The 57117-nt window shown below is 61.7% G+C and carries 52 protein-coding genes (2 of these 52 cut by a window edge); 25 read left to right on the top strand and 27 right to left on the bottom strand.

Annotated elements, in window-relative coordinates; genetic code table 11:
- Positions 1-40, top strand: the final stretch of a protein-coding gene (locus tag ACQ4WY_RS01540; RefSeq protein WP_436502514.1) for a LysR family transcriptional regulator. It extends 866 nt beyond the left edge of the window; only the last 40 of its 906 coding nucleotides appear in the window; the start codon falls outside the window, past its left edge; it ends in the stop codon at positions 38-40.
- Here the strand turns inward: ACQ4WY_RS01540 and ACQ4WY_RS01535 are convergent.
- Positions 37-471 (bottom strand): hypothetical protein, encoded by a 435-nt coding sequence (locus tag ACQ4WY_RS01535; RefSeq protein WP_436502513.1) that lies wholly within the window; start codon positions 469-471, stop codon positions 37-39. The two genes, ACQ4WY_RS01540 and ACQ4WY_RS01535, sit on opposite strands and share 4 nt — an antisense overlap.
- Before the next feature lie 139 nt (positions 472-610).
- Here ACQ4WY_RS01535 and ACQ4WY_RS01530 point away from each other — a divergent pair, with 139 nt between their 5' ends.
- Positions 611-814, top strand: coding sequence for a hypothetical protein (locus ACQ4WY_RS01530; protein ID WP_046682764.1), 204 nt, complete (start codon positions 611-613; stop codon positions 812-814).
- A 110-nt stretch (positions 815-924) separates the two neighbouring features.
- On the opposite strand, the gene ACQ4WY_RS01525 is transcribed toward ACQ4WY_RS01530, so the two are convergent.
- Positions 925-2625 (bottom strand): MFS transporter, encoded by a 1701-nt coding sequence (locus ACQ4WY_RS01525; protein WP_353657072.1) that lies wholly within the window; start codon positions 2623-2625, stop codon positions 925-927.
- Between the two features lie 228 nt (positions 2626-2853).
- Here ACQ4WY_RS01525 and ACQ4WY_RS01520 point away from each other — a divergent pair, with 228 nt between their 5' ends.
- From ACQ4WY_RS01520 to ACQ4WY_RS01505, 4 genes are all read left to right on the top strand, one after another.
- Positions 2854-4032: an acetyl-CoA C-acyltransferase gene (locus ACQ4WY_RS01520; protein WP_436502512.1), complete on the top strand. Its 1179-nt coding sequence runs from the start codon at positions 2854-2856 to the stop codon at positions 4030-4032.
- A gap of 127 nt (positions 4033-4159) precedes the next feature.
- Complete coding sequence (locus ACQ4WY_RS01515; protein WP_099377195.1) at positions 4160-4462, top strand: Dabb family protein; 303 nt, start codon at positions 4160-4162, stop codon at positions 4460-4462.
- A gap of 84 nt (positions 4463-4546) precedes the next feature.
- Complete coding sequence (locus ACQ4WY_RS01510; protein WP_436502511.1) at positions 4547-5548, top strand: NADP-dependent oxidoreductase; 1002 nt, start codon at positions 4547-4549, stop codon at positions 5546-5548.
- Positions 5549-5608: 60 nt separating this feature from the next.
- The gene (locus ACQ4WY_RS01505) at positions 5609-6034 is read left to right on the top strand and encodes a GNAT family N-acetyltransferase (RefSeq protein ID WP_436502510.1); all 426 of its coding nucleotides are present in this window, start codon (positions 5609-5611) and stop codon (positions 6032-6034) included.
- Between the two features lie 60 nt (positions 6035-6094).
- Here ACQ4WY_RS01505 and ACQ4WY_RS01500 read toward each other — a convergent pair whose 3' ends face one another.
- The 9 genes from ACQ4WY_RS01500 to ygfZ all read right to left on the bottom strand — a co-directional run bounded on the left by ACQ4WY_RS01500 (position 6095) and on the right by ygfZ (position 15534).
- Complete coding sequence (locus ACQ4WY_RS01500) at positions 6095-7105, bottom strand: ABC transporter permease subunit (RefSeq protein WP_436502509.1); 1011 nt, start codon at positions 7103-7105, stop codon at positions 6095-6097.
- Positions 7106-7141: 36 nt separating this feature from the next.
- Positions 7142-8641, bottom strand: coding sequence for a sugar ABC transporter ATP-binding protein (locus ACQ4WY_RS01495; RefSeq protein ID WP_436502508.1), 1500 nt, complete (start codon positions 8639-8641; stop codon positions 7142-7144).
- A 77-nt stretch (positions 8642-8718) separates the two neighbouring features.
- On the bottom strand, positions 8719-9654 hold the full coding sequence (locus tag ACQ4WY_RS01490) for an ABC transporter substrate-binding protein (RefSeq protein WP_353657076.1): 936 nt from the start codon (positions 9652-9654) through the stop codon (positions 8719-8721).
- Between the two features lie 54 nt (positions 9655-9708).
- On the bottom strand, positions 9709-10659 hold the full coding sequence (gene tal, locus ACQ4WY_RS01485) for a transaldolase (protein ID WP_436502507.1): 951 nt from the start codon (positions 10657-10659) through the stop codon (positions 9709-9711).
- Between the two features lie 2 nt (positions 10660-10661).
- The gene (gene xylB / locus ACQ4WY_RS01480) at positions 10662-12146 is read right to left on the bottom strand and encodes a xylulokinase (RefSeq protein WP_436504377.1); all 1485 of its coding nucleotides are present in this window, start codon (positions 12144-12146) and stop codon (positions 10662-10664) included.
- A 30-nt stretch (positions 12147-12176) separates the two neighbouring features.
- Complete coding sequence (locus tag ACQ4WY_RS01475; protein ID WP_436502506.1) at positions 12177-13184, bottom strand: LacI family DNA-binding transcriptional regulator; 1008 nt, start codon at positions 13182-13184, stop codon at positions 12177-12179.
- A gap of 208 nt (positions 13185-13392) precedes the next feature.
- Positions 13393-14130, bottom strand: coding sequence for an NRDE family protein (locus ACQ4WY_RS01470; protein WP_436502505.1), 738 nt, complete (start codon positions 14128-14130; stop codon positions 13393-13395).
- Complete coding sequence (locus ACQ4WY_RS01465; protein WP_436502504.1) at positions 14121-14411, bottom strand: DUF4936 family protein; 291 nt, start codon at positions 14409-14411, stop codon at positions 14121-14123. Before ACQ4WY_RS01465 ends, ACQ4WY_RS01470 begins: the two co-directional genes overlap by 10 nt.
- A 7-nt stretch (positions 14412-14418) precedes the next feature.
- The gene (gene ygfZ, locus ACQ4WY_RS01460; RefSeq protein ID WP_436502503.1) at positions 14419-15534 is read right to left on the bottom strand and encodes a CAF17-like 4Fe-4S cluster assembly/insertion protein YgfZ; all 1116 of its coding nucleotides are present in this window, start codon (positions 15532-15534) and stop codon (positions 14419-14421) included.
- Positions 15535-15710: 176 nt separating this feature from the next.
- Between ygfZ and mltG the strand changes: the two genes are divergently transcribed.
- The 9 genes from mltG (at position 15711) to ACQ4WY_RS01415 (ending at position 22390) form a co-directional block, all read left to right on the top strand.
- A complete protein-coding gene (mltG, locus tag ACQ4WY_RS01455; RefSeq protein ID WP_436502502.1) occupies positions 15711-16697 on the top strand; it encodes an endolytic transglycosylase MltG in 987 nt (328 codons plus the stop codon).
- 24 nt (positions 16698-16721) lie between these two features.
- The gene (gene tmk, locus ACQ4WY_RS01450; RefSeq protein ID WP_436502501.1) at positions 16722-17363 is read left to right on the top strand and encodes a dTMP kinase; all 642 of its coding nucleotides are present in this window, start codon (positions 16722-16724) and stop codon (positions 17361-17363) included.
- Between the two features lie 15 nt (positions 17364-17378).
- A complete protein-coding gene (locus ACQ4WY_RS01445; RefSeq protein WP_436502500.1) occupies positions 17379-18407 on the top strand; it encodes a DNA polymerase III subunit delta' in 1029 nt (342 codons plus the stop codon).
- A gap of 157 nt (positions 18408-18564) precedes the next feature.
- The gene (locus tag ACQ4WY_RS01440) at positions 18565-18951 is read left to right on the top strand and encodes a VOC family protein (protein ID WP_436502499.1); all 387 of its coding nucleotides are present in this window, start codon (positions 18565-18567) and stop codon (positions 18949-18951) included.
- A 97-nt stretch (positions 18952-19048) separates the two neighbouring features.
- Positions 19049-19828, top strand: coding sequence for a TatD family hydrolase (locus ACQ4WY_RS01435; RefSeq protein WP_353657086.1), 780 nt, complete (start codon positions 19049-19051; stop codon positions 19826-19828).
- A gap of 16 nt (positions 19829-19844) precedes the next feature.
- Positions 19845-20495 (top strand): ankyrin repeat domain-containing protein, encoded by a 651-nt coding sequence (locus ACQ4WY_RS01430; RefSeq protein WP_436502498.1) that lies wholly within the window; start codon positions 19845-19847, stop codon positions 20493-20495.
- Positions 20496-20765: 270 nt separating this feature from the next.
- Positions 20766-21689, top strand: a complete 924-nt coding sequence (locus tag ACQ4WY_RS01425; RefSeq protein WP_152280884.1) for a class I SAM-dependent methyltransferase — start codon at positions 20766-20768, stop codon at positions 21687-21689.
- A 100-nt stretch (positions 21690-21789) separates the two neighbouring features.
- The gene (locus ACQ4WY_RS01420; protein ID WP_353657089.1) at positions 21790-22038 is read left to right on the top strand and encodes a hypothetical protein; all 249 of its coding nucleotides are present in this window, start codon (positions 21790-21792) and stop codon (positions 22036-22038) included.
- 154 nt (positions 22039-22192) lie between these two features.
- Positions 22193-22390, top strand: coding sequence for a hypothetical protein (locus tag ACQ4WY_RS01415; RefSeq protein WP_096235523.1), 198 nt, complete (start codon positions 22193-22195; stop codon positions 22388-22390).
- Between the two features lie 63 nt (positions 22391-22453).
- Here the strand turns inward: ACQ4WY_RS01415 and ACQ4WY_RS01410 are convergent, their stop codons facing one another.
- Positions 22454-23572, bottom strand: coding sequence for a phospholipase A (locus ACQ4WY_RS01410; protein WP_353657090.1), 1119 nt, complete (start codon positions 23570-23572; stop codon positions 22454-22456).
- A gap of 287 nt (positions 23573-23859) precedes the next feature.
- Between ACQ4WY_RS01410 and fusA the strand changes: the two genes are divergently transcribed.
- Positions 23860-25968, top strand: coding sequence for an elongation factor G (fusA, locus tag ACQ4WY_RS01405; RefSeq protein ID WP_436502497.1), 2109 nt, complete (start codon positions 23860-23862; stop codon positions 25966-25968).
- Between the two features lie 3 nt (positions 25969-25971).
- On the opposite strand, the gene ACQ4WY_RS01400 is transcribed toward fusA, so the two are convergent.
- The 4 genes from ACQ4WY_RS01400 to ACQ4WY_RS01385 are packed head-to-tail and all read right to left on the bottom strand — an operon-like array spanning position 25972 to position 30631.
- Positions 25972-27141, bottom strand: coding sequence for an HlyD family secretion protein (locus ACQ4WY_RS01400; protein WP_436502496.1), 1170 nt, complete (start codon positions 27139-27141; stop codon positions 25972-25974).
- Between the two features lie 21 nt (positions 27142-27162).
- The gene (locus ACQ4WY_RS01395; protein WP_436502495.1) at positions 27163-28620 is read right to left on the bottom strand and encodes an efflux transporter outer membrane subunit; all 1458 of its coding nucleotides are present in this window, start codon (positions 28618-28620) and stop codon (positions 27163-27165) included.
- Between the two features lie 5 nt (positions 28621-28625).
- Entirely contained in the window at positions 28626-30200 is a 1575-nt protein-coding gene (locus ACQ4WY_RS01390; RefSeq protein WP_436502494.1) for a DHA2 family efflux MFS transporter permease subunit, read from the bottom strand.
- On the bottom strand, positions 30197-30631 hold the full coding sequence (locus tag ACQ4WY_RS01385) for a MarR family winged helix-turn-helix transcriptional regulator (protein ID WP_353657095.1): 435 nt from the start codon (positions 30629-30631) through the stop codon (positions 30197-30199). Before ACQ4WY_RS01385 ends, ACQ4WY_RS01390 begins: the two co-directional genes overlap by 4 nt.
- A 130-nt stretch (positions 30632-30761) precedes the next feature.
- On the opposite strand from ACQ4WY_RS01385, the gene ACQ4WY_RS01380 reads away from it, so the two are divergent.
- Positions 30762-31292, top strand: coding sequence for an SRPBCC family protein (locus ACQ4WY_RS01380; RefSeq protein ID WP_436502493.1), 531 nt, complete (start codon positions 30762-30764; stop codon positions 31290-31292).
- 224 nt (positions 31293-31516) lie between these two features.
- On the opposite strand, the gene ACQ4WY_RS01375 is transcribed toward ACQ4WY_RS01380, so the two are convergent.
- The 3 genes from ACQ4WY_RS01375 to ACQ4WY_RS01365 all read right to left on the bottom strand — a co-directional run bounded on the left by ACQ4WY_RS01375 (position 31517) and on the right by ACQ4WY_RS01365 (position 34563).
- A complete protein-coding gene (locus ACQ4WY_RS01375; protein WP_436502492.1) occupies positions 31517-32893 on the bottom strand; it encodes a serine hydrolase in 1377 nt (458 codons plus the stop codon).
- 279 nt (positions 32894-33172) lie between these two features.
- Complete coding sequence (locus ACQ4WY_RS01370) at positions 33173-33631, bottom strand: hypothetical protein (RefSeq protein ID WP_436502491.1); 459 nt, start codon at positions 33629-33631, stop codon at positions 33173-33175.
- A 23-nt stretch (positions 33632-33654) separates the two neighbouring features.
- A complete protein-coding gene (locus ACQ4WY_RS01365) occupies positions 33655-34563 on the bottom strand; it encodes an alpha/beta hydrolase (protein WP_436502490.1) in 909 nt (302 codons plus the stop codon).
- A 100-nt stretch (positions 34564-34663) separates the two neighbouring features.
- On the opposite strand from ACQ4WY_RS01365, the gene ACQ4WY_RS01360 reads away from it, so the two are divergent.
- Entirely contained in the window at positions 34664-37903 is a 3240-nt protein-coding gene (locus tag ACQ4WY_RS01360; protein WP_436502489.1) for a PAS domain-containing protein, read from the top strand.
- Position 37904: 1 nt separating this feature from the next.
- On the opposite strand, the gene ACQ4WY_RS01355 is transcribed toward ACQ4WY_RS01360, so the two are convergent.
- The 5 genes from ACQ4WY_RS01355 to ACQ4WY_RS01335 all read right to left on the bottom strand — a co-directional run bounded on the left by ACQ4WY_RS01355 (position 37905) and on the right by ACQ4WY_RS01335 (position 47920).
- Positions 37905-40799 carry a PAS domain-containing protein gene (locus ACQ4WY_RS01355; protein WP_436502488.1) on the bottom strand — a complete coding sequence of 965 codons (2895 nt, stop codon included), beginning with the start codon at positions 40797-40799 and terminating at the stop codon, positions 37905-37907.
- Between the two features lie 6 nt (positions 40800-40805).
- Positions 40806-41996 (bottom strand): hybrid sensor histidine kinase/response regulator, encoded by a 1191-nt coding sequence (locus tag ACQ4WY_RS01350; RefSeq protein WP_436502487.1) that lies wholly within the window; start codon positions 41994-41996, stop codon positions 40806-40808.
- Positions 41993-42871 (bottom strand): CheR family methyltransferase, encoded by an 879-nt coding sequence (locus ACQ4WY_RS01345; protein ID WP_436504376.1) that lies wholly within the window; start codon positions 42869-42871, stop codon positions 41993-41995. The genes ACQ4WY_RS01350 and ACQ4WY_RS01345 overlap by 4 nt, the downstream gene beginning before the upstream one ends.
- A complete protein-coding gene (locus tag ACQ4WY_RS01340; RefSeq protein ID WP_436502486.1) occupies positions 42871-46344 on the bottom strand; it encodes a response regulator in 3474 nt (1157 codons plus the stop codon). Before ACQ4WY_RS01340 ends, ACQ4WY_RS01345 begins: the two co-directional genes overlap by 1 nt.
- Before the next feature lie 229 nt (positions 46345-46573).
- Complete coding sequence (locus ACQ4WY_RS01335; RefSeq protein WP_436502485.1) at positions 46574-47920, bottom strand: MFS transporter; 1347 nt, start codon at positions 47918-47920, stop codon at positions 46574-46576.
- A 217-nt stretch (positions 47921-48137) separates the two neighbouring features.
- Here ACQ4WY_RS01335 and cyoA point away from each other — a divergent pair, with 217 nt between their 5' ends.
- The 7 genes from cyoA (at position 48138) to ACQ4WY_RS01300 (ending at position 54912) form a co-directional block, all read left to right on the top strand.
- Positions 48138-49121: a ubiquinol oxidase subunit II gene (cyoA, locus tag ACQ4WY_RS01330; protein WP_353657109.1), complete on the top strand. Its 984-nt coding sequence runs from the start codon at positions 48138-48140 to the stop codon at positions 49119-49121.
- An 84-nt stretch (positions 49122-49205) separates the two neighbouring features.
- Entirely contained in the window at positions 49206-51209 is a 2004-nt protein-coding gene (gene cyoB / locus ACQ4WY_RS01325) for a cytochrome o ubiquinol oxidase subunit I (protein ID WP_436502484.1), read from the top strand.
- Complete coding sequence (gene cyoC, locus ACQ4WY_RS01320) at positions 51202-51840, top strand: cytochrome o ubiquinol oxidase subunit III (RefSeq protein WP_071077269.1); 639 nt, start codon at positions 51202-51204, stop codon at positions 51838-51840. The genes cyoB and cyoC overlap by 8 nt, the downstream gene beginning before the upstream one ends.
- Positions 51837-52223: a cytochrome o ubiquinol oxidase subunit IV gene (cyoD, locus tag ACQ4WY_RS01315; RefSeq protein ID WP_071323579.1), complete on the top strand. Its 387-nt coding sequence runs from the start codon at positions 51837-51839 to the stop codon at positions 52221-52223. Before cyoC ends, cyoD begins: the two co-directional genes overlap by 4 nt.
- Positions 52220-53053 carry an SURF1 family protein gene (locus ACQ4WY_RS01310; RefSeq protein ID WP_436502483.1) on the top strand — a complete coding sequence of 278 codons (834 nt, stop codon included), beginning with the start codon at positions 52220-52222 and terminating at the stop codon, positions 53051-53053. The genes cyoD and ACQ4WY_RS01310 overlap by 4 nt, the downstream gene beginning before the upstream one ends.
- Positions 53037-54386, top strand: coding sequence for an ATP-binding protein (locus tag ACQ4WY_RS01305; protein WP_353657113.1), 1350 nt, complete (start codon positions 53037-53039; stop codon positions 54384-54386). Before ACQ4WY_RS01310 ends, ACQ4WY_RS01305 begins: the two co-directional genes overlap by 17 nt.
- Positions 54376-54912 (top strand): response regulator transcription factor, encoded by a 537-nt coding sequence (locus ACQ4WY_RS01300; protein ID WP_034788474.1) that lies wholly within the window; start codon positions 54376-54378, stop codon positions 54910-54912. The genes ACQ4WY_RS01305 and ACQ4WY_RS01300 overlap by 11 nt, the downstream gene beginning before the upstream one ends.
- Before the next feature lie 24 nt (positions 54913-54936).
- Here the strand turns inward: ACQ4WY_RS01300 and ACQ4WY_RS01295 are convergent, their stop codons facing one another.
- From ACQ4WY_RS01295 to ACQ4WY_RS01285, 3 genes are all read right to left on the bottom strand, one after another.
- Positions 54937-55671: a hypothetical protein gene (locus ACQ4WY_RS01295; protein ID WP_436502482.1), complete on the bottom strand. Its 735-nt coding sequence runs from the start codon at positions 55669-55671 to the stop codon at positions 54937-54939.
- Between the two features lie 150 nt (positions 55672-55821).
- Positions 55822-56412 carry a hypothetical protein gene (locus ACQ4WY_RS01290; RefSeq protein ID WP_436502481.1) on the bottom strand — a complete coding sequence of 197 codons (591 nt, stop codon included), beginning with the start codon at positions 56410-56412 and terminating at the stop codon, positions 55822-55824.
- A 258-nt stretch (positions 56413-56670) separates the two neighbouring features.
- On the bottom strand, positions 56671-57117 hold the 3' portion of the coding sequence (locus ACQ4WY_RS01285; RefSeq protein WP_436502480.1) for a GNAT family N-acetyltransferase. The gene runs 78 nt beyond the window's last position; 447 of the gene's 525 nt are visible here — the last part of the coding sequence; the start codon falls outside the window, past its right edge; it ends in the stop codon at positions 56671-56673.

The following is a 57117-nucleotide window of genomic DNA, read 5'->3' as shown; positions in this document are numbered from 1 at the left end:
GGCTGGCAATCCGTTGTTGAACGAGGAGCAGGGCGTTTAGCTCGAATGTTGCTGCGCCAGCCATTGCGTGAACTGGCGCAGGGCTGGCGTAAAACCGCTGGCTGGCGCGGCGCCGGGCCTGGCCTGGGCAAGGAAATAGGCCATTGGCGCCTGCATGGCGGGATAGTGCCGCAGCAACAGCGCCGCGTGCTCGTCCAGGCTGGCGGGCCAGCAAGGATCGCCATCCTGGCGCAGGATGTTGCAGGAACGGATCAGCTTGCGCGACGCTTCGCGCTGCAGGCGATGCTGCCATACAAGTATATGCTGTCCAGCAAGTGACCGGCTTGCGGGGCCAGGCTGGCGCAGACGTCCTGCAGCAAGGCGTCGAAATGCTGCTGCAATGGGGCGCAGGGAGCGGGGGCAATGGTAGTCATGCCTGGGAACGAGTCCGGTGAGGGAAACTTCCACCATAGCATGCAGTGGGGTGCGCACACAGGCGAATCCTTTCCATTCAGTAATACCGAGCGCTTGTACTTTCCGTCAAGATCGCGTTAAGATAAAGCTGCCCGCTTATCCAGTGGGCAATCTGGTGTTTTTTCGCGCAATCCCGTTCCTATCCATGAGAGTAGCAATGAAATATCTGATCGTTCCCTTCTTGCTGGCCATGACCGGCTGCGAAGTACTATATGACGCGAACCGGGACAAGATCGGCGAGTATTGCAACAGCCTTAATAATTTTGACGACCGCAATGCATGCCGCAAGCGCAACCAGACCAGCTACCAGGAATACGTGCAGCAGCGCGACCAGTTGAAAAAGAGCAAGAGCGACAAGTAAGTTCGCCGCCGCATACGCCGCATACGCTGCATAAAAAAACAAACGCCGCTGACCAGTCAGCGGCGTTTTGCTTTGCGGACCCCGGCCTTGCGGCCGGGGCTTGCCTCAGGTTAATCGTCGGCGTAGATATTGTTATCCTTGGTTTCTTTGACGAACAGGGTGCCGATCACGACAGTCGCCAGGGCGATGACGATCGGATACCACAGGCCGTAATAGATATCGCCCTTGAAAGCCACCAGCGCGAAGGCCGTGGTCGGCAGCAAGCCGCCGAACCAGCCGTTACCGATATGGTAGGGCAGGGACATCGAGGTGTAACGGATACGGGTCGGGAACATTTCCACCAGCATCGCGGCGATCGGGCCATATACCATGGTCACGTACAGTACCAGGATGAACAGCAGCAAGACAACCATCGGCTTGTTGATCTGGTCAGGGTCCGCTTTGGCCGGGTAGCCCGCTTCCTTGATGCCGGCGCCGATTTCTTTCTTGAACGCGGCTTCCTTGGCTTTGCTGTCCGCATCGAAATTCAAGCCGTCGGCCGTCATGACGGCGTTAAACGAGGTCAATTCCTTGGCGCCTATGCGCACTTTTGCCACGCTGCCGGCCGGTGCATCTTCCTTCGTGTAGTTCACCGAGCTGTTCGACAGGAAAGCCGTGGCGATGTCGCACGACGATGGGAACTTCTTCTGGCCCGTCAGGTTGAACTGGAAGTGGCACGATGCGGGATCTGCCACCACCACCACTGGCGAGTTCTTCAGTGCCGCTTCCAGCTGGGGATTGGCGAAGTGGGTCAGGCCGTTGAAGATCGGGAAATAGGTCGCCGCGGCGATCAGGCAGCCGCCGAGGATGATGTACTTGCGGCCGATGCGGTCGGACAGGCTGCCGAAGAACAGGAAGAACGGCGTGGCCAGCAGCAGGGCGATGGCGACGAGCACGTTGGCCGTTGCCAGGTCCACTTTCAGGGTCTGGATCATGAAGAACAGGGCGTAGAACTGGCCCGTGTACCACACGACGGCCTGGCCGGCGGTCAGGCCGATCAGTGCCAGAATGACGATCTTCAGGTTTTTCCACTGTCCGAATGCTTCCGTCAACGGGGCTTTCGAGGTTTTGCCCTCGGCCTTCATCTTGGAAAATGCAGGCGATTCATTCATGGCCAGGCGGATCCACACGGAAATACCCAGCAGGATGACGGAAACCAGGAACGGGATGCGCCAGCCCCACGCCTCGAAATCCTTCTCGCCGGTCGCCAGGCGGGTGCCCAGGATGACCATCAGCGACAGGAAGAAGCCCAGGGTTGCCGTCGTTTGTATCCACGCCGTGAACGCGCCGCGCTTGCCTTCGGGCGCGTGCTCGGCCACATAGGTGGCTGCGCCGCCGTACTCGCCGCCCAGCGCCAGGCCTTGCAGGATGCGCAGGATGACGAGGATGATCGGTGCGGCGATGCCGATGGAGGCATGGCCCGGCAGCAAGCCGACGATGAAGGTGGAGCCGCCCATGATCAGGATGGTGATCAGGAAGGTGTACTTGCGGCCGATCATGTCGCCCAGGCGGCCGAAGACCAGCGCGCCGAACGGACGCACGATGAAGCCGGCGGCAAAGGCCAGCAGCGCGAAGATGAAGGTGGTGGTGGGGTCGCCGATGAAGAATTGCTTGGCGATGATCGATGCCAGCGAACCGTACAGGTAAAAATCGTACCATTCAAAGACGGTGCCCAAGGATGACGCAAAGATGACCTTGCGTTCCTCTGGCGTAATCGGCGTTCCTTTGGTGGAAATTTTCCGTACGTCGGCAGAGCCGGATGGTGATGCCATGGTTTGTCTCCCTATGTTTTATAGTGAACTGTTGCCGCGGTCTTTTTGACCATTCTTGCAACAGCTTGGAGGCGAGTGTGTTCTCCGAACCTTACGTCATGCTTGCTTGAAACTTACGCCAAGCTTACAAACTGGCAGTCACCCGAACTTTGCGAACGACCGTACTTAAATGTGCTATTCTAATTCCGCAGATACCCACCCCATAATATTCCCACAAGGAGACACAGCATGAATGAAGCCGTCATCGTATCGACCGCCCGCACGGGCCTGGCCAAGTCCTGGAAGGGCGCGTTCAACATGACGCATGGCGCCACCCTGGGCGGCCATGTGCTGGCGGCCGCCGTCGAGCGCGCGCGCATCGAGGCGGAGGAAGTGGAAGACGTGCTGGTCGGCTGCGCCTTTCCCGAAGGCGCCACGGGCGGCAATATCGCGCGCCAGGTGGCCTTGCGCGGCGGCTGCCCCGTCACCACGGCCGGCATGACCGTCAACCGTTTCTGTTCTTCGGGTCTGCAAGCCATCGCCCTGGCGGCGCAGCGCATCATCGCCGGCGAAGGCGATATCTATGCGGCGGGCGGCGTGGAATCGATTTCCTGCGTGCAAAATGAAATGAATACGCATATGTACCGCGACGTCTGGCTGCAGCAGCACAAGCCGGAAGTGTACTGGCCCATGCTGCAGACGGCCGAAACCGTGGCCAAGCGCTACCACATTTCGCGCGAACGCCAGGATGCTTATGGCGCGCAAAGCCAGCAGCGTGCCGCCGCGGCCCTGGCCGCGGGCCTGTTCGACGCGGAAATCGTGCCGATGACCACGATCATGGGCGTGGCCGACAAGGCCAGCGGCATGCTGGTGTCGCGCGAAGTGACGATTTCCGCCGACGAAGGCATCCGTGCCGACACGACCTACGATGGCGTGGCGAAGATCCGCCCGGCCATTCCTGGCGGCGTCATCAGCGCCGGCAATGCCAGCCAGTTTTCCGACGGCGCGGCGATGGCCATCGTCATGAACGCGAAAGTGGCCGAAGCGAAAGGCTTGCAGCCGCTGGGCATCTTCCGCGGTTTCGCCGTGGCCGGCTGCGAACCCGATGAAATGGGCATCGGCCCCGTCTACGCGATTCCGAAACTGCTGAAAAAAGCAGGCTTGACGGTAGCCGACATCGGCCTGTGGGAACTCAATGAAGCGTTCGCCGTGCAAGTGCTGTATTGCGCCGACACGCTGGGCATCCCCATGGACCGGCTGAACGTGAACGGCGGGGCGATTGCCGTCGGCCACCCGTACGGCGTGTCGGGCGCGCGCCTGACGGGCCACGCCTTGATCGAAGGCAAGCGCCGTGGCGTCAAATACGTGGTGGTGACCATGTGCATCGGCGGCGGGCAGGGCGCGGCAGGCCTGTTCGAAGTGCTGTAATGGTTGCTTGACAGCCGGTGTATGGGCGGCCAGAGTGCCGCCCGTTTTCTTTCCATGGCCACTTTCTGCAGAGCGCGCCGATAGCGGTTACAGTAATGCTTCATTTATAAACAACCAGCCTGCCATCATGATCAAGCACATCGTTTTCTGGAAACTGTTAGACCACGCCGAAGGCGCCGACCGCGCCACGAACGCCTTGAAATTGAAAGCCCTGCTCGACTCCTGCTCGGACCTGGTGCCCGGCATCCTGAAATTCGAGGCAGCCGTGGCCCAGCCTGGCCTGGAAGCGACCTACGACATCGTGCTGTACAGCGAGTTCGCCAGCCGCGAAGCGCTCGACGCCTACCAGAACCATCCCGAGCACGTGAAAATCAAGCCATTCTTTGGCGCAGTGCGGGAAGCGCGACAGTGCATGGATTATGAGATTTAATCGTTACGCAACAGACACCCGGGGTCAGACCCGGCGGGTCTGACCCCAGCCTTCCGCTGATCCTACCTATCGTCAAGGAGCATCATGAGCACCTACCAACGCATCGTCCTCGCCTCGCGCCCTGCCTCCAATGAGGAAGTCCAGCCGGCACATTTTCGTCTGGAAACTAACGATATTCCCGCCATCACGGAGGGCCAGCTGCTGGTGCGCAACCAGTACCTGTCGCTCGACCCGTACATGCGCGGACGCATGAGCGCGAATAAAAGCTATGCGGCGCCGCAGGCGCTCGATGAAACCATGATAGGCGGCACGGTGGGCGTGGTGCTGGAATCGAAGCATCCGAAGTTCGCCGTGGGCGACACCGTCGTGGGGACTTTGGGCTGGACGGAAGTGGCTGTATCGGACGGCACCATGCTGCGCAAGGTCGATACGACGCACATCCCTGCCTCGGCCTACCTGGGTTCCGTCGGCATGCCGGGCATGACGGCCTGGTATGGCTTGAACCAGATCATGGCGCCGAAAGCGGGCGAAACAGTCGTCGTGTCGGCGGCCAGCGGCGCCGTGGGCAGCGTCGTGGGGCAGCTTGCGAAATTGAAAGGTTGTCGCGTGGTCGGCATCGCCGGCGGCGCCGACAAGTGCGCGTACGTCGTCAAGGAACTGGGTTTTGATGCCTGCGTCGACTACAAGGCGGGCAACCTGGAAGCCGACCTGGCGGCGGCCACGCCGGACGGCATCGACGCCATCTTTGAAAACGTGGGCGGCGCCATCTTCGATGCGGCCCTGGCGCGCACCAACGCGTTTGGCCGCGTGGCCGTGTGCGGCTGGATCGCCGGCTACAACGGCGAACCGACGCCGCTCGACAATGCGCGCCTGATCCTTACCAACCGCCTCACTGTGCGCGGCTTCATTGTCTCGGAGCAGCCGGAATTCTGGCCGCAAGGCCTGGCAGAACTGGGTACATTGGTGGCGACGGGCAAGCTGAAATTCCGCGAATCCGTCGCCGACGGCCTGGCCAGCGCGCCGGAGGCCTTCATTGGCCTGCTGAAAGGGCGTAACTTTGGCAAGCAATTGGTGAAGCTGGGCTGACCTTCCTTCCTCAAGGCGGGCCGTGCGACAATTGCGGCCCGTCTCTTATTACCGCATACCATGACCAAGCACACCATCCGCCTCGGCGACTGGGCCACACTGGGCCTTGACGCCACCGCCATCCGTTTTGAAGTCTTTGTCGATGAACAGAAAGTGCCGGCCGAAATCGAACTCGACGACATGGACGCCGTCTGCCTGCACGCCGTTGCCTATGACGACGCGGGCAACGCCATCGGCACGGGCCGGCTATTGCCAGACGGCCACATCGGCCGCATGGCCGTGCGCCAGCCGGGCCGCAGCACGGGCGTGGGCGGCGCCATTTTGACCTTGCTGATGGAGAAGGCCCGTGAACGGGGCGATGCAGCGGTGGTGCTGAACGCGCAAACCGTGGCCGCGCCATTCTATGCGCGCCACGGTTTCGTGCAGCAGGGGGAAGTGTTTGAAGAGGCGGGGATCGCGCATGTGGAAATGCGCTTGCAATTTTAAGCGTTGCTCGGGATGTTGTCGGGTTAGCGCACAGAGCATAACCCGACACACCGCCTCGCATCAATTCTGAGCGTGTGACTGGCGCCATTTATCCAGAATCACCGCCAGCACGATCACGACACCTTTCGCCACATACTGCCAGAACGACGACAGTCCCAGAATCGTCAAGCCATTGTTCATCACGCCGATGATCAGGGCGCCGATGACGGTGCCCCAGACGGAGCCCACGCCGCCCATCAGGCTGGTGCCACCGAGAACGACTGCCGCGATGGCGTCCAGCTCATAGCCCGTGCCCCAGTTGCCGTTGGCCGCATACAGCCGGCTGGCTGACATGGCGCCGCCCAGGCCAGCGAACAGGCCGCTGATCGTGTAGACAAACATCAGTACGAGGCCGACTTTGATACCCGTCAAGCGCGCCGCCTGGATATTGCCGCCGACAGCGTAGATATGCAGACCCAGGGTCGTCTTGCGCAAAATAAACCACGTCAGCACGACGACGGCCGCCGCCAGCCAGATCAGCCAAGGCACAGCCAGGAAGCTGCCGTTGCCCATCCATTCGAAGCTTGGGATTTCCGTGTTCAACACGCTGGTGCCGTCGGCCAGCAGATAGGCGGCGCCGCGCAGGGCCGTCATGGTGCCCAAAGTCACGACGAACGGGTTCAGGCCGACGAGGGCCACCAGCACGCCATTCAGCGCGCCCAGCAGCAGGCCGACGATGAGGAAGGTGGGAATCGAGAAGCCGGCAAACTGCGCCGACAGCGACATCAGCATACCTGCCACGGCCGACACGGCCAGCACGGAACCGACGGACAAATCGATGCCGCTGGTCAAAATGACGAAGGTCATGCCGGACGCCAGCACGATATTGATCGATACCTGGCGGAAGATGTTCATGGTGTTATTGCTGGTCATGAACGTGGACGTGCCGTCGGCCGAGAAATACACGGTCAGGCCATACATGGCCAGGTACAGCACGACTAGCACGGGCAGCATGCCCATGCGGCGCATCAGGTTCGAGGCATTGAAGGGTTCGCCGGCGCGCGCGGCGCCGCTGGTGGTACTCGTTGTCATGGTCAATCTCCTGAGTGATTATTCTAATGCGTATTCTTACGCCGCTTCCAGCTGCGTGGCGTAGGCGAGGATGTTTTCCTGCGTGATATCGTCGCCCGTCACTTCACCCGTCAGGCGTCCTTCGCACATCACCATCACGCGGTCGCAGATGCCGACCAGCTCGGCCAGTTCGCTGGAAATGCACAGTACGGCCGTGCCCGCATCCGCCAACTGGTGGATGATCTTGTAAATTTCGCTCTTCGCGCCCACGTCCACGCCCCGCGTCGGTTCATCGAGGATCAGCACTTTCGGCGCGATGGCCAGCCAGCGCGCCAGCAAGACTTTCTGCTGGTTGCCGCCGGACAGTCCGCCGACGATGCCTTCCGGACCCGACACTTTCACGTTGAGGTTGCTGATGGCCTCGCGCGTGAGCTGCGTCAGGGCGCCACGGTTGACCACGCCCACCGTGGAATGCTTGGACAGGATATTCATCGACATGTTTTCCATGGCCGACAGCTGCATGAACAAGCCCAGGCTTTTGCGGTCTTCCGGCAGGTAGCCGATGCCGTGGCGGATCGCAGCCAGCGGCCGCTGGATGTGCACTTCCTGGCCATCGAGCCACACTTGCCCTGATTGCTTCTTGTCGGCGCCAAAGATCAGGCGCGCCAGTTCCGTGCGGCCCGCGCCGACGAGGCCAGCCAGGCCCGTCACTTCGCCCGCATGCAGGGCGAACGAGGCGGGCTTGACCTTGCCGCCGCCCACGTTTTCCACGCGCAGGCGCTCGGCGCCCCGCGTGGTGCGCCGCTGGTGCGCATAGAAGTCGTCGGCGGGGCGGCCCACCATCATTTGCACGACTTTCTTTTGATCCAGCTCATCCTTGCCCAGTTCACCCACATAGGCGCCGTCGCGCAGCACCGTGATGCGGCGCGCCAGGCGTTCCACCTCGGCCATGCGGTGGCTGATGTACAGCACGGCCAGACCCTTGTCGCGCTGTTCTTCGATGATGCGGAACAATTGTTCGGTTTCCCGGTCGGACAGGGCCGCAGTGGGCTCATCCATGATCAGGATGCGGCTTTCGTGCACGAGGGCGCGGGCGATTTCCACCTGCTGCTGCTCGGCGATCGACAATGTCGAGACCATGGTGTCGGCGTCGAAACGGGAGCCGAGGTCGGCCAGGATGGCGTTGGTGCGCGCGCGCATTTCGCCGCCCTTGACGGTCCAGAACGGTCCTTGCGGCTCGCTGCCCATGAAGACGTTTTGCGCCACCGTCATGTTCTTGGCCACGCTCAGTTCCTGGTAAATCAGGTTGATGCCGAGTGCGCGTGCCTCGCCCGGGTTACGGATACGAATCGGTTTACCGTCGAGGATGATTTCGCCCGCGTCCGGTGTGTACACGCCGGACAGGATTTTCATCAGGGTGCTCTTGCCGGCGCCGTTTTCGCCCATCACGGCATGGATTTCGCCGCTGCGCACCGTCAGGTGCACGCCGCGCAGCGCGCGCGTGGCGCCAAAGCGCTTCTCGATGCCGCGCATTTCAAAAATAATATCGTCGCTCATGACTGTCCTTCCTTGCTTGTGAAACTGGCGCCGCCTGCCAACTGGCCGGCGGCGCCACGTGGTTCAGGTCAGGCAGATCAGTTCTTTACCCAGCCCGTGTAGGTGGCGACGTTTTCCTTGGTGATGGCCGGGGTCGGCAACAGCACCATGGTCTGTTTCGGCGTGCGGCCGTTCATGATGTCGTAGCCCATCTGCACGGCGTCGGTGGCCATGCGGTACGGGTTTTGCGCCGAGGTGGCGGCAAACAGGCCGGCCTTGTTTTTCAGGGCGTTCTGGCCATCGGGCGCGCCATCGACTGCCGTGATCAGTTTCACGTCCGTGCGCTTCGATTGCTTGATCGCCAGTTCGGCGCCGATGCCCGTCGGATCATTGATGGCGAATACGCCGTCGATCTTCGGATGGGCCGTCAGCAAGTTCGACATCACGGTCATGCCGCCGTCACGGCTGCCGCCCGCGTTCTGGTTGTCGGACAGGATCTTGATATCCTTGAACGCGGCCAGGGTTTTCTTGCAGCCATTGACGCGGTCGATCACGGACGTGACCGGCGGGCCGTTCAGGATCACCACATTGCCCTTGCCGCCGATCTGCTTGGCCAGGTAGGCGCACGACACGTCGCCAGCCATGGTGTTGTCGGACATCACGGTCGCCGAAGCGCCCACGGCGCCCACGTCGACAGCGATCACGACCACGCCCGCATTGCGCGCTTTCTTGATGGCTGGCGCGATGCCCTTGGAGTCGACGGCGTTCAGGATGATGATGTCGGTTTTATTGGCGATGAAGTTCTCGATCTGGTCCACCTGGGTGTTCAGGTCATACTTGCTGGAAACAGTGGTGACTTTCACGCCAGGGCCGCCCAGCTTTTTCGCGCTTTCTTCCGCGCCGCGGCCAATGGCCACGAAGAACGGGTTGGCCAGGTCGCCCACGCTGACGCCAATCGATTTCAGCGGTTTGTCAGCGGCGAAAGCGCCGCAGGCGACGGACAGCAGCAGGGAGGCGGTAATGACTTTTTTCATGAGGATCTCCAAGGGTTTTTATTGTGAAAAACAAACGGTGCTACGGGTAAAAACTTAGTGACTACGTAATTTCTCGATCATGGCGTCCAGCTTGCCCGCATCGACGGCGAAGCCGCGGATGCCTTCGGCCAGCTTTTCGGTGGCCATCGCATCGTCGTTCAATGCGTAGCGGAAGGCCGCCTCGTCATACGTGATGGCCGGCTGCGCCGCGCCCAAGTCGCCGCCCAGGGCGCGCTCGAACGGCGCATCGGCCGCTTCCAGCTTGGCCAGCAAATCCGGGCTGATGGTCAGCAAGTCGCAGCCGGACAGGGCCGTGATCTGCCCCACGTTGCGGAAGCTGGCGCCCATCACTTGCGTGGCGATGCCGTGTTGTTTGTAGTAATTGAAGATGCGCGTAACCGACTGTACACCTGGATCGTTGGACAGGCTGCGCGCCGCTTCGTCCCATGCCGCACCCTGCGACTTCTTGTGCCAGTCGTAGATGCGGCCCACGAACGGCGAAATCAGGCGTACTTTCGCATCGGCGCAGGCGACGGCCTGGCAAAACGCAAACAGCAGGGTCAAGTTGCAAAAGATGCCATCTTTTTCCAGTTCACGCGCTGCCTGGATGCCTTCCCAGGTGGCGGCGACCTTGATCAGCACGCGCTCGCGGCTGACGCCAGCTTGCTCGTACAGGGCGATCAAGCGGCGTCCGCGGGCGACGGTGGCGTCGCGGTCAAAGCTCAGACGGGCATCGACTTCCGTCGACACGCGGCCCGGCACGACCTTCAAGATTTCCAGCCCGAATCGCACCAGCACCTGGTCGACGATATCGTCCAGCGCAGCGTTCTTGTGCGCGGCGACCGTGTTTTCCAGCAAGGGTGCGTAGTCGGGCTGCAGCACGGCCTTCAGGATCAGCGACGGATTGGTGGTGGCGTCTTGTGGCGCGAAACGGGCCAGTTGCAAGAAGTCGCCCGTGTCGGCGACGACGGTGCTGTGCTGTTTCAATTGTTGCAGCTGATTCATTACTATTCCTTATCACTGAGTTGGTGCAAGGCTTGCACGGCGGGAAACAGGCTACGGTAGCGGCCGTAACGGATGCTCAAGGCTGCGCTGTGCGCGGCATCGGGCAGGAAAGTGTTTTTGATGGGCAAGCCCTGCGTGAGCAGGCTGGTGTCGCCGATGGCGGCAAAGCCCAGCTTGGCAGCGCCCAGGCTGGCCGACAGTTCGCTGTTGTGCAGGGTGCGCATTTCACGGCCCAGCACATTGGCCAGCAATTGTGCCCAGTACTGGCTGCGCGCGCCGCCGCCCACCAGCATGCAGTGGGGCACCACTGCACCGGTCGAGGTGACGGCCGCCATGGCATCGCGCAAGGCAAAGGCCACGCCTTCGAGCACGGCATAGCCGAGCTGCGCCGGCGTGCTGTCGTGGCCCAGTTGCAAAAAGGCGCCGCGCACTTGCGGGTCGTTATGCGGCGTGCGCTCGCCCGACAGGTAGGGCAGGAACAGGGGCGCGGACGGTGCGATGGCCGTATCGAGCGGCAAGCCCGCTTCCACCAGCGCCAGCAGGGCCGCCTCGTCGGGCTGGCCCAGCACGCCCGTCGCCCAGCGCAAGCAGCTGGCGCCCGACAGGATCGCGCCCATGGCATACCAGCGCCCGGGCAGGGCGTGACAAAAGCTGTGCACGCCGCCGGCCGGGTTGCCCAGCGGTGCTTCGGTGACGGAAACGATGGCGGCGCTGGTGCCCAGTGAGATAAAACTGTCGCCACCATTGACGGCGCCGATGCCCACGGCCGAGACGGGATTGTCGCCGCCACCACCGGCCACCACCACGTCCATGGGCAAGCCCAGCTGGTCGGCGATGGCGGCCAGCACGGTGCCCGTGGCGGCGTCGCCTTCGGCCAGCGCCGGCATTTGTTCCAGCGTCAAGCCGCAGGCGGCCAGCATGGGTGCGTACCATGCGCGCCTGGCCTCGTCCAGCCACAGGGTGCCGGCCGCGTCGGACATGTCCGTGAGTTTGATCCCTGTCAAGCGCAGGCGCAGATAGTCTTTCGGCGACAGCAGGCAGGCGATGGTGGCGAAAGCGTCAGGCTCGTGCGTTTGCAGCCACAGCAGTTTCGGCGCCGTCAATCCCGCCATGGGCAGGCTGCCCGTCACGTCCGCATACGAGGGATAGTCGCGCGCGAGGGTGGCCGCTTCGGCTTCGGCGCGCGCATCGTTCCACAGGATGGCGGGACGGATTACGCTATCGTTGGCGTCGAGCAGCACGGCGCCATGCATCTGGCCCGACAGGCCGATGCAGGCGATCTGCGCATAGTCCTGCGGCCAGCCGGCGCGCAGCTGGCCCAGCGCGTTGACGCAGGCGGCCCACCAGTCTTGCGGCGCTTGTTCGGACCAGCCCGGCTGCGGGCGGCTGACGTCCAGGCGCACGGAAGCCTGGCCGCGCACCTTGCCCGCGCTGTCCATCAGCACGGTTTTCAGTTCGGAGGTACCGAGATCGATACCGAGGGAAATAGCTGGATGCATATTGTTTACAGTAAAAGGTCAGGGGCAGCCGCAGGAATTGCGTACGCGCAGGGTCGGCGACAAGCGCTGTACATGCTGGGCGCGGCCCGGATTGGCGATGCGGTCGATCAGCAGGTCGACAGCCATGGCGCCCAGCTCTTCGAGCGGCTGCGCCATCACGGTCAGGCGCGGGCTGAAGTAATCGGCCCAGTCGAAATCATCGAAGCCGGCCAGGGCCACGCCTTGCGGTACCGCAATGTGGGCGTCACGCAAGGCATGCATGGTGCCGATGGTCATCAGATTATTGCCGGCAACGATGGCCGTGGGACGCTGTGCGGCGGGCAGGGCCAGCAATTCGCGCGTGGCCGCGCCGCTGCGTTCCAGGTTGGAGTCGCCCGAGCGCAGCAGATCCGCATCGAAGGCGATATTGGCGCGCTGCAAGGCCAGGCGGTAGCCTGCAATACGCTCGTCCGTCGTGGACAGGCCCGGCGCGCCCGCGATGAAGCCGATGCGGCGGTGGCCGTGGGCCGCGATCAGATGGCTGACCAGCTGGGCCGTCGCCTCGATGTTTTCCACGCCCACCTGGTCGAATGGTTGCGGTGACATGCGGTCGACCAGCACGGACGCGATCTTGTTGCTGTTTAAGTACTCGAGGGCGCGGTTGTGGGGATCGCCGGACGGCGCCAGCACGATGCCGTCGACCCGGCGCTGGTGCAAGTTCTGCACCACTTTCAATTCCTGCTCGGGATCATCATGCGTATCGGAAAACAGCATCATCAAGCCATGGCGCGTGCAGGCTGCCTCGACGGCGCGTACGGTTTCGCTGAAGTAATGATTGGTGAAAGCGGAAATGGCCACGCCGATGGTGCCCGACGAGGAGCCGGCCAGGGCGCGGGCCAGCATGTTCGGCACATAGCCGATCTGCTGCATGGCCGCGTTGACTGCGGCGACGGTTTTTGGGCTGACCTTGCGGGTGCCGTTGAGTACGTGGGAAACGGTCGACAGCGATACGTCCGCCGCCCGCGCTACATCTTCCATGGTGGCCATGGTGTCTCCTGAGGTTTTTTTATTATTGTGTGCTGCGATTGGGTACGGCTGTGTCGCCGCGTTTGAATCTATCGTAAACAAAAGAAAGCGCTTGCGCAAGCGCTTTCTTTTTTTGCGCGAACGATATTTTGCCTAGACAAGAAAGCCGTGCAGGAGGGAAGGGATGCGGAAAACAGGGCGGAGCCGGACGGTGCCGGCCCCGCAAGAATTACTGAATTACCAGCTCATGCAGTTCGCCGGGAGAATCCGGGAACAGTTTCACGACGGTGGAAGTGCGCGTGCCGTAGCCCGGTGTTTCGATGCAGACGGCGGAGAGTACGCGTTCGAGGTCGAGCGGCACGCCCGTGTCCGGCAAGCGGAAGTCGGGCGCGCGCGTGGTGTCGGCCAGCATGTCGAAATACGCTTCATCGGGCGCTCCCTGGCACAGCAGGCTGGCGAACTGGGCTTTGGTCTTCAAGACTTTTGGCCACGGCGCGTCCAGCAGGGCGTTCGACAAGCCGTAGATACCCGGCTCCAGGGGCTGGCCATTGCGCGCATCGCCATCGCCCCGGTTGGAAAACCAGATCAGCGTATGCGCATCGCCCAGCACCAGATTAAAACCGTTGTAGGCTTTGCATCCGGGGCGGATTTGCGCGATGTAATCTTGTGGCGACATATTGCCGGCCAGATAGTCAGCCACTAGGGCGCCGCGCGAGGGGGCGTCCGGGTTGCGGTCTTGCGGACTGCGGATATTCGTGATGGCGGCAAAGCGCGAGCTGCCGCTGCCCGCCTGGGTGATGCCCATCCAGCTGCCGCCCGCCTGCAGGTCGCGGCCCGCATACACTTGCGGGTGCTCGGGCCAGGCGCCGGCGGGGGCGCTGGCGCGTTCATAGAATTCGTCGCGGTTGGCGGCGGCAATCAGCGGGATGTGCGGATTGACTTTCCAGGCAAAAACGATCAGGCACATGGAGGCAAATCCATGAACACTTCCGTATGGCGCGCGCCTGCCGTCAGGGCCAGCAAGCCCGCCTCGTCGGCGGCCGTGGCCAATAGTTCGGCAAAACCTTCGCCGACGACGGGATAGATTTCCATCCACGTCTGCAAGCCATCCTTGCTGTCAGGGCGGCGCTTGAGTTGCGGCGCCACGCCCGAGGCGGCCGCCAGTTTCGCTTGCATGGCACGCACGCGCGCTTCCAGCGCCTGGGCGTGCTCTTCCTTCACTTGATAGTAAATGTATAAATCTTTCATGGCATTCTCACAAGTCGAGTGCGTCGAGCACGTAAGGCATGGGCAGGAACTGCACGTGAGCGCCCTGGGCCGAACCGTAGCGCACGGCGCCGGCTGCGCTTGAACCTTCTGTTATCGCCCCCAACTTCATTTCAACGAGGGCGTCGATACCGCCGCTGCCGTTGGGCGCCGCGTTGACGACCATGCCGCAAGGCTGCTCCGGGTCGCTGACGGCGAACAGTTCGCCACCGGCCACTGCCGACGCGTCATCGATGCTGACGAGGGTGGTGCGGCGCTTGAGCTTGCCCAGGTACTGGCTGCGCGCGACGATTTCCTGGCCCGGGTAGCAGCCTTTCTTGAAATTGACGCCGCCCAGCAATTCAAAATTGACCATTTGCGGCACGAATTGCTCTTGCGTGGCGGCCGTGATCTGCGGGATGCCCGCATGGATTTCCGACAGGCGCCAGGCATCCATCCCGCCCTTGGCGAGAGTGCCGGCCAGCTGCGGCCACACGTCGCGCGCCGTGGTGGCAGAGGTCAGCCATTCATAGCGGGCGCTGCCAAACGCATCGGCCACGCGCAGCAGGGTGCCCAGCGCATGCTCAATTTTGCTGAACGGCGTGGCGGGCAGAGTGGGAAACAGTGCGGACAGGGCCGCGCTGGCCCTTTGGCCGCCGAGGCCCAGGATGACCTGGTTGGCTTCATCAAAGGATGCGTCATGCAGCTTGGCCTTGGCGCGCAGCACGAACATCTGCAGGCGCTTCTGGATGGCTGGCTGTATGGCGCGCGGTAATTGCAGATAAATGGTGGTGGCGTTGCGCCACATCAGGAAACTGGCCAGCAGCCGACCCTTCGGCGTGCAGTAACCGGCCAGGCGCACTTGCTCCTGGCTCAGGTGTTCCACATCGTTGGTCAGCTGGCCATGCAGGAAACTGGCCGCCTCGTCGCCGTTCAAGCCGATCAAGCCCTGGTCCGTGATGGCCGCGACAAAACCTTCTTGCAGCTGGGACACTGTCAGGGACTGGCCGAAATCGTGAATAGGGGCGGCGGCGATGGGGGCGGTGCTGTCAGGCGCGCCATCGATGGCAGCGGGACGGGCGCCTTGTGCTGTTAAAAATTGATTCCAGTTATTCATAATTTCCATTAGATCAGCGATTAAGCATTATCATTACGGGTTCATTATAGTGATGTCGCGCAGATTGCGTCGGCAGCGGCAAGTTTGCCAGTGTTGGCGCCGCTTTGCGCGCACTTGCTTCACAAATGAACGATCATAACAAGCGGACGTTGGCCATCAGCGCCCGCATCACAAGAATCGGAACAATGGCTTTCTTTAAAAAACTTGTAGTCAGTTCAGTCATCGCCGCCATCGGCGTCGGTGGTACTTTTGTGTACTGGGCGCAGCAGCCCATCACCACGGACGGCGAAGCGATTCCGTTTACGATCGCGCCGGGCAGCGGCGCGCATGCGGCCGGCCAGCAGATCGCGGACGCGGGCGTGCCCATCGTGCCCATCCTGTTCAACATGCTGGCGCGCATCGAAGGCAAGACCTCGAAGATCAAGGCCGGTTCCTACGAGTTGAAACCGGGCACCACGCCGCAGCGCCTGATCACGCAGCTGGCGCGCGGTGAATTCGCGCAAGAGTCGCTGACCATCATCGAAGGCTGGACTTTCAAGCAGATGCGCGCCGCGATGGCCAACCACCCTGGCCTCAAGCACGATACGGCGGGCCTGTCCGACAAGGAGCTGATGGCGAAGATCAGCCCGGAATACATGTTGCCGGAAGGCTTGTTCTTCCCGGATACGTATCTGTTCGCCAAGGGCGCCAGCGAAATGCAGATCTTCAAGCAAGCGCACACGGCCATGATCGGCCGCCTGTCGGAGGCGTGGTTCAAGCGCGATCCGGCCTTGCCGTATAAAAACCCGTACGAGGCGCTGATCATGGCTTCCATCGTGGAAAAGGAAACGGGGCAAAAGTCCGAACGCGCCATGATCGCCGGCGTGTTCGTCAACCGCTTGAAAACAGGCATGCTGCTGCAGACGGACCCTACCGTGATCTATGGCATGGGCGACAACTACCAGGGCAAGATCCGCAAACGCGACCTGGAAGCGGACACCCCGTACAATACCTACACGCGCGGCGGCTTGCCGCCCACACCGATCGCCCTGGCTGGCGCGCAATCGCTGACGGCGGCGCTGGCGCCGGCCCGCACGCAAGCGCTGTATTTCGTCGCACGTGGCGACGGCACCAGCCAGTTCTCGGCCAACTTGCCCGACCATAACCGCGCCGTAAACCAGTATCAGCGTTAATATCATTACAAGATTAAGAGTTTCATGACACAACAATATCAACCCCGCTTCATCACCTTCGAAGGCATCGATGGCGCGGGCAAGTCGACGCATATCGGCTTTGTCACCGACTACCTGCAGCAGCGGGGCGTAAGCCTCGTGTCGTCGCGCGAACCGGGCGGCACCAGCCTGGGCGAAAAGCTGCGCGAACTGCTGCTGCATGAAAAAATGCACCTGGAAACGGAAGCCTTATTGATGTTCGCCAGCCGCCGCGAACACATCGCGCAAGTCATCGCGCCTGCCCTGGAGCGTGGCGAGTGGGTCATTTCCGACCGCTTCAGCGATGCCAGCTTCGCCTATCAGGGCGGTGGGCGTGGCATGGACTTGGGCAAGATGGAAGCGCTAGAAGCATGGGTGCATCCGCATTTGCAGCCGGACTTGACATTCCTGTTCGACGTGCCGCTGGCCGTGGCCCGTGCCCGCCTAGACGCCACGCGCGCGCTCGACAAGTTCGAGCAGGAGCGATCGGACTTCTTTGCCGCCACACGCAACGAGTACCTGCGCCGCGCGGCGCAGTTCCCCGGACGTTTCCGCATCATCGATTCCACGCAAAGCATCGCTGATATCCAGGTACAGCTGGCAAAACTGCTTGATGTATTGCTTGAGAAAAGTATTGCAAGCCACTGATTGACAAGGAATAAAATGAACAGTCCTCTCTATCCGTGGCAACAGGACGCCTGGCAGCAGTTGCAAGCCCTGCGCCCGCGCATGCCGCATGCCATTTTGTTCCATGGCGCGCAGGGCATCGGCAAGGCCGACTTCATCGAGCATTTCGCGCAGGCCTTGCTGTGCGAAGACGTGCGCGCCGACGGCCATGCCTGCGGCGCCTGCGCCTCGTGCGGCTGGTTTAGCCAGGGCAACCATCCCGATTACCGCAGGGTCCGTCCGGAAGCGCTGGAAGACGAGGTGGCCGACGACGGCGAAGATGGCGAAGGCGCGAAGAAAAGCGCCAAGACCAAGACGCCGTCGAAAGACATCAAGATCGAGCAGATCCGCAACCTGGCCGACTTCATGAACATTTCCACGCACCGCCAAGGCTTGCGCGTGGTGGTGCTGTACCCGGCCGAGGCGCTGAACACGCCCGCGTCGAACGCCTTGCTGAAGACCCTGGAAGAGCCGCCGCCGGGCACCTTGTTCCTGCTGGCCTCGAACAGCCTGGATCGCTTGCTGCCGACGATCCTGTCGCGCTGCAGGAAGTTTGCCTTGCCCATGCCCAGCCATGAGCAGGCGTTGACCTGGCTCAAGCAACAAGGTTTGAACGATGCGGACAGCTGGCTGCGCGAGCAGGGCGGCGCGCCGCTGGCCGCGCTGGCCCAGTCCGAATCGGGCGGCCGTGAAGAAACGGAACAATTGCTGCAGGTGCTGGCCAACCCGGGTGTGGAAGCGGCCCTGAAAGCCGCCGACAAGCTGCAGAAGGCGCCTCTGGCGCCACTGGTGGCATCGCTGCAGCGCTGGCTGTATGACGTGTTTTCCGTCAAATTGTCCGGCACCATCCGCTACTACCCGCGCCACCGGCGTGAACTGGAAGCGCTGGCCGGGCGCATCAACGTGAGCCGTTTGATGGCCGCCATCAAGGCCGCCAACGAACGCCGGGCGATTGCCGAACACCCCTTGTCGCCCAAGCTGTTCCTGGAAGATATGTTGATCGATTACGCATCAAGTTGCCAATAAAATCAAAGGCTTGCATTGAAAAGTTAATCTTAATTATTGTATTCTTGGCGTGTCTTTCTTATCCTGGTCAAGCGCGTTGGCGCAAGCTCTCCGCGCTGTTTGCCATGTCCGGGGCAGGGTGTTACAGTCAAGGCACTGGACAACAACGGAGGCGTGCATGAAACGAGTGACTGGCATCGGCGGCATCTTTTTCCATGCACAAGACCCGGCCGCGCTGCGCGCCTGGTACCAGCGCCACCTGGGCCTGGACGTGCAGCCGTGGGGCGGCGCCGCCTTCACCTGGACGGACGCCGATGGCAAGCCCACTGGCGGCACCACCATCTGGTCGGTCGCGGCCGATGACAACGAGCAATTCGCGCCTGGCAAGGCCGCCTTCATGATCAACTACCGGGTCGACGACCTCGACGCGCTGCTGCAGACTCTGCGCGACGAGGGCTGCAACGTGCTGGAAAAGGCGCCCGACTCCGAGTATGGCCAGTTCGGCTGGGTCATCGATCCCGAGGGCAACAAGGTGGAGCTGTGGCAGCCGCCGCAGGGGCAGTAGGCGAACCGCGCGGGAGTAACGTGGGAGTAGTTAGCGGCAGGACGGATTTGCTCCTTCCCCCTGCCAGATTTCGCTCCCTCCGGTACAATCCCGCCTTATGTATATCGATTCCCATTGCCATATCAATTTCCCCGAGCTGGCTGCTCGCATGCCCGAGATCCTCGCCAAGATGGCCGAGAACAAGGTGACCCACGCCCTGTGCGTGTCCGTCGACTTGCCGGACTTTCCACAGGTGCTGGCCCTGGCCGAGCAGTATCCGCACATCTTCGCCTCCGTCGGCGTGCATCCCGATTACGAGGACACGCCTGAACCGTCCGTGGAAGACCTGGTGCGCCTGGCCGATCACCCGAAGATTATCGCCATCGGCGAGACGGGCCTCGACTATTTCCGCCTGACGGGCGACCTTGAGTGGCAGCGCGAGCGTTTCCGCACGCACATCAAAGCTTCAAGAATCACCCGTAAGCCCTTGATTATTCACACAAGAGCGGCCAGCGAAGACACCATACGCATCATGCGCGAAGAGGGTGCTGGCGTGTCGGACGGCGGCGTGGCCGGCGTCATGCATTGCTTTACTGAATCGCTGGAAGTGGCGCGCGCCGCCATCGACATGGGTTTCTATATTTCCTTTTCCGGCATCGTCACGTTCAAGAGCGCGAAAGACTTGCAGGCCGTGGCCCTGGAAGTGCCGCTCGAGCGCATCCTCATCGAGACGGATTCGCCGTACCTGGCGCCCGTGCCCTTCCGCGGCCGCATGAACGAGCCCGGCTATGTGGCCCACGTGGCGGAATACCTGTCGACCTTGAAAGGCATCCCCCTGGAGCAGGTGGCGCGCCAGACGACGGATAATTTCTTCAAGTTATTCAATCAGTTGCCATAACTTCTTAAGGTAAGACATGATGAAAAAATTCGCTGCTGCGATGCTGCTGTGCTGCGCGACGGCCAGCCAGGCGGCGCCGGAACCGGACGCCTTCTTCCGCGCCGTGTCCGTCAATAATGTCAGCGGCGTGCGCAGCATGCTGGCGGAGGGCATGAATCCGAACCAGCCTGACGCGCAGCGGGGCGACATTCCTCTCGTGCTGGCCTTGCGCGACGATGCTGACAAGGTATTCAAGCTGCTGCTCGACTCTCCCGGCATCGACCTGGAAGCCCGTTCGGCCAATGGCAATACGGCGCTGATGATGGCGGCCTACAAGCACAAGCAGGACGCCGTGCAAGCCTTGCTGGCCAAGGGCGCCAAGGTCAACCAGAGCGGCTGGACGGCGTTGCACTATGCGGCCTCGGCGGGCGACTTGCCCATCATGAAGGTTTTACTGGACCGCGATGCCGTGGTCGATGCACGCGCGCCTGCCAACATCACGCCGCTGATGTTTGCCGCCCGCGAAGGGCAGGAAGGCGCCGTGAAGCTGCTGCTGTCCTGGGGCGCGGACGCGAGCCTGAAGAGCGACCATGGCTGGACGGCCGTGCAGTTCGCCCAGGCGGGCGACAAGCCCGGCGTGGTCGCCATCATCGAAGCGGCACAGAAGGCGCGCGCCGCACGTAAATAAGTACACGCAAGTAATGCATCTTTAGTAATACTTTCCATGCCAGCGCTGAAACTGGCATGGAATTGCCTCTCACCTCAGCCCTTTGTTCTCCTTGCCGATTAACGATAATGATCGTGTCGCATTAATCAGGAGATACCTCGCATGGGTCATCACATCACCGTCAGGCGCCGGCTGTATTGTCGCCGCCCCTCGCGCAGCCCGTGCGATATCACTGCTTTCTGGAATGACAAAACCGATAGGCCATCGGAGCCAGACTCCAAGAGGACAGACATGCTGAATGAACGAGAAATCGAGAGTTGTTACCTGGGGCAATTTATCCCCGTCCATTACCATCACAATATGCTGATGGACCAGAACCGCATGCACGGGTTCAAGTCGGCGATCGATTACGCGGTAAAACCCGGCATGAAGGTGCTGGAGCTGGGCGGTGGCACGGGCGTGCTGTCGTGGTTTGCGGCTGCGCGCGCCGACAAGGTCTGGTGCGTGGAGTTCAACCCGGACATGGTCAAGGAAGCGCGCAAGATGCTGGCGCTCAATCCCAACGGTGAAAAAGTCGAAGTCGTTCACGCGGACGCCTTTGAGTACCTGCCGCCCGAGCCTGTCGATGTGGTCATTTGCGAAATGATTCATGTCGGCATGCTGCGCGAAAAGCAGGTGGAAGTGATCGAATCGTTCAAGCGCCGCTATCTGGCCCGTTTTGGCGGCCCGCTGCCCATCTTCCTGCCCGAAGCCGTCATCATGGCCGTGCAGCCGATGCAGCAGGAATACGATTTCGAGGGCTTTTATGCGCCCATCGTGCAATTCCAGGAAACCACGGCCATTCATCCCGGCGTACAGGAACTGGCGCCGCCGTCCGTCTACAGCATCATCGACTTCAGTCAGCCGACGGACAGCGTGTTCGGTTTTGACGGCAAGTTTGTCGTCGAGCGCAGCGGCACCCTGAACGCCTTGCGTTTCGTCACCAAGAATATCCTGGCCGTGGTGCCCGAGCGCTCGACCACCATCGACTGGCTGAACCACTACATGTGCTTGCCGCTGGCCGCGCCGGTGGCCGTGAAGGCGGGCGATGTGCTGCAAGTGAGCTTCCAGTACCGCGCCGGCGGCTCGATCCCTTCGCTGGAAGCGTCGATCCGCGCGCAGGTGATCTATGACGTCAACCTGCAGCCAGTGATACAGAACGCCGTCTACGCATAAGCATCGTTAATCCCAAGGCAACGCCGCAGCGATTTCGTCCTGCGGCGTTTGTCCATTCAGGGTATATTTCGTCTTTTACCCACTGGACAGCTTTACTATCATGGAACAGATCGATCAGCGTTACCTCGTGCAACAGAACAAAATCAGCGATGGCGAGACCAGGCCTCCCGTGTTTGCCAAGGTAATGCGCAGCAAGGAAGGCGTGTTTGAAGGCGTGTCCTTCATCAAGTCGAAGGAAAAGGCCACCATCTTGACCATCGAAGAGGCCAATCAGGCCATCAAATGGGCCGCCAACAAGAAGCCGAACGCGCACGAGTACATCACGAAAGTGATTTGCGTCGGCCAATAAGCTGCTCGCCAACTACCGTTCATCCCCGTTTTTACCCAGTCCATCCCCGCTTTGTGCCGTTCATCGCATGGCCGTTGCCGCCGTCGCGGCGCTTTTATATAGTGTAGCGGGGCAAGCACGGCTTGCTCCGCACATTTCATTTGAGGGGAACGAGATGCTGGGATTCGTGCTGTGGTTGCTGCTCTTGCTGGTGTGCTGGCCTCTGGCCCTGCTGGCCCTCGTGCTGTATCCGCTGGCCTGGCTGCTGTTGCTGCCATTGCGCTTGATCGGCATCGGCGTGGAAGGCGTGTTCGAATTGCTGCGCGCCATCGTCATGCTGCCGGCCCGTGTGCTGGGCGGTGGCCGGCGCTAAACCAGATATTCCCCAAAAAAAATGGCGCCCTCGGCGCCATTTTTGTTTCTGTCATTGTGCCGCTTACAGGTCGACCATGAAACCGGCGCCGATCGATTTCTGCGAATAGTTATAGTCGATCAAGCTCTGACCATAGCCGGAGAACAGTTGCAGATAGCCTTTCAGGTTGGCCTTCAATGGGAAAGCCCAGCTTGCCTGCATGGAGCCATGCTTCTTGCTGAAATTGCGGCGCGCGGTCACCGCGTATTCATGCCCCTTGTTGCGGTAGCTCACGCGCAAGTCGCCATGTCCCATGTAATCGGTGATATCGATATTGTCATTGTCGGTCTTGCTATTGTCGAGGCGGTGCCAGACGCGCGTCGTGACGGCCAAGTTGTCTTTTTCCATGCCCAACTCGGCATACACGCGGTTCCAGCTGCGCGACAGGGTCGACGTCTGCCCATTCGACTGGTGCACCAGGCCCAAGTTCAGGTAATTGACTTCCACGCCCGCGAAATTTTTGTTGATCGGCAAGATCAGCATCAGCTCCGGCTGGTAGTTCGTTTCGCGGAACGGGCTCGATGCCTTGCGGTTATACGCCTGCCAGAAACTTTGCTGCGTGTAGCCGAACCACATGTCGATGGGCGTGCCGGCGATGTCTTCCAGCAGCTTCATCTTGAAGCTCAGCTGGAAGGTCAATTCCACATGCTGGCTCTTGATGCCGCCGGGCGTGAAATCCTGGAACGGTTCGTCGTTGGACGCATCGCTGTAATTGGCCAGCAACAGATAGGTGTCGCGGTGCGGACGGAAGTTGAACAGGCCACGCTTCGAAGCGTTGTTGAGCTCCCAGGATTGCTGCGTGCGCGAAATCGGCGCTTCCGGTGGCGCCGCGCCAGCCTGCGCGATGGCGGGAATGGCGGCATTGACGGCGTCCGGCGTGGCCACGCCTGGCGGACTGACTGGAGTGAGGGGAGCGGCCTCTGCGGCTGCAGCCAGGGTGACGGCCGCGGTGGCGGGGTCGCCGCCGGCCGCGATGGTGGCCTTTTCCGCCGCCTTGGCCAGGGTGTCGAAGCAGCCCAGTCGGGCGCTGGCGTCGCCAAGCACGGCGCAACGCTGCATTTGCTGTTCCAGTTCACCGGCCATGGCCAGCGCTGGCGACGCCAGCAGGGAGGAAAGGATTATTTTTCTTAGTTGTATAGTCATAGGCTGAGTGTGGCATGTCGTTCGGTGCGCACCTGGGCTGGCATGCCGGCGGCGTCGCCTTGCATGGCAGGATGCCATGCGTTTTGATTTTTATTAATCTTTGTTTAATTAAAGTTCAAAAATTAAAGTCTGGGAAGTATAGCCGAATCCGCAGATAGCTTCCGTGCGCCTGACGTGCGCGCGACCGTCAGTGTTGTACGCGTGGTAAACGGTCCGCTGCCGTGCCGCCCAAATCGATGTCTGCTACACTGGAAAACCGGGTGCCGGGGCTAGCCATGGAGATTGTGATGACCCGCAAAACACCTATCGAGCGCTACCGCAACATCGGCATCAGCGCCCATATCGACGCCGGCAAGACCACCACCACCGAGCGCATCCTGTTTTATACGGGGGTCAATCACAAGATCGGCGAAGTGCACAATGGCGCCGCCACCATGGACTGGATGGAGCAGGAGCAGGAACGGGGCATCACCATCACCTCGGCCGCCACCACTGCCTTCTGGAAAGGCATGGCGGGCAACTTCCCCGAACACCGCATCAACATTATCGACACGCCCGGCCACGTGGATTTCACGATTGAAGTCGAGCGTTCGATGCGCGTGCTCGACGGCGCCGTGATGGTCTACGACGCCGTCGGCGGCGTGCAGCCGCAATCGGAAACCGTGTGGCGGCAAGCCAACAAGTACCATGTGCCGCGCATCGCCTTCATCAACAAGATGGACCGGGTGGGCGCGGACTTCCTGCGCGTGCGCAAGCAGATTGCCGACCGCCTGAAAGGCGTGGCCGTGCCCATCCAGCTGCCCATCGGCGCCGAGGAGCATTTTACGGGCGTGATCGACCTCCTGAAAATGCGCGCCATCACCTGGGATGACGCCAGCCAGGGCGTGCAGTTCAGCTATGGCGAGATTCCCGCCAGCTTGCTGCCGCAGGCGCAGGAGTGGCACGAGCACTTGGTCGAACACGCGGCCGAAGCGACCACCGAGATGACGGAACGTTACCTGAATGGCGACACGTTTACGGAAGCTGAGCTGAAACAGGCATTGCGCGCGCGCACCATCCGCAATGAAATCGTGCCCATGCTGTGCGGCAGCGCCTTCAAGAACAAGGGCGTGCAGGCCATGCTGGACGCCGTCATCGAGTACCTGCCGTCGCCCATGGAGGTGCCGCCCATCATGGGCCATGACGAGCACGACAACGAGGTGGAGCGCCATCCGACGGACGAGGAGCACTTTGCCGCGCTCGCCTTCAAGATCATGACGGACCCGTTCGTGGGGCAACTGACCTTCTTCCGCGTGTATTCCGGCGTCGTGAACTCGGGCGACATGGTCTACAACCCCACCAAGAGCGCGCGCGAACGGCTGGGGCGCATCCTGCAGATGCATGCGAACGAGCGCAAGGAAATCAAGGAAGTGTATGCAGGCGACATCGCCGCCGCCGTGGGTCTGAAAGCCGTGACCACGGGCGACACCCTGTGCGCCATCGACCACATCATCGTGCTGGAAAAGATGATTTTCCCGGAACCCGTGATTTCCCAGGCGGTCGAACCAAAGACCAAGGCGGACCAAGAAAAGATGGGCATCGCCCTGAGCCGCCTGGCCCAGGAAGACCCGTCGTTCAAGGTGCATACGGATGAAGAGTCTGGCCAGACCATCATGTCCGGCATGGGCGAATTGCACCTGGAAATTTTAGTGGACCGCATGCGGCGCGAATTCGGCGTGGAAGCGAACGTGGGCAAGCCGCAGGTGGCGTATCGCGAAACCATCACGCGCACGGTGGAGGATATCGAGGGCAAGTTCGTCAAGCAGTCAGGCGGAAGGGGTCAGTACGGCCACGTCGTACTCAAACTCGAACCGCAGGAGCCGGGCACGGGCTACCAGTTCGTTGACGCCATCAAGGGCGGCGTGGTGCCGCGCGAATTCATTCCCGCCGTCGACAAGGGCATCGCCGAAACCCTCAAATCGGGCGTGCTGGCCGGCTACCCGGTCGTCGATGTAAAGGCCACCTTGACGTTCGGCTCCTACCACGATGTCGATTCGAACGAAAATGCGTTTCGCATGGCGGGCTCCATCGCCTTCAAGGATGGCATGCGCAAGGCCCATCCCGTGCTGCTGGAACCGATGATGCAGGTGGAGGCGGAAACGCCGGAAGAGTTCATGGGCAACGTCATGGGCGACCTGACGGCCCGCCGCGGCATGGTGCAGGGCATCGACGACATCCCCGGCGGCGCGGGGCGCATCGTCAAGGCCCTGGTGCCGCTGGCCGAAATGTTCGGCTATTCCACCACCTTGCGTTCGCTGACCCAGGGCCGCGCCACCTACACGATGGAATTCAAGCACTATGCAGCCGTGCCCAAGCATATATTGGATCAGGTGGCGGCGGCGGGGAAGGCGAAATAGGCGTCAGTCTGTCGAGTTTTGCGCAATGATCGCATCGGCCATCTTCTCCGCCTCTGCCACCGGCTGTGCCAGTGCCCTTGTCGTGTAGACGGTGGACGCCACCATCGGCTGGTCCAGGGTCGCCCCTTCGCCATGGCTGGTATCGACCGTCACCGTGGTGGACAGGCCGATGCGCAGCGGATGGGCGGCCAGCTCCCTGGCATCGAGCGTGATGCGCACGGGCACGCGCTGCACCACCTTGATCCAGTTGCCCGTGGCGTTTTGCGCTGGCAACAGGGAAAACGCGCTGCCCGTGCCGGCCGACATGCCCAGCACCTTGCCGTGATACACCACCTTGCTGCCATACAAATCCGTTTCGATGGTCGCCGCCTGGCCCACGCGGATATTGCGCAATTCGGATTCCTTGAAGTTTGCATCGACCCATAACTGGTCCAGCGGCACGATGGACATCAAGGGCGTGCCCGGCGTCACGTGCGTGCCCAGCTGCACGCTGCGCTTGGCCACATAGCCGGACACGGGCGCGACCACGGCATTGCGGCGCACGGCCAGCCATGCCTGCAGCACGTCGCTCCGGGCGGACAAGACGGCCGGATGGCTGGCCAGGTGCACGCCGGCCACGCCCGATTTTGCCGACTCTGCCTGGCGCTGCGCCACCGTCAAGGCCGCTTTCGCATCATCGACGGCCTGTTTCGCATGGGCCAGATCTTCACCCGAGATCGTGTGATCCAGCGCCAACGGCGCGCGGCGGGCCAGGTTGCCCTGGGCCGTGGCCAGTGCCAGGCGGCGCTGCTCGATGATGGCGTCGTACTGCGCCACGTTCGCATAGCGCTCGCGCTCCTGGCGCACCACGTTGCCCAGCCGCGCTTGGGCCTGACTCAGGGCCAGGTTCGCATCGATGCCGTTCAGCGTGATCAGGGGCGCACCCGCTTTCACCATTTGCGTCTCGTCGGCGCGGATTTCATCGACATTGCCCGTCACTTGCGCCGACAGGGTGACGAGGTTGCCACCCACATAGGCGTTGTCCGTGACTTCCTCTTTGGCCAGCACCAGCTGGTAATACGCGCCCCAGGCGGCGCCAGCCACGACAAAGGCGGCCGTGATGGCGATGAGGACGGCCTTGCGCTTGCCCGGCTGTTCTGTTTGGGTGGTCATTGCTGTGGTATCGCTGCTCATGATGTGTTCCGTAATCGATTGTTATTGTTTGCTGATGCTGGCCGTGCTGGCAAAGTCGCTGCTGCCCCGGTAGCCGCCCCCCAGCGCCACTGTCAGGTTGATTTCCGCGTTCTGGCGCTGGTTTTGCAGCTGCATGCCCAGGTCCACCTGGCCGCGCACGGTCATTTCCGCGTTCAGTTGCGTGGCACGGTCGGCCAGACCTTGCTTGAGCCGCGCATTCGCGTTGCGCAGCTGCGCCTCGCTGGCGCGCAGGTTTTCCTGCTGCAGGCGCAGCTGGTTTTCCACGCCTTGCACCCTGGCACCCGCCTGCGCCACGTCGCGCACGACATTGAAGACATTCTGGTTATAGTCGGCGATCAACTCATTGCGTTCGCTGCGCGCACCACCGAGCTGCGCCTGCAGGCGGCCGCTGTCGAACAGGGGCAGCGACAAGGCCGGTCCGATGAACAGGGTGCGGCTGCCCGACTGCAGCAGCTTGCCCAGCTTGATGGCATCGAGGCCGAACGAAGCGCCCAGGTCGATATCGGGGTAGAACGACGCCTGCGCCGCCTCGATCTTGCTCATGGCCGCCTGTACCCGCCAGCGGGCCGCCTGCAAGTCGGGCCGGCGCGCCAGCAATTCCATGCCCAGCTTGCCTGGCAGCGCATGCGGTAGCGGCTGCGCCTGTTTCTGCTGCAAGCTGGCCAGCGCCGTGCCGTCGGCGCCGAGCAGGGCGCGCAAGGCTTCCCGTTCCGTGACGATCTGCGTTTCCAGCACGGCGATCTGCTGTTGCAGCAAGCTCAGGCGCGTTTGCGCGGACAGATGGTCGTCGCTGACGCCGAGGCCGTTGACGATGCGCTTTTCCTTGTCCAGCACCAGTTGCTGCTGCAACTTGACCAGCGCATGCAGGTTGTCCATGCGGGCCCAGCCGTTTTGCATGCTGAAGTAGTGGCGGGCGATCTCGGCCGCCAGCATCTGTTCCACCATCGCGTATTCGGCGCGGCGGGCGTTGACTTCGCCCAGGCTGGCGGCGATCTGCGCCTTGTGCTTGCCCCACCAGTCCAGGTCGTAATAGGCTTGCACGCCCACGGTGACCTCGTTGTAGTAATTGCCGCCGATGGGGGCGGGCATCAGTCCATTGCCCGAATAGCGCTGGCGGCTGGCATTCGCGCTCGCATCTATCCTGGGGCCGCGCTCCGCATGCTGTGCGTCAAACGCGGACAGGGCCGAGCCGATGCGGGCATTCGCCACGTCCAGGCCGGGGCTGGCGGACAGGGCTTGCTCGATCAGCTGGTCCAGCTGAGCATCCTGGAACTGCCGCCACCACTGGGCGGCGGGCCAGCCTTCGCTGGCTAGGTGGATGTCGGCCGCCAATTGGACGGTGGCCAGGTCTTGCTGCGGCAACTGTTGCGTGTCGGGCGGGAGGCTGGCGCAGCCGGCCAGGGCCAGCGTGACGCCGAGGGCCAATACGCTCAGGGGGAGTTTCATCGATGTGTGCATGAGGGTTATTCCATGGCCGCGTGGTCGACCACGACAGGCGCATTTTTCTTCGGTGGTTTGATCAGGAGCAAGAGTGGCAGCACGAGGATGGTCAGCCACATCATCAGCCAGAAGTCGTCGAGGTAGGCGATCATCGACGCCTGCCGCGTGATTTCGCCATTCAGCGCGGCCATGCCGGAAGCTGTACCTAAGTTGTAGACGCTGGCGATGGCGGGGTCATGCAGGGCCGGATTGGCGATAGTGATGTGTTCCGTCAGGGACGCATGGGCGATCTGCGTATTGCGCACCAACAAGGTTTGCACGAGGGCGATGCCGATGCTGCTGCCGATATTGCGCACCAGGCTGTAAATCGCCGTGCCTTCCGCCCGCATCTCGGGCGATAGCGTGGCAAAGGTGGCCGCGCTCAGGGGTACGAACACGAGGCCCAGGCCGATCCCCTGGATGATGCCGTTCCACACCACGGTCTTGGGCACCAGGTCCAGGGTGAAATTGGCCATCTGCCACAGCGAGAACGCGGTAATCGAAAAGCCCACGCCCAGCAGGATGCGCGTATCGATCTTGCCCGTCAGCTTGCCGACGATCAACATGGCCAGCATCGTGCCCAGACCGCTGGGCGCCGTCACCAGGCCGGCGATGGCGGCCGGGTAATTCATCAAGCCTTGCAGCATCGATGGCGTCAGCGCACGCGTGGCGAACAGCACCATGCCGACGATGAAGATGAACAGCAAGCCGCTCACATAGTTCGAGTTTTTCAACAGCCGGTAGTCGAGGAAAGACTTGCCGGCCGGACGCAAGGCCGTGTGGGCAATGAAGTAGCACAAGCTCATGGCCAGCACGATGGCTTCGATCCACGTTTCCGTCGAGGAAAACCAGTCGTTCTGTTCGCCCCGGTCCAGCAGCATCTGCAGCGCGCCGATGGACAGGCTGAGCGTCGCAAAGCCGAACATGTCGAAGGTCATGCGGCCCTTCGGTGCATCCTTGCGGATATAGCGCCAGATGCCGTAGAAGGCCATGGCGCCGATGGGGATGTTGATGAAGAAGACCCAGCGCCAGCTGTAGCTGTCCGTCAGCCAGCCGCCCAGGGTCGGTCCCAGGATGGGGCCGATCATCACGCCCATGCCCCAGATGGCCATGGCCGAGCCATGTTTCTCGCGCGGGTTGATGTCGAGCAGCACCGCCTGCGACAGCGGCACCAGCGCCGCGCCGAACACGCCTTGCAGCAAACGGGCGGCAACGATTTCGGACAGGGTGCCGGACAGGCCGCACAGGACGGAAGCGAGCGTAAAGCCGGCAACCGACACCAGAAAGGTATTTTTCTGGCCGTAGCGGTCGCACAGCCAGCCCGTCAGGGGCGTGGCGATGGCGGCGGCGACGATGAACGAGGTCAGTACCCAGGTGATCTGGTCTTGCGAGGCGGACAGGCTGCCTTGCATGTGGGGCAGGGCGACGTTGGCGATGGTGCCGTCGAGCGCCTGGATGATGGTGGCGAGCATGATCGAAATGGTGATCATGCGCCGGTTCAAGGTGGGGTCCTGTGAAGCGGGCAGCGCCGGTGCGGCGCTGGCTGTGGCCGAACTCATGCGGATTTCTCCGTGGCCGCCTGCAACGCTTCCAGCAGCTCGGTGGCGGCCCGCAGCTGATCGGGAGCTATGCCCTGCAGCAGCTCCTTGCGAAAGCTGTCCGCTTCCTTGCGCACCGTGTCATATACCTGCATGCCCGCTTCGGTCAGCACCACCAGTTTGACCCTGCGGTCCGTTTCCGATGGCTGGCGCTGCACGAAGCCCGATTTCACTAGCCGGTCCAGCATCGACACCATGGTGGGGTTTTCCACGCCCAGCTGATGGGCCAGCTCGCTTTGCGAGGGCGGCTGCGGCGACTTGGCGATCATGGCGATGGCCATCCAGCTCGCTTGCCCCAGGTCCAGGTCCTTCAGTCGCCGGTCGATGGCATGGCGCCAGCCGCGCGCCGTCTTGTGGAGCGCGGCGGAAAAGCGCTCTTCGATAGAAATCATAAGGTACGTCGTCTAATGGTTAGGTGTCTAACTAATATTCTAGCATGCCGGTTTGACAGGCGTACAGGCCTTCCCGTTTATCGGCACCGCTGGTACATTAACAGTCTGCCCACCACCCTCAGGAGACAGCATGACGACGGAAAAACAGAAGCAGGACGGCCAGCACCGCGACAGCAGCGACTTTGTCATTACGCAAACTTTCGACGCGCCGCGCGAGCTGGTGTTCCAATCGTGGGTAGAGCCGGAGCGTCTGGCCCAGTGGTGGGGCCCCGTAGGCTTCGAATTGAGCGTGCTGGCGCTGGACTTGCAGCCGGGCGGCATCTTCCACTACGGCATGCGCGCCGACAATGGCTACGAGATGTGGGGCAAGTTCACTTACCAGCAGATCGAAGCGCCGGAAAAGATCGTCTCCATCCTGTCATTCGCAGACAAACAGGGCAACCCCGTGCAGCACCCCGTCAGCGCCACCTGGCCGCTGGAATCGTTCAATACCATGACCCTCACCGAAGAAAATGGCAAGACGACGATGACCTTGCGCTCCACGCCGCACAAGGCGACGGATGAGCAGCATGATACTTTCCTGGAAGGGCATGAGTCGATGACGCAGGGGTTCAAGGCTACTTTCGCCCAGCTGGCACAGTACCTGGCGCGTGTTCAGTAATATTTAAGAATAGCGGGCCGGAGTCGCGGGCCTGAGAAAATGCCCATGGCTGCGTTGCTTGGGCTCGCCGTACATGCGTACTGTCTTCGCCCGCGCGCCTTGCCCTGGCCATTTTTCAGGCTCGCTGGGCCCGGGGAGCCTGGGTTTGGGGCGCGGGGTGTTCTTGCTATCGTTGGCAGTTTGCGATTGAGGAAGGTCTGCTTTCGCCCCAACGCGGACATTGCTCAGGGATTTGTGTGGCGGAGCTTTTCCAGTTCTTCAGTCGCGTGGCGATTGCCTGGATCTAAGGCCAATACCTTGGCATAGCCGGCGCGAGCGCCTTCGCGGTCTCCCGATGCAAGCAGGGCTTCAGCCAAACTATCGTGGACGTTATGGCTAAGGGGATGGGCTTCTGCATTCCAGCGAAAGACCTGGATAGCGGCTTCCGGCTGGCTCTTGCGTAATAGGCTATAGCCAAAAGCGTTGAGTGCAGATTCGCTCACATCGTACATTGTGGACTCGCGTACACCTAAGCGGATGTAGGCGGCACGCATTGCGTCCAGGCCTTCACGAAACAAGATTGGACTGAGGGCAGCCTGCAGGCTGCGTCGCGGCAAGGCCACCGGTTTGCCATGCACGAGGTCGGCAATGTCTCTTGCCATCGCGACCACCGTCGCCCCCTGCCAGGCATTGTCAAGAATGACGATAGCCACATGATCGGATAACGAGCGCACAAATATACTCTGGTAGCCAGGAATGCTTCCGGTATGCAGAACAACGGGAAGTGGCGTATCTGTGCGTACGGCCCAGTTCTCGACCTCCCAGCCGTAACCATAGCCCTTGCCTCTATTTGCATACATTTCGCGCTGGGACGTCTGGTTGAGTAGGCGGCCACCGGCCAGCGCAGAGTCAAAGCGCACCAAGTCCAGCGCCGTCGAATACAGGCCAGCCGCAGAATAAGAGACGGATGGATCGATATAGGGGGGCATTACGCGCGTGCCATCGTCGGCCTGCACGGTTCCCTGTGCAAGTTTCGCGATAATTGTGCGGCCATCGAATACGCCACTGTCTTGCATGCCTGCCGGTGCAAAGATATATTGTTTCATATTCTCGGCATAGCTTTTTCCGGTGGCCGCTTCAACAATCATTCCGAGCAAGTAATAGCCGTTGTTGTTGTAGCGCCAGATCCCGGGTTCGCTTGCCAGTGCACCGGGAATCCATTCGCTTGCGAATTCTTTGGGCGTGTAATGACGGCGTGCGTCTTTGCTCCAGAATGGATCGGTGTAGCGAGATGGCAGATCGGCCAAGCCGGACGTATGTGCCAGCAGTTGTCGCACCGTTATTTTCCCCGCGTCAGTACCTGCATACGCGGCTGGGAGGTAGGTGCCAACGGTTTCATCAAGGTTGATACGGCCAATCTCCACGAGTCGCATGACCAAAGTCGCAGTGAGCGGCTTGCTGAGTGAACCGATACGAAATACGCTATCGTCGGTGACCGCTACCTTCCAAGCTGGCTGTGCAATGCCAAAAGCGGCTTGGTAGATGGGCTGGCCATCGCGCGCGACTAGCACTACGCCGCTAAAGTCGCGCTGTTCAGCGTAAGCGCGAACGAGTTGGTCCAACGTGGTTGCCTGGACATTAACAGCGGCAATCAAGGCGAGTACGACCGCACATATTAGACCTATCGGTTTCTGCATTGTTTCCCCTTATTTGGCAGCGGAGTGCCCGCCGCTCATGATAGAGGCTTAACAATACGCTGTGATTTTTCACCGCTTAACAGGCATGCGACGGGCCGCTCGAAAAGAGGTACAGAACGCAAACTGGCCAGATATATGGAAGTGGGTCTATTGCGCCATTATCGGTCGGCAACTAAATTCGTTGATGCAACTGCATAAGGTATGTTAACTGTCGTGCTTGCGCCTTGTGCAAACCTGCCAAGCAAACACAACAATGCCTGCGACGACACATCCGGCCAGGCTAACGGCGACACCAAAAATGTACCACGCCACATCGACTCCGTGACTGTAGAGTGTTCCGACAAATAGTCCACTCACTAGCCAGATTAACACCGCTAATTTAAGCAGAAAGTATTTTACTTTACCGATGGGGCGACCAAGGCGCATTTGTTGAATAGCGGCCATGCCCATGACTAAACAAGCCAAACTAGTCGCAATTATCAAGCGTGAAAAAGAATACGCCATGTCGCAACCTAACTTTTTGCTGAGCCAGCGGGCCCAGAGATTAAAAGACCGAGGAGCTTTGCGGCCTGCCGCGTCCATCATTCCAGTATCGCGCCAGGTCGCGTTCATCAAGCAAGCGACATCCGCCCACGTGCGGGCCTTGAACGCTACCTTTGTCATGTCGCCTGCTACAGGCAGCACTGTCATCGTTGCGCGTCCATCCCCAGCAACTGCCTAATCACGGGCAAAATCATCTTCCACGCATTCGACGTGGCCGCGATCTCGTCGTAGTGGCTGGCGCCGGGCAAAATCAGCACCTCCGCATGGTCTCCGGCCTTCACTGCTTTCGCCGCGTAATCGTGCGCGACTCGGGGCGGGGATATGGTGTCCAGTTCTCCCGTGGCCAGCACGGTGCGGCTGCCGTTGGGGATCAGATCTGCCGCGTTGGTGTCGCTGTACATGTCGGGGCGCTCGGTGCTGGCGCTGCCTGCCAGTTGTGCGATGTCGCGCTCGCAGCTGGTCTTGATCAACTCCTTTTCATGGCGTAGGTCGGCCAGGCCGCCCAGGCTGAGGATCTTGTTCACCGGCAGGAACTTGTCGCGGTACAGGGGGCTGGTCTTTGGCAGTTTTTCCCGGCCGGCGATCCATTGCACCAACTGGCCGCCGGCCGAATGGCCCATGGCGAGGATGTGGCCCGTGTCGAGCTGGTACTGGTCTGCGTGCTGCTGCAGGCTGTCCAGCGCAGCGTGCATGTCTTCGTAGGTGCCCGGATAGCCGCCGCCTTCCTCGTCGACCCGGCGGTACTCGACATTCCACACGGCGATGCCTTGCGCAACGAGGGCGCCGGCCACGTTGCGCATCTGCTTGATGCCGCCGAAGGCCACCGTCCAGCAGCCGCCATGCACGAGCACGACGACGGGGAACGGTCCGCTGCCTTCAGGCCGGAACAGCTGTGCGTATTGTGACGGCGCGGGGCCATAGGCGATCTGCGCCGTGTGCGGGGGGCCGTTCAGGGCCAGGTAGTCGTCCAGACTCATGGGGGCGGCGACGGTGCCTTGAATGGAGGCGAGCAGGGCGGTGGCGATCAGGGAGGACGGCAAGGAGGTAGGCATGCTGGGATTCGCTTGAGAAGAGAGCAATACTTTAGCATAGGGCCGCGTGGAGGCAGAGATCAAGCACTGCGCTGTTTTCCTCCTGCAAGAGGGGTGGCACATGGTATATTCGGGCATCAGTTTTCCCCTTATCGACACGGTGCACGCAAACAACATTCTTTCCTTGCTGGACGCCGAGCATAGTGCGCTGGGCAGCATCGCGGCAGGTGCCGACCTGGCCCATGCACTGGAACACTTGTTGCTGGCGCTGCAAGACCTGGCCGAGGGCGGCGCACATGCCTGCCTGCTGCTCATTGACGAAGCCGACCGCTTTTGCGGCTTGTCTGCGCCCAGCCTGCCACAAGACCTGTGCCTGGCCCTGCGCCACGGCGGCGACCAGCCATCTCCCTTCGGCACGGCCGCCTTTTCCGGCGCGCCCGTGTATTGCGGCGACATCACGCGCGACGTGCACTGGAGCGCGGGACGCAAGGAAGCCATGCTGCACGGTTACCGCGCCTGCTGGGTCGCTCCCGTCTTCGGCGCCAAGGGGCATATCCTGGGCGTGCTGGGTCTGTTTTTCCAGGCGCCGTGCCATCCTACGCAACCCGAGATCGAACTGCTGGCGCTGGCCGCGCGCGTGGCCGCGCATGTCATCGAGCGGGGCCAGCTGGAACAGGCATTGCACGACAGCCGCGAACATTTTCATTACGCCATAGAACTGAACACCCAAGTGCTGTGGACGGCCGATACCGAAGGCAAGCTCGATTACGTGGCGCAGCGCTGGCGCGAATGGACGGGCGGCAGCGGCCTGGGCACCAACTGGCTGGAAGCCATCCACCCCGAGGATGTGCCCCATTCCTTGGCGGCCTGGAGCGAAGCGGTGGGCAGCGGCCAGCCTTTCGACCAGGAAATGCGCGTGCGCCGGCAGGACGGCCAGTACCGCTGGGTGCATTCGCGCGCGTATTGCCGGCAAGACGAGCGCGGCCAGCCCGCGAAATGGTATGGCTCGTGCGAGGATATCGATGAACACTGGCAGGCGCGCAACGCCTTGCTCGACAGCGAGGCGCAGTTCCGTTCGCTCGCTTCCACCATGCCCAACCAGGCCTGGCTGGCGCATGGCAGCGGCGCCACCTACTGGGTCAACGAGCAGGTCTGCGAATACACGGGGCAAGCGATGAAGTCGCTGGTGTCCAGCGGTTTCCGCCACTGCGTGCATCCGGACGACGTGCAGGCCTCGCAGAAAAGCTGGGAACGGGCCGTCACCACCGCCAGCGCCTACGAACACGAGTTCCGCATGCGCCGCGCCAGCGACGGCGCCTACCGCTGGTTCCTGGCGCGCGCCTTGCCCCTGTTCGACGAGGCGGGAAAGGTGCTGCGCTGGGTAGGTACGAATACGGACGTGCAGGAACAGAAGAACGTGCTGGAAAAGATGGCTTACCTGAATTCCTCGCTGGAAGTGGAAATGGCCAACCGTACGGCCGACCGCGACCGCATGTGGCGGCTGTCCACCGATATCATGCTGGTGGCGGACCTGGCCGGCATGATCATCGCCGTCAATCCCGCCTGGAGCAAGATCCTCGACCGCCCTGAAATCGAGTCACTGGGCATGGATTTCATCAGCCTCGTGCATCCCGACGACCGCATGGCGGCCTTGAAGGACTTGTCGTGCCTGGCCCACGGCGCGCCCACCTTGCGCATGGAAAACCGCTACCGGCGCCGCGATGGCGGCTACCGCTGGATTTCCTGGACGGCCGTGCCGGCGCAAAAGCTGATCCATGCCATCGGCCGCGACGTCACGGACGAAAAAGAGGCGCGGCTGGCGCTGGTGCGCAGTGAGCAAGCTTTATTGCAGGCGCAAAAGCTGGAATCGATCGGCAAGCTGACGGGCGGCGTGGCCCACGATTTCAATAACGTCCTGCAAATTATCTCGGGCAATTTGCAGTTGCTGAAGCTGACCGTGGCCGACAATCCGCAGGCGGCCAGGCGTCTCGCTTCGGCGGCCTCGGCCGTCGAACGGGGCGCCAAGCTGTCCTCGCAACTTCTGGCCTTTGCGCGGCGTCAACCTTTGAGGCCGCTGGTGACGGACCTGGGGCGTTTGCTGCGCCGCATGCATGAGCTGATCCGCCGCGCACTGGGCGAAGCTGTTTCCGAGGAAACCTTCATCAGCGAAGGCTTGTGGCATACCCTGGTCGACCCGAACCAGATGGAAAACGTGCTGCTGAACATGGCCATCAACGCGCGCGATGCGATGGACAAGGGCGGGCGCCTCACTTTTACCTTGAGCAACGTCACGCTCGATGCCGCTTACGCCAGCCTGCATGCCGACGTGTTGGAAGGGCAATACGTGCTGCTGACCATCACCGACACGGGCCATGGCATGGAGCGCGACGTGATCGACCAGATCTTCGAGCCGTTCTTCACCACCAAGCGCGAGGGCGAGGGCACGGGACTGGGGCTTTCCATGGCCTACGGCTTCATCCGCCAGAGCGCGGGCCACATCAAGGTGCACAGCGCGCCGGGCGCCGGCACGACGTTCAAGATTTACTTGCCCCGTTCGCTGGAAAAGCTGGCAGAGCCGCCACCGGGCCTGACGGGCCCCGTGCTGGGCGGCAGCGAGACCATCCTCGTGGTGGAAGACGATGCCCCCGTGCAACATACGGTGGTCGACATGCTGCGCGGCCTTGGCTATGACGTGCTGCATGCGGACGATGGCGCCTCGGCCCTGGCCCTGCTGGGTACGGGCGTGGCCATCGACCTGTTGTTTACGGACGTGGTCATGCCGGGGCCCGTCAGCAGCAAGGAGATGGCGCGGCAGGCCAGGCTGCTGCTGCCGGAACTGGCCGTATTGTTTACCTCCGGCTATACGCACAACGCCATCATGCAGGGCGGGCGGCTGGACCCCGGCGTGGAGCTGTTGAGCAAACCCTACCAGCGCGAAGACCTGGCGCGGCGCATCCGCCACGTGCTGGCCGACCGCCGCCTGGTGGGCGCGCCCGACCCGTCCGGGCGGCGCATCCTGCTGGTGGAAGACAATGACGATGCGCGCGAAATGACGACCGAGATGCTGAATATACTGGGGCATACCGTGCACGGGGTGGCCAGTGCCGAGGAAGCCTTGCCCCTGCTGGCGATGCCGGGCCTGGACGTGCTGGTGACGGACATCAGCCTGCCTACCATGTCCGGCCTGGAACTGGCGCGCCATGCGCGCGCGCACTGGCCGCAGCTGGAGGTGGTGTTTGCTTCCGGGCACGACTGGGGCGCCAGCCTGATGCAGGACGCCAGCGCGCGCTTCCTGCGCAAACCCTTTGGCCTGGACGAGCTGGCAGGCGCACTGAAGGCGCGCCGGATCGACGTTTACTAGCTTACCGGGCTGGCGCCTGCAAGGCTTGCTGCAGTTGCTCGACGGTAAATGGTTTCACGAGGAAGCGCGCCTGCGGGTCCAGCACGCCGGAATTGGCCGGTGCATGGCCGGTGGAAAACACCACTTCCAGTTGCGGCTGCTCGCGGGCCGCCAGCTCGGCCAGCTCGACGCCCGACATCTGCGGCAGGCTGATGTCGGTCAGCAGCAGTTCCAGTCCCGGCGTGCCCAGCAAGGGCAAGGCTTCCTCGGCCGTGCCCACGGCCAGCACCGTGTGTCCCAGCATGGCCAGCAGTTCGCTCGTCATGGCGCGCGCGTCCGCATTGTCTTCCACCAGCAAGATGTGACGCATACCCGGCCGCGCACCCGGTAGTGGCGGCATGGACGGCTGCGGCGCCAGTTGCGCGCGGTACTGGTGCAGGGCCGTCACGTGGCGGCCGTTGGCCAGCAGGTGGCGGATGCGCCGCGCCAGGTCTTCGCGCCGGTAGGGTTTGCTCAACAATTCCACGCCCGGCTCCAGGCGGCCGCCCTGCATGATGGCATCCTGCGTGTAGCCCGACGTAAACAACACTGTCAGCTGCGGCAGCAGCACGCGGGCCTGGCGCGCCAGTTCCGTGCTGGCCACCTTGCCCGGCATGACCACATCCGTAAACAGCAGGTCGATGGGGGCGCCGCTGCCGATGACGGCCAGCGCGCTTTCTCCATCGCTGGCGCGCAGCACGCCATAGCCGAGGCCGCGCAGCATGTCGACCACCGTCGTCTGTACCTGCACGTCGTCTTCCACGACGAGGATGGTTTCCTTGCCACCCAGCACCGGGCCGCTCAGCTGCAGCGGCAGTTCCGTTTCCGCTTCGAGTGAGCGCGGCAGGTAGATGCGGAAGGTGCTGCCATGGCCGGGCAGGCTGTCCACCGTCAAGTGGCCGCCGCTCTGGCGCAGGAAACCGTACGCCATGGACAGGCCCAGGCCCGTGCCTTCGCCTTTGGTCGTGAAGAACGGTTCGAAAATCTTGTCCAGCAAGTCGGCAGGAATGCCCGTGCCCGTGTCCGAGACGGCCAGCTGCACGTAGTCGCCGGGCGCCACGTCCGCATGGCGCGCCGCATAGTCGCTGCCCAGCACGCTGTTGCTCAGTTCGATGGTCAGCTGGCCCTGGCCATCCATGGCGTCGCGCGCGTTGATGGCCAGGTTGAGGACGACGTTTTCCAGCTGATGCGGGTCGACCAGGGCGCGCCAGCAGTCATCGGCCAGCAGTAAACGCGTTTCGATGGTTTCGCCGGTGGCGCGTCGCAGCAGCTCTTCCGTCGCGCGCAGCAGTTGCGCCAGGTCCGTCACCAGCGGTTTCAAGGGTTGGCGCCGCGCAAAGGCCAGCAGCTGGGCCGACAGCTTGGCGCCCCGTTCCACGGCGGCCGAGGCGCTGGCGATGCGCTTGGCGGCCTGCGGGTCGTCGTCCAGGCCCAACTGCAGCAACTGCAAATTGCCGGAGATAATTTGCAGGACGTTATTGAAATCATGGGCCACGCCGCCCGTCAGCTTGCCCAGTGCTTCGAGTTTTTGCGATTGCAGCAGGGCCATTTCGCTGTGGCGCAACGATTCCTGCATGCTGCGCAAGGTGGCTTGCGCCTCTTTTTCCATGGTGACGTGGCGTCCGGTGGCAAACACCAGGTCACCTTCGGGCGCCGCCACCCAGGACAGCCAGCGGTGGCCACCATCGCGGTGCCGGTAGCGGTTTTCAAAGCTGGGCATGGCTTCCTGCGTCACTTGCGCCAGCGCCAGGCGCGTGGCGGCGGCATCCTCGGGCAGCACGAAGTCGAAGAGGCTGCGGCCCAGCATTTCCTCGGGCAGCCAGCCCAGGATGGTGCTCGCGGCCGGGTTGACGGCGGCAAAGCAGCCTTCGGCATCGATGGCCACCATCAGGTCCTGTGCGCTGCGCCACAGCCGCTCGCGCTCGCTGTTGCGCGCGGCCAGGTCCGCTTCCAGCTTCTTTTCCACGGTGATGTCGCGTGCGCTGCAATATACCTTCTCGCCCTCGGGCACGGCCACCCACGACAGCCAGTGCCAACCGCCCAGCTTGTGGCGGTAGCGGTTTTCGAAGCGCAGCGCAGGCTGGCCCTGGTTGGCCGCGTCCCAGGCCGCATAGGTGCGCGGCAAGTCGTCCGGGTGGATCAGTTCAAAAAATTTCGTCGTGCGGATTTCCTCCACCGACCAGCCCAGAGTGGCTTGCCAGGCCGGGTTCGAGTGCTCGAAATAGCCGTCGAGGTTGAGCACGCCCAGCAAATCGGGGCTGACGTTCCAGGTGCGGCCGAACTCGCGCGTGCGCTCGGCCACCTGCGTTTCCATGCTGGCACTGAGCGTGCGCAGGCGCGATTCCGCCTGGGCCCGCAAGATGGTCGACCAGACCCGCTCCGACACTTGCACGGCCAGTTCGATTTCGTCCGCATGCCACAGGCGCGCCGCGCTGCTGTGCACGACGAACAGGGCCGCCAGCCGGCCCTCCTTGGCGATGGGAATGTTCAGGAAGGCACGGATACCCAGGCGCGCAAACGTGGCCAGTGCGGCCGGCATCGCCGTGCGCGGGTCGCTCGCCACATCGCTGACAGCGAGCGCCTGGCCGGCGGCCAGCGTATCGGCCAGGCGGGCGGCATAATCACCGAGGAAATACTCGCCGGCGGCGCCGGGCGCCAGGCCATCGCTCCACGCATGCTGGAGGGTGGGGCATTGCAGGGTCTGGTCGATATCGAAACAGGCCACTTGCTGGGCACCCAGACGCTGTCCCAGCAGCTGAGCCGACAATGAAAGGATATCGCCCGTGTCTTGCAGCAGGCGCAGCCGGCGTTCCAGTTGCAGCAGAAAGGCCACGCCGCTGGCGCCGGCCTGGCTGCTGTTGGCAGGAGTGCTGCTCATGCGGCCTCAGCTACCGGCCAGCGGCAGGGTGACGCTGAACAGGGCGCCATTGCCGGGCTGGCTTTGCAGGGTGATGGCGCCGCCATGCGCATCGACCAGTTGCTTGGTAATGAACAGGCCCAGGCCCAGGCCGCCCGTGCGGTCCTGGTACATGACGCGCTCGAAGGCGTCGAAAATGCGTTCCTGGTCGCGCGCATTGATGCCGATGCCATGGTCGCGCACTTCGATGACGGCGCTGTTCTGTGTGTGCGCCAGGCTGATTTCCACGGGCTGGCCCTGGCCGTAGCGCACGGCATTGCTGATCAGGTTGACAACGATCTGCTCGACGCGGAAGGCATCCCAGAAACCCTGGATGGGTTCGAAGGCCATCACTTCCAACACGCTGCCCGTCGTGGCCGCATACGGGCCCAGGTCGTCAGCCACCCGGCGCACCAGGCTGGTCAGGTCGACGGCTTCGCGGCGGATCGACAGCTTGCCGCTGGTGATGCGCGAGACGTCGAGCATGTCGTCGATCAGGCGCACCATGCTGCGGATTTGCCGCCCGTCGCGCGCCACCATTTTGCTCAGCTTTTCCGGCTCGAAGGCGGCCAGGTTGCCCCGCTCCAGGTTGACGGTGCGCATCTGCGTTTCCAGGAACAGCGTGTTTAGCGGCGTGCGCAGTTCATGCGCCACCATCGACATGAATTCGTCGCGCAGGCGAAGCGAGCGCTGCAGTTCAGCCTGGGTGGCGCGCAATTCCTTCAGCAGCGCTTCCTGCTGCTGGCGGCTGTGCTCCAGCGCCTGCACCTGGCGCCGCGTTTCGCTGCGCTGCTGGTGCAGGGCGACAAAGACGTTGACCTTGCTTTGCACGGCATTGATGTCGAGCGGCTTGTGCAGGAAGTCAACGGCGCCGCTTTCATAGCCCTGGAAGGCAAAATTCATTTCCTTGCCAGCCGCCGTGACGAAGACGATGGGAATATGGCGCGTTTTTTCCGTGCCGCGCATCAATTGCGCCAGCTCAAAGCCATCCATTTCCGGCATTTGCACATCGAGGATGGCCAGCGCGAAATCGTGTTCCAGCAGCAGGGCCAGCGCTTCTTCCCCCGAGGATGCCTGGTAGACGCTGCGGTCGCTCTCACGTATCAGCGCATTGAGCGCGCGCAAGTTTTCCGGCAAGTCGTCGACGATCAATAGTTTAGTGCTTGTTTCATTCATCATGTTTCATTCCTGGCATGACCATGCCGTCCAGCGTAGTGGGAGGCGGCGTGCGACGTTGCACGCTTGCGGTAGAGCTTTTCGGGACCCGGCAATGGCTCGAAGTCGGCGGCAAAGCGGGTGAAATGCGTACTTTCCTTGCTGCCCAGTCCCAGGAAGCCCCGGTGGCACAGCGAGTCGTGGAACAGGCCCAGGGCCCGTTCCTGCAAGGTTTTATTGAAGTAAATCAGGACGTTACGGCAGAAAATCAATTGCGTTTCAATAAAGACGCTGTCCGTGGACAGGCTGTGGTCGGCAAAGTTGATACTGTCGAGCAGGCGTTGCTGGAAATGCGCGGTGGCATGCTCGACCGTGTAGTACTCGGCCAGCTGGCCCAGGCCGCCCGCAGCCAGGTAGTTGTCGCTGTAGTCGGCCATGCGGTGCAGCGGATACACGCCGCGCGCGGCCGTGGCCAGCGCTTGCGGATTGATGTCGGTGGCGTAAATCGTGCTGCGATCGAGCAAGCCTTCCTCGTGCAGCACGATGGCCAGCGACAGCGCTTCTTCTCCCGTGCAGCAGCCGGCCACCCAGATCGTCGGCGACGGATAGGTTTTCAGCACGGGCACCACCTGTTCGCGCAAGGCGAGAAAAAACGCCGGATCGCGGAACATTTGCGTGACAGGCACGGTCAAAATCTGCAGCAGCTTGCCAAAGGCGGCCGCGTCGTCCAGCACCAGTTGCTGCAAGGTGGGCAAGTCGGCGCAGTGGAAGCGTTCGAGCGCCTGATTCAGGCGGCGCCGCTGCGAGGGCAGGGAATAGTCGCGAAAATCATAGCTGTAGCGCTGATAGATCGCGTCCATCAGCGCATGCAGTTGCGCGTCCGTGTAGTGCAGGGACATCACATGCGTTCCATCTTCGGCATCCACACGCGCAGCAGCGAATACAAACGGTCGAGGTCGATCGGTTTGGCCAGGTAATCGGACGCGCCCGCCTGCAGGCATTCTTCCTGGTCATTCTTCATGGCCTTGGCGGTAATCGCGATGATGGGCAGCTTGTTGTAGCGCCCATCAGCGCGGATCAGACGCGTCGCTTCCAGGCCATCCATGCCAGGCATCATGACATCCATCAACACCAGGTCGATATCGTCAACGCTGTTGAGCTTGCTGATGGCTTCGAAGCCGTTGCGGCCGATTTCCACCACCACGCCTTTTTGTTCAAGCGCATTCGTCAGGGCAAAGATATTGCGCACATCGTCGTCCACCAGCAAAATCTTGCGCCCTTCAAACACGCGTTCGCGGCTGCGCACCTGCTGCAGCATGCCCTGGCGCTCGCTCGACAGCTCCGACTCCACTTTGTGCAGGAACAAGGTCACTTCGTCGAGCAGGCGTTCGGGCGAGCGGGCGCCCTTGATGATGATGGAACGCGAATACTTCATCAGGTCCGCTTCTTCCTCGCGGCTCAGGTTGCGGCCCGTGTAGACGATGACGGGCGGGAACGAACACAGCTCTTCATGTTCCATGCGTTCGAGCAATTCGTTGCCCTGGATGTCGGGCAGCTTCAAGTCGATGATCATGCAGTCGAAAATCTGCGTTTTCAGCAATTCCAGCGCCTGCTCGCCCAGAGCCACGGCCGTGATTTCCACGTCGTCGTCGCTGATCAGGTGGACCACGCTTTCGCGCTGGCGTTCGTCATCCTCGACCAGCAGGATGCGTTTCATCTTTTGCGTGAATTTCGATTCGAGCTTGCGGAACACTTCCTTCAGCTGCTCGCGCGTGCGCGGCTTCGTGGCGTAGCCGATGGCGCCCAGCTGCATGGCTTCCTGGATCTGGTCATTGCCGGACACGATGTGCACGGGAATGTGGCGCGTCAGCGGGTTTTCCTTGAGCTGCTGCAAAACCAGCAAGCCGGGGCGATCCGGCAAGCCCATGTCGAGCAGAATGGCGTCGGGCAGGAACTCTTCCGCCAGGCGCAAACCTTCGTCGGCGCCATGCGCCACCAGGCAGCGGTATTGCATTTCATGGGCGAGGTCGAACAGGATGCCGGCAAACGACGGTTCATCCTCGATCACCAGCACGGACCGCTGGCCGGTCTTGACAGCCGGCACGCTATTTCTGTCATCCTGGAAAGTGGGCAGTGGCACGGGCTTGGCGGCAAGTGCCGCCTTGGGTACGGCGGCTGCCGGCACTTGCGGCGCGGCGGCCGGCGTCACCGCCGCTTCCACCGCGCGTTCCGGCATGACGGCCGGCAGCACCAAGGTAAACGTGCTGCCCTGGCCTGGCGTGCTGGCCAGCTCGATGCTGCCGCCCAGCAAGGCTGCCAGGTCGCGCGAAATCGACAGGCCCAGGCCCGTACCGCCATAGCGGCGGCTGGTGGTGCCGTCGGCCTGGTGGAAGGCGTCGAAAACCTTTTGCTGCTGGTCGTCGGCAATACCGATGCCCGAATCCTGCACCTGGAAGCGCACCTGGCCGTCCGCAGCGGTACCCACGTGCAGGGACACCGTGCCCGCATCGGTAAACTTGATGGCGTTCGACAGCAGGTTTTTCAGGATTTGCTCCAGGCGCTGGCGGTCGCTGACCAGCGACGGCGGCGCATCCGGCGCCACCTTGACGTCAAAAACGAGTTTCTTTTGCTGCGCCTGGGCGCCAAACAGCATCTTCATGCTGCTGAGCAGTTCGTCGAAGGGCACGGCTTCCGGCGTCAATTCCAGCTTGCCCGCCTCGACCTTGGAAATGTCGAGGATATCGTTGATGAGGGTCAATAAATCGTTGCCGGCCGAATAAATGGTTTGCGCAAACGTCACTTGCTCCGGCGTCAGGTTGCCGCCGCTGTTATCCGACAGCAGCTTCGACAGGATGAGCGAGCTGTTCAGTGGCGTGCGCAGCTCGTGCGACATATTCGCCAGGAATTCGGATTTATAACGGCTGGCCCGTTGCAGCTCCTCGGCGCGGGCTTCCAGCTGGGCGTGTGCCTCGCCGATGGCCATGTTTTTCTGGTCCAGCGACAGTGCTTGCACGGCCAGTTGCTCGTTCGACTGTTCCAGCGCCGCCTTTTGCTCTTCCAGGTGGGCTTGCGACTGTTCCAGCACGCGCGACTGCTCGCCCAGCTCTTCGTTGGCCGTGCGCAGTTCTTCCTGCTGCACTTCCAGCTCTTCATTCAGTTGCTGGGTTTCTTCCAGCACATTTTGCAGGCGCTGGCGGTACAGGGCCGCTTCCAGCGAGGTGCCGACATTGGCGGCAATCAGGTTCAGCCATTCCTTGGCGCGGGCGTTGACGGGATGTGTAAAGCCCAGTTCGATGACGCCGTTGACGACGCCTTCGTTGTTGACGGGTATCAAAACCAGCTCCAGCGGCGCGCCGCGGCCCAGGCTTGACGTCACGGTCAGATAATTCTCGGGCACTTGCTGCACATGCTTGAGACGCTTTTCGCGCGCCGTCTCGCCTACCAGACCTTCGCCCAGTTTGAAGACTTGCTTATCCTTCACTCCCTGATCGTTGAAACCATATACGGCTGTGCGGCGCAGGCTGCCATCGTCGTCGACGACGTACAGGGTGGCGACGGCCACGTCAAGGCGATGGGCGAGGAAATCGAGCACGTGCCGTCCCAGCTGCGGCAAGCCCAGCTGGCCGCTCGTGTGGGCTGCAAGTTCCGTCTGCCCCGTGCGCAGCCATGCTTGTTCCTGCAGCACCTCGTTATCCTTGCCGCGCTGTTCAAGCGCATCGTTGTAGATATCGGACAGGCGCAGCAGTTCACGCCGTCCAAGGTAGGCCAGCAGGCCCGACAATCCCAGGCTCAGGACCAGGAACACCACCACGGCCAGCATGGTGCGGCTCTCGGCCGTATCGGCCCGTTCCTGGCGCAGCCGCTGTTCCATGGACAGGAAGGTGAGAAATTCGCGGCGGATTTCGTCAAATTCCAGCTTGCCTTCGCCTTGACGCACGCGGGCGAGGAATTCCTGGTTGCTGCGGCGTTGGGCGATCACGCTTTCCGCATAGGCCATCCACTGGTTTTGCAGGGCGCGGATGCGGCGCAGACGGTCCGTCTGGATGGGACTGTCGGACACCAGCTCAAGCAGCGTGTTCATTTCGACGGCAATCTTCGCCTTGCCCGATTTATACGGCGCCAAAAACGTTTCATCGCCCGTCAGCAAGTAGCCGCGCATGCCCGTTTCCAGGTCGACCGACAACTTCATGACTTCATTCGCATTGCCTATCACCCGTTCCGAATGCTCGACCGAGCGCAGGGCCGAGAGCAGGTAGGCGATCAGGCCGACAAACACGAGGGCCGTGACGACCCCGATGACCAGCGGCAAGGTGACGTTACGGGCGAGAATGCGGCGAAAGCTGAAGGAGTCGATCGGGGTCTTGGTATTCATCATGTCCGTGTAAGGCTGTCGCGAAAAGTCAATTTTAATTGAAATGCAAGTTTTCTGGTGGTCAAGCAAAGTGTGCGCTAGCATAACAGCCTTGCGATAAATTTCCGACTTGTAAGGCCGTGCAATGCGGGGCAGCGCACAGATGAGGTTGCGTGGCTGCCATGCATAAAAAAACGCCGGACGGTGCCGGCGTTTTTTAGTACTGCGCGCGCTGCGCTGACTATATATGTCAGTCGCGAATCTCCAGCGCCCGGTTCAGGCTCAGGGCGGCCAGCGAAGCGACGGCGCCCGACAGCAGGTAGAAGCTGACATAGGCGAGACCGAAGTTGGCCGACAGGCCCAGCGCCACGAGCGGGGCGAAGCCGGCACCCACCAGCCAGGCCAGGTCGGACGTCAGGGCTGCACCCGTGTAGCGGAAGCGGGCAGGGAAGTTGGCCGTCACGGCGCCGGCTGCCTGGCCGTAGGACAGGCCCAGCAGGCTGAAGCCGACGAGGATGAAGACGTCCTGGCCCGTATTGCCGCCGCCCATCAGGGTCGGCACGAAGGCGCTGAAGATGGCGATCAGCACGGCCAGCACGCCCAGGGTGGTGCGGCGGCCGAATTTATCGGCCAGCAAGCCGGAAATCACCACGCCGACGGCGGCCAGCACGGCGCCCACCATCTGCACTTGCAGGAAGTCGGAAGCGGAACGCGTCTGGTAGACGGAAATCCACGACAGCGGAAACACGGTGACCAGGTGGAACAGGGCGTAGCTGGCCAGCGCGGCGAGGGCGCCGATCAGCACGTTGCGGCCCTGGCCGCGGCTCATTTCAAACACGCTCACGGGCTGCAGTTCGCGTTCGTCCAGCAGGCGCGCATATTCATTCGTCGATACGAGGCGCAAACGGGCAAACAGGGCTACCACGTTGATGGCGAAGGCGACATAGAACGGATAGCGCCAGCCCCAGTCGAGGAAGTCTTCATCCGTCAGGGTGGTCAGCATGAACCAGAACAGGCCGGCGGCGATCAGGAAGCCGGCGGGCGCGCCCAGCTGGCCCAGCATGGCGTACCAGCCGCGCTTGTTTTCCGGCGCGTTCAGGGCCAGCAGCGATGGCAAGCCATCCCACGATCCGCCCAGCGCCACGCCCTGGCCGATGCGCAGCACGGACAGCCAGATGATGGCGGCAAAGCCCAGGTGCGAATAGGTCGGCAGGAAGGCGATGCCGGCCGTCGACACGCCCAGCAGGAAGAGGGCGATCGTCAGCTTGGCGCTGCGCCCCATGCGGCGCTGGATCTCCATGAAGATCACGGTGCCGAACGGACGGGCGATGAAGGCAAACGAGAAAATCAGGAAGGCATACAATGTGCCCTCCAGGCGTTCTTCAAACGGGAAGAAGACGCGCGGAAACACCAGCACCGAGGCGATGGCGTAGACAAAGAAGTCAAAGTATTCGGAAGCGCGGCCGATAATCACGCCGACGGCGATCTCACCGGGGTCGATATGCGATTCGACCGTGCCGGCCCCGCTTGCGTCGCGCAGGGAATGGGGGGAAAAGTCGGCGGGTACATCCCCGCTGTGTATGCGCGTGCTGGACATGATGATCGTCTCCAATATAGTTTCGAGTTCGGCCAACGCGTAACATACCCCGGGTGTCTCACGCCCGGAGTAGGACTATTCATCAGGTAGTCGTAGGAAAACTCCTCACGTACCCAGTGAAAATCCGAGCAAGGGGTAGGACAAAACGTCCAATTGCCAACGCGCTCCAGTGAGAATACAGTACCATATCTTCATCCCCTGTACTGGACTTTCCTGTATGTTTTCATTAAAAGTTCGTCGCGGACTGTTTCTTTTACCTCTCGCATTGTTGGCTGGTTGCAATACGGTGGTACTGAATCCGTCCGGTGACATCGCAATTCAGCAAGGCAATCTGATTGTCATCTCGACATTGCTGATGCTGCTGATTATCGTTCCGGTAATCGCCCTGACCCTGCTTTTCGCATGGCGCTATAGAAAAAACAATACCGCGGCCAAATACGAGCCGGACTGGGACCACTCGACTCGCCTCGAGCTGATCATCTGGGGCGCGCCCCTGTTGATCATCATCGTGCTGGGCCTGCTGACCTGGATCAGCACCCACACCCTCGATCCTTATCGTCCGCTGAGCCGTATCGACGCCAACCGTCCGATTCCTGCCAGCCACAAGCCGATGATCGTCGAAGTCGTGGCGCTGGACTGGAAATGGTTGTTCATCTACCCGGAGCAAGGCATCGCTTCCGTGAATGAACTGTACGCGCCCGTCGATCGTCCGATCCGCTTCAAGATCACCGCCTCGTCCGTCATGAACTCGTTCTTCATCCCCGCACTGGCAGGTCAGATCTACGCCATGCCGGGCATGGAAACGCAGTTGAATGCCGTCATCAACAAGCCTGGTGTATACAAGGGCTTCTCCGCGAACTACAGCGGTGCCGGTTTCTCGGGCATGCGCTTCAAGTTCCACGGTGTCAATGATGCGGACTTCGACAAGTGGGTGGAATCGGCACGTGCCGGTGGCGGCGCGCTGAACCGCGACGACTACCTGTCGCTGGCCCAGCCTAGCGAACGCGACCCGGTTCGCCGCTACAGCGCCGTACCTAACGATCTGTACAAGGCAATTCTGAACCGCACCATCGTTTCCGACGCCCTGTGCGTGACGCCGGTCGAGCCATACAAATTGACGATGGCAAATAGCCCGGTAGCGGCCGTAACGGCAGTAGTCGCTAGCGATGCAGTGGTTGAAAAGGGCGTTCAAGCCAAGTAACAACTGCATGAATCCCGCAGCGCATTGCGCTGCAGATACTGGCGCCGCTTGCCTGGCGCCTCCCTTTTTTCTCTGAGAGTAACAATGCTAGACCATATTGATCTGACGAAGCTTATATTCGGCCGTCTGACTTGGGATGCAATTCCATTTCACGAACCTATCCTGCTGGCGACCTTTGCAATGGTCGCCCTGGGCGGTATCGCACTCGTTGCGGCACTGACGTATTTCCGCGTCTGGGGTACCCTGTGGCGCGACTGGATCACCAGTATCGACCATAAAAAAATCGGTATCATGTACATGATTCTGGGCTTGGTCATGCTGCTGCGCGGCTTTGCCGACGCGCTCATGATGCGTACCCAGCAGGCGATCGCCTTTGGCGACAATGCCGGCTTCCTGCCACCGCATCACTACGACCAGATCTTCACCGCCCACGGCGTGATCATGATCTTCTTCGTCGCGATGCCTTTCGTGACGGGTCTGATGAACTACGTGGTGCCGCTGCAAATCGGTGCGCGCGACGTGGCTTTCCCTTTCCTCAATAACTTCAGCTTCTGGATGACCACCATGGGCGCCGCCCTGGTCATGGCTTCGCTGTTCGTCGGCGAATTCGCCCGCACGGGCTGGCTGGCGTATCCACCGCTGTCGGGCATCGTCGGCAGTCCGGACGTGGGGGTAGACTATTACATCTGGTCCTTGCAGATTGCCGGGGTCGGGACGCTATTGTCCGGTGTCAACCTGATCGCCACCATCGTCAAGATGCGCGCGCCAGGCATGACCTGGATGAAAATGCCAGTCTTCACCTGGACCGCACTGTGCACCAACATCCTGATCGTCGCCGCTTTCCCGGTACTGACGGCCGTATTGGCCATGCTGTCGCTGGACCGCGTTGCCGGCTTTAACTTCTTCACGACGGAACTGGGCGGCAACGCCATGATGTACGTCAACCTGATCTGGATCTGGGGTCACCCAGAGGTCTACATCCTGATCCTGCCACTGTTCGGCGTGTTCTCGGAAGTCGTCGCCACGTTCAGTAGCAAGCGTTTGTTCGGCTACGCCTCGATGGTGTACGCCACCTGCGTCATCATGATCCTGTCGTACCTGGTATGGCTGCATCACTTCTTCACCATGGGTTCGGGCGCCAGCGTCAACTCGTTCTTCGGCATCACGACGATGATCATTTCGATCCCGACGGGCGCGAAGATCTTCAACTGGCTGTTTACCATGTACCGCGGCCGTATCCGCTTTGAACTGCCTATGCTGTGGACGATCGGCTTCATGGTCACCTTCACCATCGGCGGCATGACCGGCGTGCTGCTGGCCGTACCACCAGCTGACTTCGTGCTGCATAACAGCTTGTTCCTGATTGCCCACTTCCATAACGTGATTATCGGCGGCGTGGTGTTCGGTGTGTTCGCTGCGATCAACTACTGGTACCCGAAAGCCTTCGGCTACAAGCTCGACTCTTTCTGGGGCAAGTGCTCGTTCTGGTTCTGGTTCGTCGGCTTCTACCTGGCCTTCATGCCGCTGTACGTGCTGGGCCTGATGGGCGTGACCCGTCGTGTCAACCACTTTGAAGATCCATCGCTGCAAATCTGGACCATCATCGCCTGGTTTGGCGCCGTCTCGATCGCACTGGGTATCGCTTCCATGCTGATCCAGTTCTTCGTCAGCTACCGCAACCGTCACGCCCTGCGCGACGTGACCGGTGACCCATGGGGTGGCCGTACCTTGGAATGGTCGACGTCGTCGCCTCCGCCAGACTATAATTTCGCCTTCACGCCACAAGTGCACGAACTCGATGCATGGACTGATATGAAGAAACACGGTTACCAGCGTCCGACGTCCGGTTTCACGAAGATCCACATGCCGAAGAACACCTGGGCTGGTTTCGTGATCGCCGCACTCTCCGCACTGGTCGGTTTTGGCCTGATCTGGCAAATGTGGCTCGTCGCCAGCATAGGCTTCGTGATCATGATGGTCACCATCATCATCCATACCTTTAACTACAAGCGCGATTACTACATTCCTGCGGAAGAAGTGGTCCGTACCGAAGACGCTTACACTAAATTGCTGAGCAGCCATGTCTGATACCATCGCCCATAACACCGGCGCCGCTGGCGCCGCACCAAGCACGCGCAGCTACTTTGTGCGCGAGCACCACCCGGAAAACGGCAGCTTGCTGGGTTTCTGGCTCTACCTGATGAGCGATTGCCTGATCTTCGCCTGTCTGTTCGCCACGTACGCCGTGGTGGGCCGCAACTACGCGGACGGCCCGACGGGCGCCGCGCTGTTCGACCTGCCGCTGGTGGCAGTCAACACGGCCATGCTGCTGCTGTCGTCGATCACCTACGGCTTCGCCATGCTGGCCATGCAGCGCAAGCAATTGCGCAGCACCCTGGTCTGGCTGGGTATCACGGGCCTGTTCGGCCTGGCCTTCCTGTCGCTGGAAATGTATGAATTCATTCATCTGATCCACGAAGGCGCCGGTCCGCAACGCAGCGCGTTCCTGTCGTCGTTCTTCGCCCTGGTCGGTACCCACGGCTTGCACGTGACGTTTGGCGTGATCTGGCTCGTGACCTTGATGTTCCAGTTGAACAAGCATGGCCTGACCCCGGAAAACGGCCGTCGCATGATGTGCCTGTCCTTGTTCTGGCACTTCCTGGACGTCATCTGGATCGGCGTCTTCACCTTTGTCTACCTGATGGGAGTGCTGCCATGAGCGACCACCACACACACGGCGATAGCCACCACCATGACCATCACGATCATGGCAGCCTGAAAAGCTACGCCATTGGCTTCATCCTGTCGGTGATCCTGACGGCCATTCCTTTCTGGCTGGTGATGACGAAAGCCATCACCAACTCGGGCACCATGGGCCTGGTCCTGCTGGCGTTCGCGGCTGTTCAAGTGGTCGTGCACATGGTGTACTTCCTGCACATGAACACCAAGTCCGAAGGCGGCTGGAACATGATGGCGCTGATCTTCACGATCATGATCGTGGGTATTGCCATGGCCGGTTCCCTGTGGGTCATGTACCACATGAACCACAACATGATGCCGGATCTGATGCCTGAGTACATGCATACGAAAACGGCTCCATGATGAGTAATACGCGCCCAAGCAACACCGGGCGCGCCCCTGGCGCCGCATCGCAAGATGCCGCGCCAGGCCCACGCGGCATGGCTGTGCATTATTCAAAAATTGCACTGGCCTTGCTGGCGGGGATCGTTTTTGCCGGTTTCTGTGCCCTTGGCACCTGGCAAGTCAAGCGCCTGTTCTGGAAGCTTGATCTGATCGAGCGCGTCGAACAACGCGTACATGCGCCCGCAACGGACGCACCTGGACCCGCAGCCTGGGCCAGTATCACGCCACAAACGGATGAATACCGCCACGTGCGACTCTCCGGTACCTATCTCCCCATTTTCAATACCCTGGTGCAAGCAACGACGGCACTGGGCAGCGGTTATTGGCTGATGACGCCATTGCGCCTGGCCGATGGCAGCACCGTGCTGGTCAACCGCGGCTTCGTGCCGAAGCGCGAAGGCATCGCCGCCAGCACCCCGGCCGGCATCGTCAACGTCGACGGCTTGCTGCGCATCAGCGAGACGGGCGGCGGTTTTCTGCGCGAAAATAGTCCAGCCACGCAGCACTGGTATTCGCGCGACGTGGCCGCCATCGGCGCCTCGCACATGCTGACCAAGGTGGCGCCGTATTTTGTCGATGCGAAGGAAAAGTCGGAAACGGCCAGTGACGCGCCCGTCGGCGGCCTGACCGTGATTTCCTTCCACAACAACCACCTCGTGTACGCCTTGACGTGGTTTGCGCTGGCCTTGATGGTGGCCGGCATCAGCTGGTGGATCGTGCGCGAGGACAAGCGCCGCCGCGCCCGTGGCGCCCAGCGCCAGGAAAGCGACCATGTCGGGCAGGATTGAGATCCTGCCCAACCGCGAAGTACTAGAGCGCGGTGCGGTGGCGGCCGAGATGGAACATCCGGCTGGTCACCAGAACATGAAGCTGCTGATCCAGCTGCGCTGGCTGGCCGTGATCGGCCAGATCAGCACAATCTTCGGCGTGGGCGTGGGACTGGGCATCGCCTTGCCCGTGCCCTACATGCTCGAAGTGCTGTCCTGCCTCATCGCATTCAACCTGGCCAGCCTCTTGCGCTGGCACGAACGCCAGCCCGTCTCGAACACGGCCCTGTTCCTCGCTCTGCTGGTTGACGTCACCGTGCTGACGGCCCAGCTCTACCTGAGCGGCGGCATCAGCAACCCGTTTGCCTTCCTGTATCTGTTACAAGTCATCCTCAGCGCCGTGCTGCTGGAAGTGTGGTCGACCTGGATCATGGTGGCCATCACCAGCCTGTGCCTGGCCGGCCTGGCCTTGCTGCCCGGCCCCTTGATCTTGCCGATCGACCCCGAGCGGGGTTTTTCCAGCCTCTACGTGCAAGGCTTGCTGATCTGTTTCATCTTGAACGCCGCCTTGCTGGTGGTGTTCATCACGCGCATCAACCGCAACCAGCGCGCCGGCGACGCCAAGGTGGCCGACTTGCGCCAGCGCGCGGCGGAAGAAGAGCACATCATCCGCATGGGCTTGCTGGCCTCGGGCGCCGCGCACGAGCTGGGCACGCCGCTGGCGACCCTGTCCGTCATCCTCGGCGACTGGCGCCGCATGCCGGAACTGAGCAAGAACAGCGAATTGCTGGAAGAAATCACGGAAATGCAGGCCCAGTTGCAGCGCTGCAAGAGCATCGTCAGCGGCATCCTGCTGTCGGCGGGCGAGGCGCGCGGCGAATCGTCCGTGAAAACGACGATCAATACCTTCCTCAACGACCTGGTTGACGAGTGGCGCACCAGCCGGCCGATCCAGGATTTCGAGTACGATAACCGCATCGAGCATGACGTGCCCGTCGTCTTCGATTCGACCCTGAAACAAACCATCTGCAATGTGCTCGACAATGCGCTGGAAGCGTCGCCCGACTGGCTGCGCTTCGAGGCGACGCGCGAAGCGGATGCCCTGCACCTGGTCATTACCGATGCGGGCCCCGGCTTCGAGCCGTCGATGCTGACGCACCTGGGCAAGCCGTATCAAAGCAGCAAGGGTAAACCCGGTGGCGGCCTCGGTCTCTTCCTGGTGGTGAATGTTGCGCGTACCCTGGGCGGTACGGTGACGGCGCGCAACAGGGTGCAGGGCGGGGCGGTGGTGCACCTGGCCTTGCCGCTGGCGGCCATCAAACTGGAAAGAGAAAGCGACCAAAATGCAGGATGACCGTCTGTTACTGATCGTGGAAGACGACGCCGCGTTTGCCCGCACCCTGGGCCGCTCGTTCGAGCGGCGCGGCTACCAGGTGATCCTGGCCACCAATTTCGACGAAGCAAGCGCCTTGCTGGAACAGCATTGCCCCGACTACGCCGTCGTCGATCTGAAACTCAATGGCAATACTTCCGGTCTGGCCTGCGTGCAGATGCTGCACCAGCACGACCCGGAAATGCTGATCGTCGTGCTGACGGGCTACGCCAGCATCGGCACGGCCGTCGAAGCCATCAAGCTGGGCGCTTGCCAGTACCTGGCGAAACCGTCGAACACGGACGACATCGAAGCGGCCTTCGGCCACGTGGCCGGCAACGCCGACATCGAACTGACCAACCGCGCGACCAATATCAAGACCCTGGAATGGGAACGCATCCACGAAATGCTGGCCGAGACGGATTTCAATATCTCGGAAACGGCAAGACGGCTTGGCATGCACCGGCGCACGCTGGCCCGCAAGCTGGAGAAGCAGCGGGTGAAGTAGGCACTGCGATAGCCCCTGCGCGGTCTAATCGTTTTCGAACGTCAGTTCCAGCACGCTGTCGTCGCTCCAGTCCTGTTCCCGTAACGGTGGCGTAAACGACGAACCGCTGAAGGGCACGGGCGCGCTTTTGCCGTTAAAGTTGATCGTTGCAGTGGCGATACGCCGCGGTTCGGAAAAGCTGTAGGTGCCTTTTTGCGACACGAAATTGCACGGCCCGCCCATTGCGCTCATCGCCGTGCGCATGGCGAAAGGCAAGGTTTCCTTGTCGATGGCCCAATGCACTTCGCACGCCAGCCGCAGGTCGCCCAGGCGGCGGAGGGTGTCGCTGGTCGCCGTGCTCCTGACGTAGGGAATCCACCTGACCGACCCCGCCTTGCGGTTCACGGTCAGCTCGGCCTTTTCATAGAGAGGTCCCTGCTCGACGGGCAAGGTGAAGACATTGCGTTCCCCCAGCGGTATCGCCATGCCTGCCTCATCGCTTTCAAGCCGCAGCGCGATGGCGTGCATGTCGACATCGGCACGGCGCGGTTCCAGGATGAAGCGCAACTCGGCGCCTGGCGCCAGCGCATGTTTTTCCTCAAACCGTTTGACGCCCTTGAGCATGGCACTGTAGGGTTTCCAGTCCGGATCCCGGATGCCCTTCACATTGACTGACGCTGCCGCATCCTGCCCGGCTTGCTCCACGGCTTGCGCCGTGTCCGCCTGGGCCTGTACCGCCGCGCCGTATAAACACAGCAGAAGACCAGCTATTGCACGCATATTCATCCTGTTCATTAATCTCAAGTAATTGCTTGTCAAACTCAGCTTGGCATAAGTGTAAAAAGAAACAGAAACGCCAGGCGGTTTTTAAGACAGAGTGTCAATTGGGATGAATGAAGTGCTTGAAATCGCAGTTTTGCAGCGTCGTCATCAATGATCTGCGGCTTTCACGGCGACGCCCGAGGTGACCAGGACTTCATGTTCATAGGCGCCCAAATGGCCATAATGACCTTTGGGGCTGAGATAACCGACAATCCGTACCCGTGGCTGCTCATATATTGAATTGGGCGCCACCAGGCCGACGTCCTTCCATGCAACGCCGCCGAAGGAGTCAAGCCACCATGCGCCGGCGTCAGCGTCAACATGGGCCGCTTGGAAAACGCTCTTTTCAAAGCTCCGCGACCAAGTGCCTTCGCGCTCGATGGCAAGGTAGCCATAGCCGGCCATGATATTGGCCCGTTCGGACGGATGATCGCGCCAATAGCGTTGACCATTCGTGTAGGCCTCGCGCATGACCGCCGATTGCGTCACGATCCCGCCCGCTGGATGGATCAAACCTTGAAAGAACCACTGCGCGTATTCGGCTGGCAAAGTGGGGGACGTGGGCAATTGCTTGTCCGCCGCCTGTGTTTGAGCGAAAGCACTCGCGTATTCAAGAACGATATCTGGAATATTGCCAGCCGCCGCCTTGCCGGCAAGGGCAGTTATTAATAGCAGGAGTGTCGAAATGGATCGTCGCATCGCGGTGCATCCTTGCAGTTTGTAGACGTGATGATTGAACAGGCCGCCTGCGTTCCATTGCCGGCTAGGTTCACTGCCGGGAGAAACGGAAATTGCAGTGGCTCGCGCCGCCAGCCAAGGTTTGCGTTCTTTCCAGGATTTCGGCCATGCTCCACATCCTTAGCACATCGTCTGTTGCAAGCATACCTGACAATCCAGCGCACAGATGCGTTGTAGGCCAGCGCCCGCTTCACCGAGACCAGGGCGCCTGTTTCGATGTCAACCGGGCATCCGTAGTGAGCCCTCGGCAATGCATTCATCGCAGGCGGGACGCCACTCCATCTTTTGCACCTGGATATGCGGATGGCTTTCCAGCGCTTCCCATTCAGGTAAAAAGACAAAGCCCTGTTTCTGGTAAAACGCGGCCGCGCGCGTATTCTCCGGCGCCACATCGAGCACCAGCCGCGCGTGGCCATTGTCGACGGCGCGCTGTTTGACGGCCTCGACCAGCTCCTGCGCCACGGCCATGCCCCGGTATTGCTGCGCTACCCACATGGCGATCAGGTGGCATTCACCATCGGCGGCCACCACTTGCGCGGCGAGGCCTATGGGTTTGTCGCCGTCAAAGGCGAGGAAAAACGTGCGCTGGGGCGTGCTGATGGCGCGCTGTTGCCAGTCTGCATCGGAAAAACGGGCCGCGCTGGTGTGGCTGGCGCCAAAGGCCGT

This window comes from Janthinobacterium salmonicoloratum (assembly GCF_051380845.1).
GTDB classification, from domain to species: domain Bacteria; phylum Pseudomonadota; class Gammaproteobacteria; order Burkholderiales; family Burkholderiaceae_D; genus Janthinobacterium; species Janthinobacterium lividum_F.
The sequence above is the reverse complement of the archived record's forward strand: the minus strand, read 5'-3'. Positions and strand labels throughout refer to the sequence as shown.

Coding starts and splice junctions, on each gene's coding strand:
- ACQ4WY_RS01370 (WP_436502491.1), bottom strand. CDS start 33,631: ATGACAAAGGTAGCGTTCAAGGCCCGCACGTGGGCGGATGTCGCTTGC.
- ACQ4WY_RS01360 (WP_436502489.1), top strand. CDS start 34,664: ATGGTATATTCGGGCATCAGTTTTCCCCTTATCGACACGGTGCACGCA.
- ACQ4WY_RS01515 (WP_099377195.1), top strand. CDS start 4,160: ATGATCAAGCACATCGTTTTCTGGAAACTGTTAGACCACGCCGAAGGC.
- ACQ4WY_RS01530 (WP_046682764.1), top strand. CDS start 611: ATGAAATATCTGATCGTTCCCTTCTTGCTGGCCATGACCGGCTGCGAA.
- ACQ4WY_RS01465 (WP_436502504.1), bottom strand. CDS start 14,411: ATGAAAGATTTATACATTTACTATCAAGTGAAGGAAGAGCACGCCCAG.
- ACQ4WY_RS01385 (WP_353657095.1), bottom strand. CDS start 30,631: ATGATTTCTATCGAAGAGCGCTTTTCCGCCGCGCTCCACAAGACGGCG.
- ACQ4WY_RS01395 (WP_436502495.1), bottom strand. CDS start 28,620: ATGCACACATCGATGAAACTCCCCCTGAGCGTATTGGCCCTCGGCGTC.
- ACQ4WY_RS01410 (WP_353657090.1), bottom strand. CDS start 23,572: ATGACTATACAACTAAGAAAAATAATCCTTTCCTCCCTGCTGGCGTCG.
- ygfZ (WP_436502503.1), bottom strand. CDS start 15,534: ATGGAAATTATGAATAACTGGAATCAATTTTTAACAGCACAAGGCGCC.
- ACQ4WY_RS01525 (WP_353657072.1), bottom strand. CDS start 2,625: ATGGCATCACCATCCGGCTCTGCCGACGTACGGAAAATTTCCACCAAA.
- tmk (WP_436502501.1), top strand. CDS start 16,722: ATGACACAACAATATCAACCCCGCTTCATCACCTTCGAAGGCATCGAT.
- ACQ4WY_RS01380 (WP_436502493.1), top strand. CDS start 30,762: ATGACGACGGAAAAACAGAAGCAGGACGGCCAGCACCGCGACAGCAGC.
- cyoD (WP_071323579.1), top strand. CDS start 51,837: ATGAGCGACCACCACACACACGGCGATAGCCACCACCATGACCATCAC.
- ACQ4WY_RS01355 (WP_436502488.1), bottom strand. CDS start 40,799: ATGAGCAGCACTCCTGCCAACAGCAGCCAGGCCGGCGCCAGCGGCGTG.
- ACQ4WY_RS01300 (WP_034788474.1), top strand. CDS start 54,376: ATGCAGGATGACCGTCTGTTACTGATCGTGGAAGACGACGCCGCGTTT.
- ACQ4WY_RS01400 (WP_436502496.1), bottom strand. CDS start 27,141: ATGAGCAGCGATACCACAGCAATGACCACCCAAACAGAACAGCCGGGC.
- ACQ4WY_RS01365 (WP_436502490.1), bottom strand. CDS start 34,563: ATGCCTACCTCCTTGCCGTCCTCCCTGATCGCCACCGCCCTGCTCGCC.
- ACQ4WY_RS01520 (WP_436502512.1), top strand. CDS start 2,854: ATGAATGAAGCCGTCATCGTATCGACCGCCCGCACGGGCCTGGCCAAG.
- ACQ4WY_RS01475 (WP_436502506.1), bottom strand. CDS start 13,184: ATGGCCACCATGGAAGATGTAGCGCGGGCGGCGGACGTATCGCTGTCG.
- ACQ4WY_RS01305 (WP_353657113.1), top strand. CDS start 53,037: ATGTCGGGCAGGATTGAGATCCTGCCCAACCGCGAAGTACTAGAGCGC.
- ACQ4WY_RS01390 (WP_436502494.1), bottom strand. CDS start 30,200: ATGAGTTCGGCCACAGCCAGCGCCGCACCGGCGCTGCCCGCTTCACAG.
- ACQ4WY_RS01345 (WP_436504376.1), bottom strand. CDS start 42,871: ATGTCCCTGCACTACACGGACGCGCAACTGCATGCGCTGATGGACGCG.
- ACQ4WY_RS01340 (WP_436502486.1), bottom strand. CDS start 46,344: ATGAATACCAAGACCCCGATCGACTCCTTCAGCTTTCGCCGCATTCTC.
- ACQ4WY_RS01490 (WP_353657076.1), bottom strand. CDS start 9,654: ATGAAAAAAGTCATTACCGCCTCCCTGCTGCTGTCCGTCGCCTGCGGC.
- cyoA (WP_353657109.1), top strand. CDS start 48,138: ATGTTTTCATTAAAAGTTCGTCGCGGACTGTTTCTTTTACCTCTCGCA.
- ACQ4WY_RS01435 (WP_353657086.1), top strand. CDS start 19,049: ATGTATATCGATTCCCATTGCCATATCAATTTCCCCGAGCTGGCTGCT.
- ACQ4WY_RS01510 (WP_436502511.1), top strand. CDS start 4,547: ATGAGCACCTACCAACGCATCGTCCTCGCCTCGCGCCCTGCCTCCAAT.
- ACQ4WY_RS01500 (WP_436502509.1), bottom strand. CDS start 7,105: ATGACAACGAGTACCACCAGCGGCGCCGCGCGCGCCGGCGAACCCTTC.
- ACQ4WY_RS01440 (WP_436502499.1), top strand. CDS start 18,565: ATGAAACGAGTGACTGGCATCGGCGGCATCTTTTTCCATGCACAAGAC.
- ACQ4WY_RS01420 (WP_353657089.1), top strand. CDS start 21,790: ATGGAACAGATCGATCAGCGTTACCTCGTGCAACAGAACAAAATCAGC.
- ACQ4WY_RS01310 (WP_436502483.1), top strand. CDS start 52,220: ATGATGAGTAATACGCGCCCAAGCAACACCGGGCGCGCCCCTGGCGCC.
- fusA (WP_436502497.1), top strand. CDS start 23,860: ATGACCCGCAAAACACCTATCGAGCGCTACCGCAACATCGGCATCAGC.
- ACQ4WY_RS01290 (WP_436502481.1), bottom strand. CDS start 56,412: ATGCGACGATCCATTTCGACACTCCTGCTATTAATAACTGCCCTTGCC.
- ACQ4WY_RS01430 (WP_436502498.1), top strand. CDS start 19,845: ATGATGAAAAAATTCGCTGCTGCGATGCTGCTGTGCTGCGCGACGGCC.
- ACQ4WY_RS01415 (WP_096235523.1), top strand. CDS start 22,193: ATGCTGGGATTCGTGCTGTGGTTGCTGCTCTTGCTGGTGTGCTGGCCT.
- ACQ4WY_RS01495 (WP_436502508.1), bottom strand. CDS start 8,641: ATGAGCGACGATATTATTTTTGAAATGCGCGGCATCGAGAAGCGCTTT.
- ACQ4WY_RS01350 (WP_436502487.1), bottom strand. CDS start 41,996: ATGATGAATGAAACAAGCACTAAACTATTGATCGTCGACGACTTGCCG.
- cyoC (WP_071077269.1), top strand. CDS start 51,202: ATGTCTGATACCATCGCCCATAACACCGGCGCCGCTGGCGCCGCACCA.
- tal (WP_436502507.1), bottom strand. CDS start 10,659: ATGAATCAGCTGCAACAATTGAAACAGCACAGCACCGTCGTCGCCGAC.
- ACQ4WY_RS01505 (WP_436502510.1), top strand. CDS start 5,609: ATGACCAAGCACACCATCCGCCTCGGCGACTGGGCCACACTGGGCCTT.
- ACQ4WY_RS01445 (WP_436502500.1), top strand. CDS start 17,379: ATGAACAGTCCTCTCTATCCGTGGCAACAGGACGCCTGGCAGCAGTTG.
- ACQ4WY_RS01470 (WP_436502505.1), bottom strand. CDS start 14,130: ATGTGCCTGATCGTTTTTGCCTGGAAAGTCAATCCGCACATCCCGCTG.
- ACQ4WY_RS01425 (WP_152280884.1), top strand. CDS start 20,766: ATGCTGAATGAACGAGAAATCGAGAGTTGTTACCTGGGGCAATTTATC.
- ACQ4WY_RS01335 (WP_436502485.1), bottom strand. CDS start 47,920: ATGTCCAGCACGCGCATACACAGCGGGGATGTACCCGCCGACTTTTCC.
- mltG (WP_436502502.1), top strand. CDS start 15,711: ATGGCTTTCTTTAAAAAACTTGTAGTCAGTTCAGTCATCGCCGCCATC.
- ACQ4WY_RS01295 (WP_436502482.1), bottom strand. CDS start 55,671: ATGCGTGCAATAGCTGGTCTTCTGCTGTGTTTATACGGCGCGGCGGTA.
- cyoB (WP_436502484.1), top strand. CDS start 49,206: ATGCTAGACCATATTGATCTGACGAAGCTTATATTCGGCCGTCTGACT.